The sequence below is a fragment of the Streptomyces sp. NPDC040545 genome, from assembly GCF_055595065.1.
The window spans coordinates 136,084-191,900 of record NZ_JBVIWA010000014.1 but is presented as its reverse complement, the minus strand read 5'-3'; the positions used below and the strand labels follow the sequence as shown (position 1 = coordinate 191,900).

Genomic DNA, 55,817 nt, shown 5'->3' with positions numbered 1-55,817 from the left:
TGGTGATCCTGGTCGGCAGCGGACAGCGCGCCTACCGCGAGTACCTGCTCGCCGGCGCCGCCCGGCGCCGCCCGATCTGGATCCTGGACGCGGTGGATCCCACCTGGCAGGAGCAGTACGTGCTCGGCTCCACCACGGTGGAGCTGCTCGACCGCGAACGCCTGGTGCCCGACACGGAGGGCCTGGTCAAGGCCGCCGAGGCGGTGGCCGCCGAGCACCGCGTGGTCGGCGTGTTCAGCTACGACGAGACGCTCGTGGTGACCACCGCCCTGATAGCCGAGCGGCTCGGACTGCCGGGCCTGACCTCCCGCGGCGCCGACAACTGCCGCAACAAGCACAACACCCGGCAGCTGCTGACCGCCGCCGGACTGCCCCAGCCGCACTTCGCCTACGTGACCGACGCGCAGACGGCCCTGGCCACGGCCGACTCCTTCGGCTACCCGGTCGTCCTCAAGCCCCGCGGCATGGGCGCGAGCATCGGCGTCATCCGGGTCGACGGCCCGGACGGGATCCGCGCGGCCTTCGAGGTCGCCGACGCCGCCAGCCACGGCGGGAACAGCGACTACGAGGGCGGGGTGCTGGTCGAGGAGTGCGTCATGGGCCCCGAGATCAGCATCGACGGCGTGGTCTTCGACGGCGCCTGGACCCCGCTCTTCCTCGCGCACAAGGAAGTGGGCCTCGCGCCCTACTTCGAGGAGACCGGCCACGTGGTCAGCGCCACCGACCCGCTGCTCGCCGACGAGGAGCTGCTGGGCGTCCTCCGGGACGCCCACCGGGAACTGGGCATCGGCTACGGGATCACGCACACCGAGGTGAAGCTCACCGCCCGCGGCCCGGTGATCATCGAGGTGAACGCACGCCTCGGCGGCGACCTCATCCCCTACCTCGGCAGCCTCGCCACCGGCGTGGAGCCCGGGGAGCTGGCCGCCGAAGTGGCCGCCGGCGTCCGCCCCGAGTGGACCCCGGCCGAGTCCCGCACCGTGGGGATCCGCTTCCTGTACCCGCCGGAGAACGGCACCGTCCGCTCGGTCGGCGTACCCGCCCCCTCGGACGTGCCGGGACTGCTGGAGACGAACGTGATGGTGGCACCCGGGGTGACGCTGCTGCTGCCGCCCGAGGGCTACCTCAGCCGGTACGCCAACCTGATCTGCGCCGGAGACGATTTCCTGAGCTGCGAGGAGTCCCTCGCCAAGGCGGCCGCACTGACCACGATCGTCCTCGACAGCTGACCCGTCGGCCATGCGAAAACTGAAGGGAGGTGTGTGATGTCGACGAGGGTGACGGTAGTGGGCGGCGGAGTGATCGCCCTGCTCACGGCGGTCGAGTGCGTGCTCGACGGGCACAAGGTCACGGTCGTGGACCAAGGCCCCATCCCGCACAGCAGAGCCACCTCTTTCGACCAGCACCGGATCCTGCGGGCCCTGCACCCGTCGGACCCGCAGGCCACGGCGGCCGCACTGCGTGCGCACCGCCGCTGGGTCGAACTGGAGGAACTTTTCCTGACGCGGTTCTACGAGCAGGTCGGCTCTCTCACCGTCCTGCCGCCCGCGGCCGCGGCCGACGCGGCGGCGATGCTCGCCGGCGCCGGCGGCCACGCCAGGGAACTGACGGCGGCCGGCCTGGCCGACCGCTATCCGCACCTGCACGTGGGCGGCGGCCTCGGCGCGGTACTGGAGGACGAGGCGGGCGTACTGCTCGCCGAACGGGTCCTCGCCGCCTGCGTCGGCTGGCTGAAGTGGCAGCGGGGCATCGAGCTGATCGAGCACCGGGCCGTGACCGCCGTCGACGGCGAGAGCGGCAGCGTACGGCTGGTGGACGGGCGGGTGCTGCGCAGCGACGCGGTCCTGGTGGCCGTGGGCCCCTGGTCCCGGGACCTGCTGCCGCAGAGCATCTCCGAGCAGCTGACCCTGTACCGGCAGTCCCTCCTCTACTGCCGGGTGCCCCGGCAGCAGTCGCAGGCCTGGGCGGCCACCCCGGCCATACCGGCCCTCGGCACCGCCGGCGGAGCCTGGCTGATCCCGCCGGTGGCGGGCACGGCCCTCAAGCTGACCTCGGCCACCGCCTGCCGGGTGGTGGACGCGATCAGCGACTACGCCACCGACCCGTACTGGCAGCGCAGGCTGGAGAAGGAGTTCGGGGACATCCTCCCCGGCTTCGGCCCGGCCTGGGTCACGGCGGCCAAGGACGCCTACTACTCGGCCTTCTCGCCGACCGGCGGGCCGCTGCTGGTCGGCCTGGGCGGCGCGGGATTCGCGTACGCGGCCTGCGGTGGCACATCCTTCAAGTTCGCGCCGCTCATCGCGCGGTCGCTGGCCGACCGGCTGATCGGCAGGACTCCGTCGCTGATCGGCCTCGGTGCGCTCGACGGGCCACCGCTGGACGTCCACACCCCGCAGCTCGCGGGACTGTGAGCGGCGGCGGGATGCGCAAGGAGCGGGCAGTGGCAACGGTGGACGACGTACGGCGGCTCGCGATGGGCCTGCCGAGGACCGAGGAGCACCTGATCCGGGACCGGGTGAAGTTCCGGATCGGCAGCATCGTCTACCTCGCCCTCTCCCGGGACGAGAGCGAACTGGGCTTCGCCTTCCCCAAGGAGGAACGGGCGGCGCTCGTCGCCGCCGAGCCGGAGAAGTTCTTCCTGCCCCGGGAGTCCGATCTGCGCTTCAACTGGGTGGAGGCCCGCCTCGGGGCCCTGGACCACGAGGAGCTGACGGAGCTGGTCACCGAGGCCTGGCGGATGGTGGTGCCCGCGAAGGTGGCCCGCGCCCACCTGGATCCGCAGGCCGCGCCGCCGCTCCCGCCCGCGCCGTCCCTGGCCGGGCTGCGGTCCTCGGCCGTGGTGTTCAACGGCTTCGCGGGGGTGGACCGGAGCTGGCAGGCGCTGCGCGAGGAGACCGGCCACGCCCTCGACCTCTCGCTCGCCGCGCACCGCAGCGCCCTGCACCGCTGGCTGAACTCCTGGGGCTGCCGCATCCGTTACCCGCGCGAGGGCGAGCCCGACACCTTCGGCGCGGGGCTCGCCGCATGGTGGGAGCGGCACACCCTGGCGCACACACCGCTGGCCCGGCTCACCCGGCGGGACATCTCCCGGTTCGCCGCCGCCTACGAGGAGCTCGCGGCGCTGCCCATCGGCCGCCGCAGCCTCGGCCCGACCGCCGCGGCCAAGGCACTGTACGCACTGCGGCCCGACTCGGTCATGCCGTGGGACGCGGCCATCGCGCAGCGGCTGCACGGGGTCCGGGACGGGGCCGCCTTCGCCCGTCACCTTGAGCTCGGCCGGAGCTGGGCGCGTGCGGCGCTGGAGGAGGGCAGCGGCCTCGGCGAAGCGGCCCTGTGCGCCGAGATCGGCCGGCCCGGGGTGTCCCTCGCCAAGATCCTCGACGAGCACCTCTACGTCACGATCACCCACGCGGCCTGACGGCCAGGAGCCCCCGGGCGCCGGACCTACCCCGACTGCCGCGCGTGCGCCTGGCCCCGCGCCGCCGCGGGCGCCGGGTCCTCCTCCGTGGGGTCCGGCTGCGTCAGCGCGTACGCCCGGGCCATCGGCGTCAGTCCGTACTGCCCCGGCAGGTCGGAGTGGTCGAGCAGCCCCGCGTCGAGGAGCCGTTCGAGGAGGTCCTCCACCGGCTGGGCGGACCGCTCGACCAGCATGGCGAGCGCGTCCGCGGACTCGTACACCACGTTGTCCACGGAGGGCGGGTTGTCGGAGCCGGCGAACTGGCGCAGCATCAGCCGCGCCCACGGGGTCAGCAGCCGGTAGGCGCTGTCGAGGCGGCTGGTCAGCGCGTCGTCCCCGATCTGCAGCCGGCCCAGGAAGCGGCCGGGTGCCCGCTGCCCGTCACGCCCGTCGGGTGCGCCAGGACCGTCCCCGAGCAGCTCGGACACGGAGTCCTGGAGCATCCACTCGGGGCGGGCCGCGATGCGCCGGCCGGCCAGGTTCAGCGCCAGCGGCAGGTCCCCGCAGGCATCGGCGAGGCGAAGGCAGGCGCGCGGCTCGCTACCGACCCGGTCGCCGCCGAGAAGCTGCGCGAGCAGCTCCATCGACTCGTCGCGGTCCAGTGCGGGGAGCCGGATCCGGCCAATTCCGTCGAGGCCCAGTAGCCGCGATCGGCTGGTGATGATGATGCGGCTCTCGGGCGCCGCGATGAGAAGTTCCCGGATCTGCCGCTCGTGCTGGACGCCGTCCAGCACCACGAGCAGCCGCCGCCGGTTGAGGAGCGACCGGTACAGGCCAATTCTCTGACCGGGATCGTTCGGGATCCGTTCGGTGGGGATACCGAGCGCCTCCAGGAAACCGCCCGCGATCCCGGCGGCGTCCTTGCGGCCGTCCGCGGCCGGGTCGAGGTTCGCGTAGAGCTGCCCGTCGGGCAGGTTCACGGCGAGTTCGTGGGCGAGCCGCAGGGCGAAGGCCGTCTTGCCCACGCCCACCTGACCGCTGATCACCAAGGGCGCCGCAGGGCGCTGCCCGCCGTACGAAGGGGCGGTCAGGGCCCGGGCCCGCTGGAGCAGCTCACGCCGTCCGACCAGGGGATGAGCCTCCATCGGCAGCTGTGACGGGGGCGGCAGCACGGCGCGTACGTCGGCCGCGCGCAGCTCGTTCTCCTGGTGCTGCTGCACGGCTTTGACCGCCGGACGGGCGCTTCCGTCGTCCCCGTCGGCGCGTGCCGCCTCGTGCCAGCGGCGCTCCCAGGTGGCGCGGTCACCGCCGCATGCCTCGGCGAAGGCGAGGGCCACCTGAAGGGTCGGGAGGCGGTAGCCGGCAGCCGCGTCGGAGAGCACGGACGCGGAGAACATGGCCCGGGTGGCCATGTCGCGGTAGCCGGGACTGCCGGCCGCGGTCCGCAGCCTGCGCAACTCCCGGGCGAACGCGGTGACTGGTCCGGCATCGGGGGCCAGCGGTCTCTCCAGTCTTCCCACAGCCTGCTCCTTCGGTACTCGCTCCGTGTGCTGCCTGCTCCGGGCCGCCCATGAACTGTCCGTGTCGCCCTTCCTGATCTGCTACCGGATGCTTACCGCCTGCTAGGGGTAACCCCTATGATCCGGCTGACATGACCTGGCCAGGGGTCTTGTTCATTTGGGGGTGGATGTCCGATGCCGGGGGCGGATGCGGAATCCGGGGAAAGACGAAGCGTGGAACCTGCGGGGGGCAGGCTGCGCTTCAACGTGCTCGGATCGCTTGAGGGATGGTTCGGAGAAGTACGGCTGAGGCTGGGGGGAGCGATCCAGGAACGGGTCCTGTGCGTCCTGCTGCTCGAAGCCGGCCGGGTGGTGCCCGTGGCCCGCCTCGTCGAGGCGACCTGGGAGAAGGACCCGCCGGTGACCGCGGCGCACCAGGTCCGCAAGGCCGTCGCCGACCTGCGGCGGCGCATACCCACCGGCACCGAGGTGATCGCCACCGACGGGCCGGGGTACCGCGTGGTGGTGGCGGACGACCAGGTCGACCTCCTGGAGTTCGACGCCCTCACCAAGGCGGCGGGCCAGGCCCTGCGGGAGGGCGGCCGGGCCGAGGCCGCCGAGGCACTGCGGTCCGCCCTCGCACTGTGGCGGGGATCGGTGCTGTCCGGCACCGGCGGGCCGGTGATCGAGGCCGCGGCGACCGCACTGGAGGAGCGCCGGCTGGCCGCCGCCGAGCAGTTCTTCGACCTGAGCCTCGCACTGGGCGAGAGCGGTGAGCTCATCTCGGGCCTGCGGGCCCTGATCACCCAGCACCCGCTGCGGGAGACCCTGCGCGGCCAGCTGATGCTCGCCCTGTACCGCTCCGGGCGCCAGGCCGAGGCGCTCAAGGAGTACGGAGAGGTCCGCGAGCTGCTCGTGGACGAGCTCGGGATCGACCCCGGCCCCCGGCTGGCCAAGCTGTACGAGGCGATCCTGCGGGACAGCCCCGAGCTGGCCGCGCCCGAACGGCCGGCGCCGGTGATCGCGGCGCCCGTACGTACGGTGCCCGGACCGGGGGCCCCCGCGGAGCCGGTGCCCGAACCGGCCGTTCCCGCGTCCGCGGTCGCCGAGGGCGCGGCCCCCGGGGCCGCGGCCCGCACGGAACAGGACCGGGAAGGAGAACCGGGAACGCGCGTCGCGCCGGCCGACGCCCCGTGCACCCTGCCGTACGACCTGCCCGACTTCACCGGCCGCGCCAAGGAGCTGGCCGAGCTCTTCGACTACGTGCAGGACGAGGGCCGGGGCGCGGAGCGGTACGCCCGGATCGTGGCCATCGACGGCATGGGCGGCATGGGCAAGACCACCCTGGCCGTGCGCGCCGCGCACCGGCTGGCCGGCCGGTATCCCGACGGGCAGCTCCACATCGACCTGCACGGATTCACCCCGGGCCGCGAGCCCGTGACGCCCACCGCCGCGCTCGACGGCCTGCTGCGGACCCTCGGTACTCCGGGCGACCGGATTCCCGAGGACCTGGAGGGGCGCACCGCCCTGTGGCGGTCGAAGCTGGACGGCCGGCGGATGCTGCTCCTGTTCGACAACGCGGTCGACGCGGCGCAGATCAGGCCCCTGCTGCCGGCCTCGCCCGGCTGTCTCGCCCTGATCACCAGCCGCGGGCGGCTGCTGGACCTCGACGGCGTCGAGTGGGTGTCCATCGGGATGATGGAGCCCGAGGACAGCACCAGCCTGATGGCGGAGACCCTCGGCACCACCCGGGTGGCCGCCGAGCCGGCGGCCTCCGCCGAACTGGCCGAGCTGTGCGGGCACCTGCCGCTGGCGCTGCGGATCGCGACCGCCCGGCTGCGCAACAGGCCGCGCTGGACCGTGCGTTATCTGGTCGAGCGGCTGCGCGACGAGAAACGCCGGATGGACGAGCTGAGTTCGGGAGAACGCAGTGTCGCGGCGACCCTGCGCCTGTCGTACCTGGCGATGGACGAGGAGTACCGGACGGCGTTCCGCATCCTCAGCCTGTACCCGTGCGCCGGGACGGACGTCCACTCGGCGGCGGCGCTCCTCGGCACCGCCGTCCGTGACGCCGAGGACGCCCTGGAGTTCCTGCTCGACGTCCACCTGGTCCAGCAGCCCGACATCGGCCTCTACACCTTCCACGACTTGGTGCGCAGTTTCGCGCAGAGCCTGCGGGGCCCGGCGACGGCGGACGACGACGCGGCGGCGGTCGAGCGGCTGCTCGGCTACTACCTGACGACCTCGGACGCCGCCTGCGAGGTGCTCTTCCCCAGCCGTGAACGCCGCCCCACCGGTATCCCGCCGTACCAGGGCGAACGGCCGGCCTTCCGGGACACCGAGCAGGCCCTGAGCTGGTTCGACCGGGAACAGGCCGGGCTGCTCGCGGCCGTGTCCCTGGCCGAGCGGTGCGGCCACGACCGGTACGCGGCCTGCCTGAGCCGCAACGTCGGCTTCCACCTGCACACGCACGGGCAGCTCGACGAGTTCTGGAGCGTCGGGCACCTCGCGGTGGCCGCGGCCCGCCGGCTCGACGATCCCGCGCTCCTCGGCATCAGCCTGGCCAACCTGGGCGCCGCCTGCTGGAAGCTGGGCCGCTTCGAGGAGGGGCTGGAGGTGGCCACGGAGGCGCGCGACACGGCGATCCGGGCCGGGGACCGGCACACCGAGGCGAACAGCGAATCGACCATCGGGCTGCTGATGTCGATGCTCGGCAGGTACGAGGAGGCCTTACCGCTGGTGGAGCGGTCCGTCTCCATGGCCCAGGACCTGGGCAATCCGCGGGCGGAGTCGGAGAGCCTGACCATCCTCAGCACGCTGTACGAGCGGTGGGGCCGCTTCCCGGAAGCGGCGGAGGTCGCCCGCCGGGCGATCGAGATCGACCGTGACCTCGGCTACCGCAGCAACGAGATCGTGGCCCTGACCGATCTGGCCTTCGCCCAGGTGGGCCTCGGCGAGTTCGCGGACGCGGACGCCAGCCTCGAGCGGGCCCGGGACCTGTGCGACGAGACCAGGTCGCCGGGGGACGTCGCCCTGGTGCTGGCACTGTCCGCCCAGGTCGCGCACGAGCGGGGCGACGCGCTGCAGGCGCGTGCCTTCGCTGAGCGCTCCCTGGCGCTCGGGCGCACGAGCGGGACCCCGATCCGGCTCGCGAGGGTCGAGAACGTCCTGGGCCAGCTCCACCTGCTGTGGGGGGAGCACGAGGTCGCGCTGGCCCTGCACGGCCACGCCCACAAGATCGCGGCGCCGATGAGCTTCCGGGCGGAGGAGGCGTCCGCGCTGGTGGGCCTCGCCTCGGCGGCCGAGGCGCTCGGTGATGCGGCGGCCGCTGCCCGGCACCGGGCGGCCGCCGAGGAGCTGTCCGATTTCATGGGCCTGCCGGCGCACCGCCGCAGGTACTGAGCGCGGGAACGGAACTGCCCCGCACCGGACTCCGGTGCGGGGCAGCCCCGTGACGTGCGCGGCAAGCGGTCACCTGCGGGTGGAGGGGGCCGGGGACGGGGCCGGGGAGGCGACCCCGGGGCCCTTGTCCTCCGCGAGGACCTGGTGGCCGGAGGACTTACCGGTGTCGGCCTGGCTGTCGACCGTGACTCCGAACCCGAACGCCAGGGCCGCCGCGATGATCCCGATCAGTCCGGCCAGCTTGCTGCGCATCTCTCGAACCCCCTGATGTGTACCCGGTGCGGCTCCCGTGTGGTGCGGTGGCCGCTCTCGACAGGACACAGACTGGCCGCAGCCCTTACCGGTCCGTTCCCCTCTCGATACCGCTCGTGACCGGGGCGCGGGAACGGCCGTCACCGCGCCGTTCCCGGTCCGGCTCCATGGCCGCCGCGATACGTGATCCCCGCGCGCTGACCAGCACATCTGTCCGCGTGGTACCCGATTCGTACCCGGCCAGATCCAGCAGGGCCCGGACCGTCGCGCGGATCCCGGCCTGCTCCGCGTCGCGCAGCGGCGCCGCCGTTCCCTCGGGGGCGATGTCGGCGACCAGGTGCATACCGTCGACGGTCAGGGTCTCCACCCTGAACTTGGCTCCGGTCAGGAGCTCTTCGACGAGATAGGGGGCCGAGTGCCGTGCGGTGACGGCCTGTTCGGCCCACCGGGCCAGTGCGGGGCGGTCGTGCACCGGGACGGTCCACCAACACCCGGACTTGTCGGCCGACTTGATGACCACGGGCAGGGGGAACTCCTCCGCCAGGGAACACGCCTCGGTGACGGACCGGGCTTCTTCGGCACGTACCGCGGAGGTCCGGCTCTCATTGAGGATCCGCCGGATCGTCACCGCGTCCGGCAGCGCGCGGGCCGGCTTCCCGCGGCTCGCGGACAGCTCCCTCAGCACCTCCTCGGCGGCGGCCGCGGCCCCGCTGCCCAGACCCCGTTCGAGATCGCTCGCGAGATGGAGGACCTGCCCGATCCCGTGTTCGAGGACGGTGTCCGTCAACAGGGTGCGCAGCGCGGCCGTGTCATCGAAGTCCACCCGGAGGAGCCGCTGCGGGGGCAGCTCCGCGGGAAGCCGCGCCTCCGGCGGGCGGGGTCCGGGATCGGACACCACCCACACGTCCAGGCCCGCCACGATCGCGGCGCTCACGAGCCCGGGTCCGGGCCTGACCAGCATTACCCGCTCCGCGGCCTGTCTGATGATCACAGAAATCTCCTCCATCGTGTCCCACGATGGTGGCGCCGGGCCTTCCCGGTCCCGTCCCGCCGCGTTCCCGGACGGGCCGTGACCTGGGCCGGGTGTCCCCCGGACGGCCCCGTCGCAGGGCCGTGCGGCGCCCGGTGCAGGACAGTGGAAGGAGGTACCGATCCCGGGGGGCAGCATCACGCCGGAGGCGTACAGACATGGGACTCTTCGACTTCCTGAAGCCCGACAAGAAGAAGGCGCACGACGCCGCCGAGCAGGCCAAGGAGCAGGTGCAGCAGCAGGCCGGCGAGGTGGGGCGGCCTCCCTCGGGTTCGGCGGCCGACGCCGCCTCGGCCACCCGGGCCACCGCCGAGCGCATGGCGGCGGCCGCTCCGCCCAGGCCCGCCCCGGCGACCCCGACCCCCACGTCCGCCGCGCACAAGGCGGTGCCCGCGCCCCCCAGGCCGACCGCAATGCCGAAGCCCGCGGCCTCCTCCGCCGCCGCGCCGGGCGCCATGTACACGCCCACCCCGCACTCGGCCGCGCACAAGGCGGTACCGGCGGCCCCGATGCGGGGGCCCACCGCCACCAGGCGCACGTACACCGTCAAGCCCGGTGACTCGCTCCCCGCGATCGCCCGGAACGAGCTCGGCAACGAGGCCCGCTGGCGTGAGCTCTACGCGATGAACAGGGGTGTCGTCGGTTCCAACCCCGACCTCGTCCGCCCGGGCATGGTCCTCACCCTCCCCGGCTGACGCGCCCGGCGGCCCGGCGGACGCGGAAGGGGCCCGGATCCACGTGAGCTGGATCCGGGCCCCTTCGCGTGCGCCGCTCAGAGCTGCTCGTCGTCTCAGAGCTGCTTGTCGTCGGGGCCCGCTTCGGCCTCGCGCTCCTTCTGGGCCAGCTCCTCGTCGAAGGCGGACGGCGCCGCGTCGCGCGCCGACAGCTCGGTGGCCGCCGGCGGTTCGACGAGCCAGTCCGGATTCGACTGCTGGTCCCACCACCGCCACGCCGCGTAGGCGGCGCACGCCAGTACGCCAACCAGCGCGGCACCGCGCAGGAACTTCCCCGTGCGCGCGCGCCGCTCGTGGCGGCGTACGAGCTTCTGCACTTCCTTGGCCGTCACCTGGCCGCGCAGCGCCGCGAGCGCCGCCGTCGACCGGGACGCGGCCTCCTCGGCCACCGGCGTCGCGGCCGCGATCGCGCTCTCGAGCTTCGGCTGGGTGTATTCGGCGGCCTGCCGCGCCGCCAGGCGCGCCTGTGTCGCCGCCCGGTCGACGGAGGGCGGCACATGGGCCCGCGCCGCCTTGAGCCGTGGATGCAGATGGCAGTCGTAGGTCGTACGGGCGTGCTGGGCGGCGCTGGTCGCCGCGTACGACACCTTGGGCGCCAGCCGCTCGTTCGCTTCCTGGGCGTAGTGCACCGCGGCTTCCCTGGCGGATCCCGCGTACGGTGCCACCACTTCCGTCGCGTGCCGCACGCTCTCCCTGGCGCTCTCGGCTGCCAGGCGCATGCTCTCCTTGCCGGTCACGGGATCCTCCTCCTCGGTGGCGGACACAGTTCACCTTTCCACTCCTTGTCGGATCATGCCTGCCATATCGCGGACAGGCATGCGTGACAGGGCATACGGGTGGAGGATTTCAGTGCCGCGGAGCGCTCCGTGCGACCATCTGGACCGACAGTGATGACTATGGAAGGCAGATCCGTGGCCGAGAAGCTCTACGCCACCCTGAAGACGACCCACGGCGACATCGAGATCGAGCTGCTGGAGAACTTCGCTCCGAAGACCGTCAGGAACTTCGTCGAGCTCGCCACGGGCGCCCGGGAATGGACCCGCCCCACCGACGGCCAGAAGACCACGGACCCGCTGTACGACGGCACCGTCTTCCACCGCGTCATCAGCGGCTTCATGATCCAGGGCGGCGACCCGCTCGGGAACGGCACCGGCGGCCCCGGCTACCGGTTCGCGGACGAGTTCCACCCCGACCTGGCCTTCACCAAGCCCTTCCTGCTCGCCATGGCCAACGCGGGCCCGGGCACCAACGGCTCGCAGTTCTTCATCACCGTCGCGCCCACCGCCTGGCTGACGCGCAAGCACACCATCTTCGGCGAGGTCACCGACCCGGCCAGCCAGAAGGTCGTGCAGGCCATCGCCGCCAGCGCCACCAACCCGCGCACCGAGCGCCCCCTGGACGACGTGATCATCCAGTCCGTGGTCGTCGAGAAGCGCTGACCGAGAAGCGCCGGCGCCGGGAACCTTTCGGCCCCGCCCGTCCGTACTGGATACGTACGGGACCGGCGGGGCGCGCCCTGGCCCCCTGGCCCCCCTGGCCCCCCTGCCTCGCCGCTGACCTAGGGAACCGATGGACACCGACCGTCTGCCGGGCTGCTACCGCCACCCGGACCGCGACACGGGGATCAGCTGCACCCGCTGCGAGCGCCCCATCTGCCCCGAGTGCATGATCAGCGCCTCGGTCGGCTTCCAGTGTCCCGAGTGCGTCCGCGAAGGCTCCGGCACCGGGCACCACCCCGCCGTCAACGCCCCGCGCACCGTCGCGGGCGGGGTGGTCGCCGCCGACCCCCACCTGGTCACCAAGATCCTCATCGGGATCAACGTCCTGGTGTTCCTCGCGGTGCTCTTCGACCCGGCGCTCGCGGTCCAGATGGAGCTGATCGGCCGGTACCGGGAGTTCGCGTACCTCGCCGGCCCCGTCCGCGGAGTTTCCACAGGCGAGTACCACCGGCTGCTGACCTCGGTCTTCCTGCACGTCGAGTGGTGGCACATCATCGGCAACATGATCGGGCTGTGGGTGATCGGCGGTCCGCTGGAAGCGGCGCTGGGCCGGGTCCGCTATCTCGCGGTGTTCCTGCTCTCCGGCCTGGGCGGCAGCGCGCTGGTCTATCTGCTGAGCGAGCCGAACGTCCCGACCCTCGGCGCCTCCGGCGCCGTCTTCGGCCTGCTCGGCGCCACCGTCGTCCTGGCGAAGCGGCTGCGCTACGAGATGCGGCCGGTGATCGTCATGGTCGTGCTGATGCTGGTGCTTACCTTCGTACCGCTGGGCGGCGCGCTCACGGTGTCCTGGCAGGCCCATGTGGGTGGCCTGGTCACCGGAGCGCTGGTGGGTCTGGGCATGCTCATGCCGGCTGCCGGCCGCAATCGCGCACTGGTCCAGTGGGGCACCTGCGCGATGGTTCTTCTGCTGGCCTCGATGGTGATTCTGATCCGCACCGCGGAACTCACCTGATCACACCGGCGTCAACTCTCCACAGAGTTATCCACAGATCTTCTGTCTTTTCCTCAGGTGTGGATGACGCTGTGGATAACTCATGGGGAGAGCTTCCATCAGGGGCTGTCGGGTGCTACTTCCACTGCGTGGATACGCCGAATCCGGCAGCGATGAAGCCGAAACCGACCACAATGTTCCAATTGCCCAGAGCCTCGATCGGCAGCTGGGTCTCGGTCACGTAGAAAACGACGATCCACGCGAGTCCGATCAGGAAGAACGCCAGCATGACCGGGGCGACCCAGCTGCGATTCGTGAGCCGGATGCTCTGCGGCTGCCGCGTCGGCGGCGGCGTGTAGTCGTCCTTCTTGCGGATACGTGACTTCGGCACGAGGGGCTCTCCTGTCGATGCGCTGGGGACCTTGCCTGCCCCGGGCGTCCGTTAGCGTAGTGGACCTGTGGCGTTGAAGGAGAAGGGTACGTTGAGCAATTCAGACGACTCCTCCGCGGGTCCCCGTCGCCGGGCCAGGCCGGTCCGGCTGCTGACGGCCGCCGTCTTCGCCCTGGCCGGGCTGCTCTTCGTCACCAGTTTCAACACCTCCAAGGGTACGAACATCCGGACGGACGCCTCACTCCTGAAGCTGTCGGACCTCATCAAGGAGCGCAGCCAGGACAACGCGGCGCTGGAGCAGAGCACCGCGGCCGCACGCGGCCGGGTGGACGCACTCGCCGAGCGTGACGACGGCAGCACCAAGGCCGAGGACGCCAAGCTGGCCGCCCTGCGCGCCGCCTCCGGCACCGAGGAGCTGACCGGCAAGGGCCTGACGGTCACCCTCAACGACGCCCCGCCGAACGCCACCGCCCGCATCCCCAACGTGCCCGAGCCGCAGCCCAACGACCTGGTGATCCACCAGCAGGACCTGCAGGCCGTGGTCAACGCTCTCTGGCACGGCGGTGCCCAGGGCATCCAGGTCATGGACCAGCGGCTGATCTCCACCAGCGCGGTGCGCTGCGTGGGCAACACCCTGATCCTCCAGGGCCGGGTCTACTCGCCGCCGTACAAGATCTCGGCGGTCGGCGACCCGGGCGCGATGAAGAAGGCCCTGGCGGCCTCCCCGGCCCTGCAGAACTACCAGCTGTACGTGAACGCGTACGGGCTCGGCTGGAAAGTGGACGAGCACAAGGCGCTGACACTTCCCGGCTACTCCGGCACAGTGGACCTCCACTATGCGAAGCCGGTGGCGCCCACCCCGTGATCGGGTCCGTCCTGACGTCGTACTGCGCCTGGTGGTACGGACGTTCAGCGAGGTGTGCCTGACGGCGGGCACGCTGAGCGTGCTCTTCGTCGCGTACGTCCTGCTGTGGACCGGGGTCAAGGCCGACCGGGCCATGGACGGGGAGATGGACCGGATGCGCGACCGCTGGGCGGCCGCCCAGGCGGCCGCCGCCGCGCCGCAGCCGGAAGCGCCGCAGGCCCCTCCGGTGTCCCCGCCGCCCGCCGCGGAGCCGGAGCGCCACCCCGCCGGCCGGGCCTTCGCGCAGATGTACGTCCCGCGCTTCGGCCCCGACTGGGTCAAGCCCGTGCTGGAGGGCACCGACCCCGAACTGCTGAAGAAGGGCCTCGGCCACTACGCCGCCACCGCCCCCCTCGGCGCCGTCGGGAACTTCTCGGTGGCCGGCCACCGGCGCACCTACGGGGACCCCTTCAAGGACTTCCCGCAACTGCGTCCGGGCGACGAGGTGATCCTCAAGGACGCGAGCACCTGGTACACGTACACGCTCCGTTCCGCGCCCCTGCGCACCCTGCCCACCGATGTCGCCGTGGTCGACCCGGTCCCGGAGAAATCACCGTTCCGGGCGCCCGGCCGCTATCTGACGCTGACGACCTGCGATCCGGAATGGGGTCACAGCCACCGGCTGGCCGTGTGGGCGGAGCTGACCGGTACGCGCCCCGCCTCCCAGGGGCGGCCGGAGGGTTTGTCCGGGTGACCCACCCTTTCGGGCCGCTGCCTTTAGTCTGTTCGCGTACCGCCCCCCGCGGTGCGTTGAACGAACGTGGACGAAAAGGAATCAGGCGGCATGTACGGCTGGATCTGGCGGCACCTGCCGGGAAACGCGTGGGTACGCGCGCTGATCTCGCTCGTACTGGTCCTCGCGGTGGTCTTCGTGCTGTTCCAGTACGTCTTCCCGTGGGCCGAGCCGCTTCTTCCGTTCAACGATGTGACGGTGGACGAGGGATCGGGAGCCACTCCGTGAGCGCGCGCATTCTGGTTGTGGACAACTACGACAGCTTTGTCTTCAACCTGGTCCAGTACCTCTACCAGCTCGGTGCCGAATGCGAGGTGCTGCGCAACGACGAGGTCGAGCTCTCGCACGCGCAGGACGGCTTCGACGGCGTGCTGCTGTCCCCCGGCCCCGGTACGCCGGAGGAGGCGGGCGTCTGCATCGACATGGTCCGCCACTGCGCGCGCACGGCCGTTCCCGTCTTCGGCGTGTGCCTCGGCATGCAGTCGATGGCGGTCGCCTACGGAGGTGTCGTGGGCCGGGCTCCCGAGCTGCTGCACGGCAAGACCTCACCCGTGATCCACGAGGGGCTCGGGGTGTTCGAGGGACTGCCGTCGCCGTTCACCGCGACCCGCTACCACTCCCTCGCCGCCGAGCCCGGGACCCTGCCGGACGCGCTGGAGGTCACGGCGCGGACCGAGGACGGGATCATCATGGGGCTGCGCCACCGTGAGCACGACGTCGAGGGCGTCCAGTTCCACCCCGAGTCGGTGCTGACCGAGTGGGGCCACCGGATGCTCGCCAACTGGCTGGTGCGGTGCGGTGACGCGGGTGCCGTGGAGCGCTCGGTGGGGCTGGCCCCGGTGGTGGGCAAGGCCGTCGCGTGACCACGGTCGCGCCGTCCGCGCCCACGCAGGGCCGGGCCGCGCGACGCAGGGCCGCTCAGGAGGCCGCGAAACAGGCCGCCCGACGCACCCGCAGGCGGGGCGGCCGGCGGCGCAGGCGGCCCGCCTCGGGCGGCCCGGTGGTCATCGCGAGCCGGCTGGGCGGAGAGCTGTTCATCACGCTGGGCCTGGTGATGCTGCTGTTCGTCGCCTACCAGCTCTGGTACACGAACCTGCTGGCGGAGCGGGTGGCGAACGGCGCCGCCGGCTCCCTGCGCCAGACCTGGGAGCAGGATCCGGGCGGCTCCGGGGCCGCCGCACCGCCCGTGACCGCCTTCGAACCCGGCCAGGGCTTCGCGATCCTCCACATCCCGAAGCTGGACGTGAAGGTCCCGGTGGCGGAGGGCATCAGCAAGCCGAAGGTGCTGGACAAGGGCATGGTCGGGCACTACGGCGAGGGCGCGCTGAAGACGGCGATGCCGGCCGACAAGGCAGGCAACTTCGCGGTGGCCGGACACCGCAACACCCACGGCGAGCCGTTCCGCTACATCAACCGGCTGGTGCCCGGGGATCCCGTCGTGGTCGAGACCCGGGACGCCTACTACACGTACGAGATGACCTCGTCGCTCGCGCAGACCCCGCCGGCGAACGTGGCGGTGATCAAGCCCGTGCCGGAGGGTTCGGGATTCACATCCGCGGGCCGGTACATCACGCTGACGACCTGCACCCCGGAGTTCACCAGCACCTACCGGATGATCGTATGGGGCAGGATGACCGAGGAACGCCCCCGCAGCCAGGGCCCGCCGCCCGCGCTGACCAGCTAAGGACGAATCAGCAGTGTCTCGTGCCCGCCGCCGCGCCGCGGCCCCGCCCGTCGGCAACCGCAGTGTGCTCGCCGGATTCCTGAGCCTGCTGGGCGAGGTCCTGATCACCGTGGGCCTGGTGCTGGGCCTGTTCGTGGCCTACTCGCTGTGGTGGACGAACGTGCTCGCGGACCGGCAGGCGTCGGCGCGCGGCGACGAGGTCCGCCAGCAGTGGCAGGCCCCCGCCCCGGAGGCCGCCGGACCCGGGGCGCTGGACACCCAGGACGGCATCGGATTCCTGCACGTACCGGCGATGAGGAACGGCGAGGTGCTGGTCAAGCCGGGGACCGACCCGGACGTCCTCGACGACGGCGTGGCCGGGTACTACACGCAGCCGGTGAAGTCGGCGCTGCCGTGGGACGAGAAGGGCAACTTCTCGCTGGCCGCGCACCGGGACGGCCACGGGGCGAAGTTCCACAACATCGACAAGGTGAAGAGCGGCGACGCGATCGTCTTCGAGACCCGCGACACCTGGTACGTCTACAAGGTCTTCGCGGAACTGCGCCAGACCTCGAAGTACAACACCGACGTGATCAGCGCGGTCCCCAAGGACTCGGGGAAGACCGCCCCCGGCCGGTACATCACGCTCACCACCTGCACGCCGGTCTACACCTCGAAGTACCGGTACATCGTGTGGGGCGAGCTGGCCCGGACGGAGAAGGTGGACGCGAAGCGGACCCCGCCGGCCGAACTGCGCTGAGCGCCCGCGGCGACCGGAGCGGGCCTGGCACCGCCAGGACCCCACAAGGCCCCTGTGCGCGGCGCTGACGCCTCCCGGGTCCCACGAGGCCCATGCGTCCCGGATGCGGCCGCAGGCGGCCGTACAGCGGCGGGACGCACAAAGGTCCGGCCTCCCTCCCCGATACCGGGGAGGGAGGCCGGACCTTTTCGCTGGGCCGGTGGCCGCGACCGCGGTCGCGTCAGCGGTTGTCGCCCAGGCCGCCGAAGCCGCCGCCGTTGTTGTTGCCGCCCTGCTGACCGCCGCCGCCCCCGAAGGCGATGACATTCACGGTCTGGCCCGTGGCCACCGGGGTGCCCGGCTGCGGGTCGGTGGTCACGACGATCGCGTTGCCGTCCGTCGCACCGGTGACGATGCCGAGCCGGAGGCCGACGCGCCGCAGCTCCTCCTTGTACTGGTCCACGGTGCGGCCGGCGAAGTTGGGCACCGTGGTCTGCGCCGAGGCCTTGGCGATGGTGATGTTCACCGTCTTGCCCACCTCGAGCTGCTGGCCCGCCGCGAACTGCTGCTCGATGATCGTGCCCGGCACGGCTCCGGGGGACTCGGTCTCCGTCACGCTGCCGAGCCTGAGCTTGGCGTCCGTGAGTGCCTTGACCGCCTCGTCCTTCCGCTTGCCCCTGAGCTCCGGCACGTCCGCCTTGGAGATCTCCTTGGCGACGGTCAGCGTGACGACGCTGTTGCGCTCCGCCTCGCCGCCCTTCGGGCTCTGCTCGAGGACGGTCCCGGCGGTGCGCTCGGACTCCTGGGGCTTGCGGTCGACCTGCAGCCCCTTGTCCTTGAGCACCTTCTCCGCGTCCTCGAACTTGAGGTTGACCACGTCGGGGACCGTCACCTTGGGCGCGCCCGTGGAGACCGTCACCGTGATGGTGGTGCCGTTGTCGACCTTCCTATCGGCTGCGGGGTCCTGCTTGCAGACGTTGCCCTTGGGCTGGTCCTCGCAGGGTGCGTCGGGGCCCTTGACCACGTTGAGGCCGACGTTGGTGCCGCTCTTCTGGGCCTTTTCGAAGGTCTGGCCGATGAGCTTGGGCACGGTGGGCCGGTTGTCGGCGCCCTCGCCGAAGAGGGAACGGCCGATGAGGATCGCGCCGACCAGGACGAGGATGCCCGCCGCGACGAGCAGGACGGTGGACGCCTTGCTCTTCTTCTGGCGGCGGTTCGGGCCCTGGTCGTAGCCGCCCTGGTCGCCGTAGCCGTATCCGCCGTCGCCGGGGGGCATGGGCGGCATCATCGACGTCTGGCCACCGGGGTCGGTGGTGCGCAGGGCGGCGGTGGGCTGGTCGTAGCCCTGGTGCCCGTAGCCGTGGCCCTGGTCGGGGTAGCCGTAGCCGCCGGCCGCACCCATGGTGGCGGCGGCGGCGACGGGCTGGCCGTCGAGGCAGGCCTCGATGTCGGCACGCATCTCGTCGGCCGACTGGTAGCGGTAATCGGGGTCCTTGACCAGTGCCTTGAGGACGATGGCGTCCATCTCGGGCGTGATCTCGGGATCGAAGTTCGACGGCGGCTGCGGCTCTTCCCGTACGTGCTGGTAGGCGACGGCCACGGGGGAGTCGCCGACGAACGGGGGCCGGACGCTGAGGAGCTCGTAGAGCAGGCAGCCCGCGGAGTAGAGGTCGGAGCGCGCGTCGACCTGCTCGCCCTTGGCCTGCTCGGGGGAGAGGTACTGGGCGGTGCCGATGACGGCGGCCGTCTGCGTCATGGTCATACCGGAGTCGCCCATGGCGCGGGCGATGCCGAAGTCCATGACCTTGACCTGGCCGGTGCGGGTCAGCATCACGTTGGCGGGCTTGATGTCGCGGTGCACGATGCCGGCGCGGTGCGAGTACTCCAGGGCCTGGAGGATGCCGATGCACATCTCGAGGGTGCGCTCGGGCAGCAGCTTGCGGCCCGAGTGCAGCAGCTCGCGCAGCGTGGAACCGTCGACGTACTCCATCACGATGTACGGGATGGAGATGTTGTCGACGTAGTCCTCGCCGGTGTCGTAGACCGCGACGATCGCCGGGTGGTTCAGCGACGCGGCCGACTGGGCCTCGCGCCGGAACCGGGCCTGGAAGGACGGGTCACGGGCGAGGTCGGCGCGCAGGGTCTTGACGGCGACGGTACGGCCGAGCCGGGTGTCGTGCGCGAGGTAGACCTCGGCCATGCCACCACGGCCGAGCACGTGGCTCAGCTCGTACCGGCCGCCGAGGCGACGCGGCTCTTCCATAACGTTGCAGCCCTCTCCGTCAGTCCCGACCGCACCTGTGTGTGGTCCGGCGGTGTGCTGTTCGCGCAAAGGCTACCGGCCGATCGTCCGTGATCGGTTCGTGGCCACAGGCTGATACTGGACCGGTACCGTACGCGCGAACCGGGCCGGAATTCTGTGATGTGAGTCACTGTGATCCGGCCGTCGTCCCTCGGTCACTTCTGGCTGTTCAGTACCGCCTGCATGACCGCCTTGGCGACGGGAGCGGCCAGACCGCCACCGCTGATGTCCTCACGGTCCGCCTCGCTGTCCTCGATCACGACGGCGACGGCGACGGGCGAGGACTTGTCCGGGGTCTCGGCGTAGGAGATGAACCAGGCGTACGGGCGCTTCTTGTTGCCCTCGCCGTGCTGCGCCGTACCGGTCTTGCCGCCGACCGTCACGCCGTTCATCTTGGCCTTGGTGCCGGTGCCGTTCTGGACGACGTTGACCATCATCTGCTGCACCTTCTCCGCGTTGGCGGCGGAGAGCGGCCGGCTCATCTCCTGCGGCTCGTGCTTCTCGATGATGTCCAGGCCGGGGGACGCGAGGTTGTCCACCATGTACGGCTTCATCAGCTTGCCGTCGTTGGCGATCGCGGCGGTGACCATGGCCATCTGGAGCGGAGTGGCGGCGGTGTTGAACTGTCCGATGGAGCTCTGGGCGTTGCCGTCCTTGCCCATCTTCTTGTCGTAGATGCTGGCGAACGCGCGGACCGGAATGTCGATCTTGTCGTTGTTGAAGCCGAACTTCTCCGAGGTCTCCACCATCTTGTCGCGGGTGACCTTGTCGCCCATGTTCGCGAAGACCGAGTTGCAGGAGATGCGCAGCGCCTCGTTGAGGCTGGCCTTCTCGCAGCCCTTGGCGTGGTTGATCATCTCGGTCTTGGTGCCGGGCAGGAAGTACGGGTCCGGAGTGTCCGTCGGAGCGTTGATGTCCTGGACGACGCCGTGTTCGAGGGCGGCGGCCGCGGTGACCACCTTGAAGGTGGAGCCCGGCGGGTACGTCTCGCGCAGGGCGCGGTTCACGAGGTTCTTGTCCTCGCTGTCCTTCAGCTCGACCCAGGCCTTCTCGTCGTCCTTGGAGTTGCCCGCGAAGCGCGAGGGGTCGTACGAGGGCGTGGAGACCAGGGCCAGGATGGCGCCGGTGCGCGGGTCGATGGCCGCGACGGCGCCCTTCTTCGTGCCCAGCGCCTCGAAGGCGGCCTTCTGGGCATCGGGGTTGAGCGTGGTGACGACGTTGCCGCCCTGCTTCTTCTCCCCGGTGAACATGCCGATGGTGCGGTCGAAGAACAGCCGGTCGTCGTTGCCGGTGAGGATGCCGTCCTCGAGGGATTCCAGCTGGGTGGAGCCGAAGGCCTGCGAGGCGTACCCGGTGACGGGAGCCCAGAGCTCGCCGTTCGTGTAGGTCCGCTTGTACTTGTAGTCGCTGCCGTCGGTCACCTTGGAACCGGTGATCGGCTCGCCCTTGACGATGATGTTGCCGCGCTCGGTCGCGTACTGGGCGATCTGGACCCGGCGGTTCTCCTTGCGGGTGCTGAGCTCCTCGGCCTGCACGTACTGCAGCCAGTTGGTGCGGATCAGCAGGGCGAGGACGAGCAGCCCGCAGAACAGCGAGATGCGGCGCAGGGGCTTGTTCATGACGGACGGACCACCTGGGTCATCTCGGAGTCGGGGGACGGGGCGGGGGCCGGTGCGGGGCGGCGTGCGGTGTCGCTGATCCGGATGAGGATGGCGATGAGGATCCAGTTCGCGAGGACGGAGGAACCGCCGGACGCGAGGAAGGGCATCGTCATGCCGGTGAGGGGGATGAGGCCCATGACGCCGCCGGCGACCACGAAGATCTGGAGGGCGAAGGCGCCGGAGAGGCCGATGGCGAAGAGCTTGCCGAAGGGGTCGCGGGCGGCGAGCGCGGTGCGCACGCCCCGCTCGATGATGAGCCCGTAGATCAGGAGGAAGGCCATCACTCCGGCGAGGCCGAGCTCTTCGCCGACGGTGGAGAAGATGAAGTCGGAGTTGGCGGCGAAGCCGATCAGGTCGGAGTTGCCCTGGCCCCAGCCGGCGCCGAGGACGCCGCCGGAACCGAAGCTCATGATCGACTGGCCGACCTGCTCGCACGCACCCGAGGTGGTGTAGCAGGCGAAGGGGTCGAGCCAGGCGGTGACGCGGACCTTGACGTGGCTGGCGAAGGTGCCGACGACCACGGCGCCGCCCACCGACATCAGCAGGCCGATGACGATCCAGCTGGTGCGCTCGGTGGCCACGTACAGCATGATCACGAACATGCCGAAGAAGAGCAGCGAGGTGCCGAGGTCGTTCTCGAAGACGAGGACGAGCAGGCTCATGGCCCAGATCATCAGGATCGGGCCGAGGTCGCGGCCGCGCGGCAGGTAGAGGCCCATGAAGCGGCGGCTGGCCAGCGCGAGCGCGTCGCGCTTCACCATCAGGTAGCCGGCGAAGAAGATCGCGATGACGATCTTGGCGAACTCCCCGGGCTGGATGGAGAAGCCGCCCACGCTGATCCAGATCTTCGCGCCGAAGACGTCGGCGCCGAGGCCCGGGACGACGGGCAGGATCAGCAGGACCAGGGCACCGGCCATCGAGATGTACGTGAACCTCTGCAGGACGCGGTGGTCCTTGAGGATCAGCAGGACGGCGGCGAACAGGGCGATGGCGAGCGCCGTGTACATCATCTGGCGGGGGGCGGAGGGGGAGAACCCGCCGAAGGCCCGCTTGGCGAGGTTCTGCAGGCGTTCGGACTGGTCCAGGCGCCAGATCAGGACGAGGCCCAGGCCGTTGAGGAGCGTGGCCAGGGGCAGCAGCAGCGGGTCGGCGTACTTGGCGTACCGGCGTACGACGAGGTGTGCGATCCCGGCGAGGGCGCCGAGGCCGAGGCCGTAGAGCACCATGCCGGGGGGCAGGGTGCCGTTGATCGCGAGGCCCACGTTGGCGTAGGCGAACATCGGGATGAGCACGGCGAAGCCGAGCAGCAGGAGCTCGGTGTTCCGCCTGCTCGGCAGCTCGATGGCGCCGATGGTGGTCGTATTGGTGACTACGCTCATGGTGTGGCAGGCCCCCTGTGCCCGCGTATCTCTACTACTTGCCGCACAGCCCGACCAGCTGCTGCTCTTCGGGAGTCAGGCTGGGGGCGGGTGTCGGGCTGTTCTGGGCCTCGGCGTTCCGGCGTTCCTCGTCCTTCTTGCAGGCGGACACCTGGACGCCGAGGTCGTCGAGCTTCTTGCGCGCCGAGTCGAAGCTGTTCTCGCTGATGGTGGCCTCGACCAGCTTCCGCTTGAAGGGCGGCAGGTACTTCAGTTCGACGTCGGGGCGGTCGATCTCCACCTTGGAGAGCTCCAGCGGCCCCAGCTTCGGGCTGATGCCGCGGAAGAGCGCCACGTGCTCGCCCTTCACGCCCACGTAGAACTGGGTCTGGGTCCAGCGCCAGCCCGCGTAGAGGCCGCCGCCGATGACGCCGGCGACGATGAGGAGGGTCAGCGTACGGGTGGTCCACTTGCGCCCTTTGCTGCGGCGCCTGCGGGGGTGGTCGTACGTGTCCTCGTAGCCCGGGTCGGCGGGGTAGGCGTCGGCTTCGCCGAAGGTGCCGTAGCCGCCCGCGCCCTGGCCCTGGTCGGAGTACCCGTAGCCGGGGGCGTCGCCGCTGCCCGGTGGGCCGAAGGCGCCGGCGGGGGGCTGGCCCTGGCGGCCGAGGCCCGAGGCCCGGCCGGCCGGGGTCTGCATGGCGTTGCCGCCGTCGAAGAGCTGGTGCTGGTTCTCGGCGACCGCGCCCACGACCACCGGGGTGTCGCTGACCTGGGCGGCGAGGGTGTCGCCGCTGTCGGTGTCGAGGACGTCGGCGACGATGCAGGTGATGTTGTCGGGTCCGCCGCCGCGCAGGGCGAGCTGGATCAGCGACTGCACGGTCTCGCGGGGACCGTGGTAGTCGGCGAGGGTCTCTTCCAGGGTCTGGTGGGAGACGACGCCGGAGAGCCCGTCGGAGCAGATCAGGTAGCGGTCACCGGCGCGGACCTCACGGATGGAGAGGTCGGGCTCCACGATGTCGCCGCTGCCGAGCGCGCGCATCAGGAGGGAGCGCTGCGGGTGGGTGGTGGCCTCTTCCTCGGTGATGCGCCCCTCGTCGACGAGGCGCTGCACCCAGGTGTGGTCCTGGGTGATCTGGGTGAGGACGCCGTCGCGGAGCAGATAGGCGCGGGAGTCGCCGACGTGGACGAGGCCGAGGCGCTGGCCGGTCCACAGCAGGGCGGTGAGCGTGGTGCCCATGCCCTCGAGCTGCGGATCCTCCTCGACCATCACGCGCAGCTGGTCGTTGGCGCGCTGCACGGCCGTGGCCAGGGAGGTGAGGATGTCGGAGCCCGGGACGTCGTCGTCGAGCTGCACGAGCGTGGAGATCACCTCGGAGCTCGCGACCTCGCCGGCGGCTTGGCCTCCCATGCCGTCGGCGATCGCGAGGAGGCGGGGACCGGCGTAGCCGGAGTCCTCGTTCCCCTCCCGGATCATGCCCTTGTGTGATCCGGCGGCGAACCGCAAGGACAGACTCATGCGCACCTGCCCTGTCGACGAAGCTGCCTCCGGGTACAACCGGTCTCGAGCCACACTGCCCACCCTCCGGTCGGGAGCGCGCTCGGGTCCGTGTCCTCGGTGGGACGGATCGCCGCCGCGCGCTCGCTCCGCTCGCTCATTCTCGTACTACTTCCGCAGCTCGATGACGGTCTTGCCGATGCGGATCGGTGCGCCCGGCGGAATGGGCGTCGGGGTGGTCAGCCGGGTCCGGTCGAGATACGTGCCGTTGGTGGACCCGAGATCCTCGACGATCCACTGGCCGTCACGGTCGGGATAGATCCTGGCATGGCGGCTGGACGCGTAGTCGTCGTCCAGCACGATCGTTGAGTCGTGCGCGCGGCCCAGCGTGATCGTCTGGCCCGCGAGGGCCACCGTGGTTCCCGTGAGGATGCCCTCGGAGACGACGAGTTTGGTGGGTGCGCCGCGCCGCTGGCGCTGCTGCGGAGGCGCGGCCTGGCGGCCCGCCTGCTGCGGGGCGCCGCCGGCGCCTCCGCCACCACGACGGGACGATCCGCGCTGGGTCACGCGCGTCCCGAAGAGATCGCTGCGGATGACCTGGACGGCCACGATGACGAACAGCCACAGAACGGCCAGGAAACCCAACCGCATGACCGTCAGGGTCAGCTCTGACATTGCCCCCGCTTCACCCTTCGGCTTGCCGGTAAATGATGGTGGTGCTGCCCACGACGATCCGCGAGCCGTCGCGGAGCGTAGCGCGGGTGGTGTGCTGCCCGTCCACCACGATGCCGTTGGTGGACCCGAGATCCTGGATCGTCGAGGGCGTTCCGGTCCGGATCTCACAGTGCCGGCGCGATACGCCGGGGTCGTCGATCCGCACGTCGGCTTCCGTGCTTCGGCCGAGTACGAGCGTGGGGCGCGAGATCTGGTGGCGGGTGCCGTTGATCTCGATCCAGTGGCGCCGGGCGCCGCCCGGGGCGGCCGCGGGGGCCGTCCCGACGGGTCCGGCCGGAGCGGGCCGCCGGGCGCCGGGTCCGCCCGGGGGCGGGGCGCTGGGCATGGGCGGGGCCGACACCGGCGGATATCCGTAGCCGCCCTGCGGCTGGTTCTCCGGCGGGTAGCCGTAGCCGCCCTGGGGTGACGGCGGTCCTGCCTGCGGCTGGGAGGTGCTGGAGGCGAGGGTGCGGCTGCGGACCCGGTAGAGCCCGGTGTCGAGGTCGTCGGCCTTCTCCAGGTGGACCTTGATGGGCCCCATGAAGCTGTAGCGCTGCTGCTTGGCGTAGTCGCGGACCAGGCCCGCGAGCTCGTCGCCGAGCTGCCCGGAGTAGGGGCTCAGCCGGTCGTAGTCACCGGCGCTGAGCTCGACGATGAAGTCGTTGGGGACGACGGTCCGCTCGCGGTTCCAGATGGTGGCGTTGTTGTCGCACTCCCGCTGGAGGGCTCCGGCGATCTCCACCGGCTGGACCTCGGACTTGAACACCTTGGCGAAGGTGCCGTTCACCAGACCTTCGAGTCGCTGCTCGAACCGCTTCAGAACTCCCATGGGGCACCTCCTCCGTCGCTGTCGCCCTGTACTGCTTACTGATCGTATCCACGCGTGGCGGATTCGGGTGGTTCCCCATCGTTCCTGTGAGGACGAGTGTTGGTCCTCACAAGGGATCGTAGGGGCGCTCCCAGGACAGTGTCCCGCACCGGGAGCGGAGTGCGGGAGGGGCAGTCCGCGGCGGGGCGAGGGGGTGCCGGGAAAGCGATGTGAATCCACCCCGTTCTCCGTGCTAATGTTTCGACGTCGCCAGGGGAAAGGCCCGAAAGGGAAGATCCACTGGGGCGCTGCTCGGGCGAGTGGCGGAACGGCAGACGCGCTGGCTTCAGGTGCCAGTGTCCTTCGGGACGTGGGGGTTCAAATCCCCCCTCGCCCACATCGACGAGACGGTCGTCACTGCGAAAGCGGTGGCGGCCGTTTCGTGTTTCCCCGCCCCGGCGTGTATGTGACGTACGTCCCTCCTTGGGGCCCCTGAGCTGCGGTCCTGTCCGAAGGCAGGGTTAGGGTTGAGCCAACTGTCCGAATTTCGAGACGAGTTGTCGCCGACGGATGTGCACGAGCGTGCTTCCCGGTCGGTACGAGGAGTCGTGAGTGGGTTTCGACGAGGAGTGGGGGCGGCTTCGGGCCGCCGCGACGGAGCGGGTGGACGCGGGGGTGCCGGCGGAGCCGGCCGCTCCGGCGCCCGCGCCGGAGGACGCCGGTGCGGTGGACGCGGCGGCGGCCCGCGAGGCGGTACTGGAGCGGCTGGCTGATTTCCGCAGCCGGGCGGTGCTGGTGCCGCTGGACGAGCGCGGCGGCCTGTGGACGGCGGAGCTGGGCGGGCTGGACTGGATCTGCGCGTTCTCGGGGCTCGAGACGCTGGCCCGGTTCGCCGAGGCACGCGGTGAGGCCGGGCGGGAGTGGCCGTACCGGCGGATCGTCGGGGCACGGCTGCTGGACGAGGTGATCCCGGCGCTGGACTTCCCCTGCGGAGTGGCGCTGGACGCGGCGGGGCCGGACGGGGTCGTCTTCCCGCCGGTGCGGGGGCTGGTGCCGGACGGTGCGGCGCTCGACGGGGACGTACGGGAGGAGAAGGCGTGAGCGGGGACGGGGCGGACGTCGATGTCTCGAAGCAGGCGCTGGGACAGATAGCGAAGGGCATCACGGACACGCTGGGCGAGCTGAAGGAGCTCGGGATGGTGGGTTCGGCCAGCATGGGCCGGGGCTTCTCGGATCTGGCGCTGTCGGGGATGGAGAGCGGGCACGAGGGCCTGACGGCCTCGATGAAGACGTTCTGCGAGCGCTGGGAGTGGGGCGTACGGGCGCTCGTGCAGCAGGGGAACCAGTTCGCGTTCGACGTCGGTCTGTCGGCGGGTGTGATGCACGAGCAGGACCAGTACATCCAGGGCAGCTTCAAGGTGCTGACGAACTCCGCGATGGGCAATCCTTACGCGTCGGAGAAGGACGTCATCGACAAGGACTGGGGTGAGGTCCTCTCCGACAACCCGTACACGCAGATCCGGGACGCGGACTACAGCGACGAGTCCTTCGAACGGGCGCGCGAGAACAGCAAGGAGGCCTGGAAGGGCGCCGTGCGCGACGTCAACAGCTCGGACATGCTCCTCGGCAACCAGATCATCAACGCGACGGGGATGCGGGACGAGGTGGACGCGGCGGTGGACGACTGGGTCGGTCCGGCGCCGCAGCCGCAGCCGCAGCCCTCGGGCGGTGAGCGCTGATGGCGGACTGGGGCGGTCTCCTGGACAAGGGTCTGGAGAAGCTGGACGACGGCTGGGAGGGTGCGAAGAAGGTCGTCGGTCAGGGGGTCGACAAGGCCACCGACGGGATCGGCGCGGGCCTGGAGTACGTCGGGGCGGACGACTGGGCCGACAAGGTCGAGGACTGGGGCGACGACGTCGCCTCGAACCTGGGTGCTTCGGTCGGCGAGCAGCAGCTCGGCCAGACCGAGCAGGCGAACGAGCTGGTGCACGGCAAGCCCGCGAAGATCCGGGAGTCGGCGAAGCACCTGACGGACTTCCACGGGGCGTTCGACCGGGTCGGCCAGGGCATGCGGGCGCTGGACTCCGGCCACTGGAAGGGGCAGGCGGCCGAGGCGTTCCGGCAGAAGTTCGCCATGCACCCCACGGACTGGCTGCACGCCGCCGACGCCTGCGAGGCCGCGGCGGGCGCGCTGAACCGGTACGCGGAGACGGTGGAATGGGCGCAGACGCAGGCGCAGCAGGCCATCGACCTGTACAAGGCGGCCGTCAAGGCCGCCAAGGACGCCCACGAGACGTACATAGCGAAGGCCAAGACCTACAACGCGGCGGCGGAGGCCGGCCGGGATCCCGGGCCGGAGCCGCAGAAACCGGTCGACGTGGGCAAGGCCGACGGCACGCGGGCCCACGAGATCCTGAACGAGGCCCGCAGGCAGCGCGACGAGGCCGCGGGGGCCGTGGCCAAGGCGATGGAGGCGGCGCTGGAGCACGCCCCCAAGGAGCCCTCGGCGACGGACCGGGCCCTGGCCGGGCTCACCGACTACTACGGCGGCCAGGCGGTGGAGCTCAACCACTTCGTCGGCGGCGTGGTCAAGGGCACGGCGGGGCTGCTCAACTTCGCGCGTGGCCTGAACCCGATGGACCCGTACAACCTCACCCACCCCGCCGAGTACCAGCAGAACCTCAACATGACGCTGGCCGGCCTGGTGTCGACGGCCGCCCACCCGGAGCGGATCCCGGGCGCGCTGATCGACAGCTTCAAGAACGACCCTTCGGAGGGCCTGGGCCGGCTCGTGCCGGAGCTCATCGGCACCAAGGGCTTCGGCGGTGCCCGGGCGGGGGTGCGGGTCGCGGAGGCTGCGGCGACCAAGCCGTCGGCCTGGTCGCATCTGGCGAAGCCGACCAAGGGCGTGACCGAGCGGCCCTCGATCCACGCCGACTCGGTCGGGAAGAAGGACGCCCAGAAGTTCATCGACGACCAGTACCCGTGGCTCAAGGACATGAACAACACGAACATGCCGGGCTACCAGTACAACTGCACCAACAACGTGGTGACGCTGGACCGCCGGCTGGACGGCGTGGAGGTCTCGGCCGCGCCGAAGACCGGGCCGGGCGACATCCCGTACAAGGAACTCGGTGTGGAACCGAGCGCGAAGAAGGTCGTCAGCAGCTACGACGACATCGTCAAGGACCTCGAACAGCGGGGGCCGGATTCGCGCAGTGTGGTCGCGATCTCCCGCCACGGGATGGCCGGCCACGTCTTCAACGCGGTGAACACCCCCCACGGAGTCGTCTTCCTGGACGGCCAGACGGGGAAGCTGGCCACACTTGAGACACACAACATCAGCGAGATCGCGCATGTCCCCTACCGCTAGCGTCGTCAGGAATCAGAAATGCTCACGTTGAACGAGGCCGTCGAAGCGGCCCGGGTCCGCCTCGAGCAGGCGTTCGCCACGGAGCCGTGGACGATCGTGCTGCGGCCGGAGCTCACCCAGGAGCACGAGCTGGCCTGGATCGTCCGGTACGACACCCAGGAGAGCATCGACGCCGGGGATCCCCTGGTGGGTCCGTTCAACAAACTGGTGATCGTGGCCAAGGACGGCTCGCGCGTGGACTTCCCGCCGACGCACCTGCCCCTCGACGAGTACCTCGCCTACGTGCGCCACGGCGGCTGGGAGCGGGCCGGTACGGCGAAGACCTCGAAGGCCGAGCCGTGGCAGACCGCGCTGGAGTGGCTGCTGTCCACGTACAACGGGCTCGTCGAGCTGGTGAGCATCGAGCCCGTCGCGCAGGACGCCGGGACCTGGCTGTTCGCCTGCCGGACCACCGAGCAGCCGGGCTATCCGCGCACGCCGATGCTGGCGGCGTCGCTCGTGGTGCCCAAGGACTACGGGGAGCCGTTCCACCCGGCCTCCTGCGATCCGTGGGGCGACGCCGCGGCGTACACGCGTGATCCGGTCGAGCGCGACCCGCAGGCGCAGGCGAGGCGGCTGAACGCCCGCGGCTGCGTGGTCACGACGGCCGCCGCGATCGCGGGCGGCCCCTCGTCGCCGCTGCCGTGGCAGCCCGCGCACGAGGCGCCCGGCTGGTGGGAGCTGCTGTTGCGCCGCTACTTCCCCGCCGCGCGCGAGCTGCGGTGCGCGAGCTGGGACGAGGTGATCGCGCGGGCCGAGGAGACCGGACCGGACACCCAGGGCGTGGTGTGGGTGCGGCGCGTCATCGGCGGCAGCGAGGTCAGCGGGCACCTGCTCTACGCGCACAACAACAACGGCCAGGTGGTGTTCCTGGACGGGATGACCGGCGGGCTGGCACGGCTGGACCAGGTCGGTGTGCTGCAGCTGGTCTTCGCCCGGGTCGAGCCCGGGGCCGGGGTGCCGCCGACCGCGCCCGACCTGGCCACCGCCCGGCACAAGGCCGAGCAGTGGCTGAGGGACACGTTCGCGGATCCCGTCGAGCTGGTGGAGCCGGCCGCCGAGGACGAGACCGCCCGGGGGTGGCTGTTCGCCTGCCAGACCACCGCCGCGCTGCGCACCGGTGACTGGCGCCACGCGATGCTCGACGCCGCGGTGGTCGTGCCGAAGGGGCCGCAGGAGCCGTTCCTGCTGCCCAACGCCGACCCCTGGGGGTTCCTGGCCGCCTGGGACCGCGACGAGCCCGCGGGGCCGGTGCCCGCGCCGGACAAGGCCGACTGGTTCGGCTCCACCATGGCGGAGCTGGGCCCGGTGCTGTCCGTCTCGGAGCATCCGACCGTGGCCGCGGCGGTCGGGGGTCTGAGGGCCCTGCCGGCCGGGGGCCGGGCCCTGGTGTGGGTGAGGCGGCTGGACGCGCGGGGGCGGGAGAGCACCGGAGTGCTCCTCGCGGGACTGCACAGCGAGTCGGGGATGGTGGGGCTGATCGACTCCTCCGCCGAGGAGCTGCGGGACCTGGACGGTTTCCACGAGTCCGGTGTCCGGGTGGTCCGGTACCGGTGAGGGAAGGCCGCGGCGGGGCGGCGGTCGACTTTCGTCGTGCGGGGCGAGACGAAAGAGGGCGGCCGGGCCGGGCTGCGGGTGTCTAGGGTCGGGCGCGTGGATGCGAAGGCGAAGACGCGGGCCGGCTGGGACTGGCTGAGGGGCCCGGAGCCGTGGACCCGGCGGATGCTGGCGGGGGACCTGGCGCTCGGCGGTGTGCTCGCCATCCTCGGCCTGGGCGTCGAGGAGGTCAGCCACGCCTCCGGTCCGCGCATGCTCGGGGGCGCCGTGGCGGTCATGGTGCTGACGCTGCTGCGCCGCAGGCTGCCGGGGACCACGCTCGTGCTCGGGGCGGCGGTCACCACCGCTCTGCCGGGGGCGTTCTTCATCCTGCCCCTGATGGGCTGGTCGGCCGGGCGGCGGATCGTGGGGGTGGGCCGGGCGCTGGCCGCCTTCACGCTGGCCTTCGTCGCGGCGGTCGGCTTCAGCGTGCTGGACCAGTGGTCGCAGATGAAGCCGCTGCTCGTGATCGTGTTCTCCACGCTGATGTTCCTCGCGATGACGGCGATGCCGGGTCTGGCCAGCCGGTACTGGTCGCAGCGCCGGACCCTGCTGCGCGCGCTCCAGGAGCGCAACGGGCAGCTGCTGCGCGAGCGGGCCATGGTCGCCGGGCAGGCGAGGCTGCGCGAGCGCCAGCGCATCGCCCAGGACATGCACGACAGCCTGGGTCACCAGCTGGCGCTGATCTCCGTGCACACCGGCGCGCTGGAGGTGGATCCGAAACTCACCGACCGTCAGCGCGAGGCGGTGGGCGTGCTGCGGCAGGCCTCGGTGGCCGCGATGCACGAGCTGCGCGAGGTCGTCGGCATCCTGCGCGACGGGGTGGAGGCCCCCGCGCCCGTGGAGGAGGCCCAGCCCGCGGCGCGCGGTGTGGCCGGTATCGCGGGGGTCGTGGAGGCGGCACGGGGGTCGGGGACCGACGTCCGGATGACCACGTCGGGGCAGCCGAGGCCGCTGGTCGCGGCCTGCGACCACGCCGCGTACCGGATCGTGCAGGAGGCCCTGACGAACGCGTACAAGCACGCGCCGGGGGCGCCGATCGCGGTGGAGCTGCGGTTCGAGGACGACTCGCTGGTCGTGGAGATCGCCAACGGGCCGTCGGCCGGTCCCGCGCCAGACGAGGTGGTGTCGGGCGGGCAGGGGCTGACGGGGCTGCGCGAGAGGGCCCGGCTCGTCGGCGGGATGGTGCACGCGGGACCCGCCGAGGGCGGCGGGTTCCGGGTGGCCGGGGTCCTGCCGTACGGGGCGGAGCCGGCCGGGGTGGAGGACGTGGCCGACGACTTCGGGCAGCGGGCGCAGGCGCAGGCCCGTACGCGCGGCCGCCTACGGGGGCGGGGGCGCGACGGGGAGCAGCCGATGGACTGGGAGGCGGTGGACCGGGAGCTGGCCGTGCGCATGCCCAGCCGGTCCGGCGGCCTCGCGGTGGGCTGCGGGGTCGCCTTCGGGGCGGTGGTGCTGCTGGTGATCGCGTTCGGCGCCGCGGTGGTGCTGATGATCGACTCGGCGAGTGACGCGATGATCGACCAGGACGAGTTCGACGCCGTGCACGTGGGCGAGGCGGAGCAGGCCGTCCGCGACCGGCTGCCGAGCGGGGAGAACTTCCTGACCGCCGGGGCCGCCCGCAAGGGGCCGCCCAAGCCGGCGGGCTCGGAGTGTCTGGCCCTGCTGGCCGAGGACCAGCCGAGCGGCCTGGGAACGGACCGGATCTTCCGGTTCTGCTTCAAGGACGGCAAGCTCGTGGAGAAGCAGGAGTACGAGGTCAAGCAGTAGGAGCGCGGTGTGACAGCCGAAGTGATCAGAGTGGTGATCGCCGACGACGAGCCACTGATCCGGGCCGGGATCAGGATGATCCTGACCTCGGCGCCGGACATCGAGGTCGTCGCGGAGGCGGCCAACGGCAGGGAGGCGGTGGACCTGGCCCGCTCGCACGTGCCCGACGTGATGCTGCTGGACATCCAGATGCCGGTGATGGACGGGCTGACGGCGCTGGGGGAGCTGCGGCGTGCCGTGCCGCAGGTGCGGGCGCTGATCCTGACCACCTTCGGAGAGAAGGAGAACGTGCTGCGGGCGCTGGGCGAGGGCGGGGCGGGATTCCTGCTGAAGGACTCGGCGCCGGGCGAGCTGATCGGGGCGGTCCGGGCGGCCGCGGCCGGGGACGCGTACCTCTCGCCGGGGGCGACCCGGCACGTGGTGGACCAGCTGGCGTCCGGGAAGGCCGCCGTGCGCGGTGAGGTGGCCCGGCGTCAGGTGGCGGAGCTCAGCGAGCGGGAGCGCGGTGTGCTGGCGCTGCTGGGCGAGGGGCTGTCCAACGCGGACGCGGGCCGGCGGCTGCACATGAGCGAGGCGACCGTGAAGACGTACGTGAGCCGGATCCTGGCGAAGCTGGACTGCGAGAACCGCGTACAGGCCGCGCTGCTGGCCAGGGACGCCGGGCTGTAGATACGGTCAGCCCGTTCGAGAAGCGATCAATGAAGTGAACGGGTGGGGGCGGCGTCGATGGCGGCGATTGCGGGTCAGCGGATTCCGGACGTGGCGGGCTTCGCGCCGAGGGTGGCGGCCGGTTCGCCGAAGGAGGAGGGCAAGGCGCTGCGCGCCCGCCTGCCGCGGTCGGCGCACGCCGCCTTCGTGGCGCCGGCCGGGCGGCCGGACGCCGTGCGCGCGGTGGAGGAGTCCAACGCCGGGCGGGTCGCCGAGCTGACTCCGATAAGGGTCGGCCGGATGGCCGCGAACCCCTTCGCGTTCCTGCGCGGCGCGGCCGGGCTGATGGCCCACGACCTGTCCGGCGGTCCGGTGACCGGGGTCGGCGCGCAGATCTGCGGCGACGCGCACGCGGCGAACTTCGGTCTGTACGGGGACGCGCGCGGGCGGCTCGTCATCGACCTCAACGACTTCGACGAGACCGTGTTCGGCCCGTGGGAATGGGACGTGAAGCGGCTGGCGGCCTCGCTGGTGCTGGCGGGCCGGGTGGCCGGCGCGGACGAGGACACCTGCCGGGCGGCCGCACTCGACGCGGTCGGCGCCTACCGGCGCACCATGCGGCTGCTGTCCAAGCTGTCCGCGCTCGACGCGTGGAACGCCATCGCCGACGAGGAACTGGTCTCGCACGCCGACGCCCGCGATCTGCTGGGCACGCTGGAGCGGGTCTCGGAGAAGGCCCGCAACAACACCTCCGCGCGGTTCGCGGCCAAGTCAACGGAGATAGGGCCGGACGGCGGCCGCCGCTTCGTCGACGCGCTGCCCGTGCTGCGCCGCGTCGGGGACGCGGAGGCGGCGGCGGTGGCGGCTTCCCTCGGCCCCTACCTGCAGACGCTCCAGGGTGACCGGCTGCCGCTGCTGGCCCGGTACGCGATCCAGGACGTGGCCTTCCGCGTGGTGGGCACCGGCAGCGTCGGCACCCGCTCGTACGTGGTCCTGCTGCTGGACCACCGGGGCGAGCCGCTGGTGCTCCAGGTCAAGGAGGCGCGGCCCTCGGTGCTGCTGCCGCACCTGCCCGGGCTCGGCTTCGTCTCGGCGCCTGAGGAGCACGAGGGCCACCGGGTGGTGGCGGGGCAGAAGCGGATGCAGGTGGTCTCCGACATCATGCTGGGCTGGACCACGGTGGAGGGCCGCCCCTTCCAGGTGCGGCAGTTCCGCAACCGCAAGGGCAGCGTGGATCCGGCGGCGCTGGCCGTCGACCAGATCGACGACTACGGGCGGATGACCGGCGCCCTGCTGGCCCGGGCGCACGCGCACAGCGTCGACCCGCGGCTGCTGGCCGGGTACTGCGGGAAGAACGACGAGCTGGACGAGGCGATGGCGACCTTCGCCGTGGCCTACGCCGACCGCACCGAGGCCGATCACGCCGACCTGGTGGCGGCGGTACGGGCCGGCCGGATCGCGGCGGAGACCGGCGTCTGACGGTGGCGGAGGGCCCTGTCGCCGGGGGCGGTGTTTCACGTGAAACACCGCCCGCGCGGACGGGCCGTAGGCTGGCCGGGTGAGCGAGCAGACCGAGCAGCCTGAGCAGACAGTCCCCGGTGATTCCGGTGACTCCTCCGTCAACGGTGGGGAGCGCCCGGAGGCGCGCCTGGAGCGGGCCGTGCGGGCCGCCGAGCAGGCGCTGATCGAGTTCGAGATCGCGGTGGAGACCTTCCGGGTGGAGGTGGAGAACTTCTCCCGCCTGCATCACCAGAAGCTCGGCCCGATGTACACGAGGCTCGACGAACTGGACGCCCTGATCGCCGAGGCGAAGGCGTCCCGCAGCGGCGATCCCGAGGACCTGCGACGGGCGCAGGAAGCGCGCTCGCTGGTCATGCCGATGCCCGGGGTGGACGAGCTGTTCCACGACTGGCTGGGCTCGGACGGAATCTCCGACGATGCCTCCGCGATGCTGACCGACCGGCCCGTGCGGCCGCCGGAGCGGGTGCGGCCCTCGGAGGAGGTGCGCCGCCTCTACCGCGAGCTGGTCCGACAGGCCCACCCCGACCTCGCCCAGGAGGAAGGCGAGCGGGAGCGGCGCGACGCGTTCATCGCGCGGGTCAACGCGGCCTACGGGCGCGGCGACGAGGGACTGCTGCGCGAGCTGGCCGAGGAGTGGGCGGCGGGACCGGCGCCCGAGGCGGCGGTACCGGGCGAGAGCGAGGAGCTGTACGCCCGGCTGGAGTGGCTGGCACGCCGCAAGGAGCTGCTGTCGCTCGTGGCCAAGGAGCTGGAGGACAGCGCGATCGGGTCGATGCTGAGGATGGCGCCCGAGGACCCCGACCGGCTGCTGGAGGAGATCGCGGACCAGCTGCTCGCGCAGGTCTCCGAGCGTGAGGCGGAGCTGGCGGCGGAGCTCGCCGCCGAGTGAGGCCGGTCCGCCCGTACCGGGTGGTCGGATAGGTTGGCAGCAGATCCGTGAAGAGAGAAGGCGACAGCTATGAACTTCGGACCGCTCCCCTCGGTGGATGCCACCGCGGTGCCCTCCGAAGGCTTTGTCCTTGACGTCCGTGAGGACGACGAATGGGCGGCCGGCCACGTCGAGGGTGCCCTGCACATCCCGATGAGCGATTTCGTGGCCCGCTTCGGCGAGCTGACCGAGGCCGTCGAGGACGGCCGCCGGGTGTATGTGATGTGCCGGGTCGGCGGGCGTTCCGCGCAGGTCACCCAGTACCTGGTGCGCCAGGAGATCGACGCGGTGAACGTCGACGGCGGGATGCAGGCCTGGGACGGTGCCGGGCGCCCGATGGTGACGGACAACGGGAACCCGGCCTTCGTGCTCTGACCCCTGACCGCGGAGCGGGCTCAGGCGAGGGGGTGGGCGGCCAGCAGGTCGCCCAGGGCCTCCTCGTGCGCGGCGGCCGGGCCGAGCTGGAGCTCCAGCTGCTTGGCCCATGCGTGGTAGCGGTGCAACGGGTAGTCGGTGTCCGCGCCGAAGCCCCCGTGCAGGTGCTGGGCGGTCTGTACGACCCGCCGCACGCCCTCCGAGGCCCAGATCTTGGCGACCGCGACATCACCGGAGCTCGGCAGCGGACCACCGGCGCCGCCGGTCGCGGCGTCGAGCCGCCAGGCGGCCTGCCACAGGGTGACCTCCATGGCGCGCAGGTCGATGTACCGGTCGGCGGCCTGGACGGCGACGGCCTGGAAGGTGGCCACCGGAAAGCCGAACTGTTCGCGCTTGCCGGTGTACGCGCTGGTCATGGTGAGTACGTTCTCGCCGAGTCCGAGCGCCAGCGCGCAGGTCCCGGTGGCCAGGAGCTGGCGCAGCCGTTCCCAGGCTCCCGGGGTTTCGATGAGGTGGGTCCCGTCCACCCGCACGCCGTCCAGGGCGAGTTCGGCGAGCCGCTCGCCGCTCGTGGAGACCTGCTCGGCCAGGGCCAGCCCTTCGGCGGCCCGCGGGACGAGCGCGAGGACGGCCTCGCCCTCGCCGGTGTGCGCGGGTACGGCGATCCAGTCCGCACTGTGCGCCCAGGGGACCGCGGTCTGCGTGCCTTCAAGGATCCACGTCTCGCCCTCGCGGCGGGCGAGGACGGCCAGTTCGGCCGGGTCGTGGCCGGAGCGCCCGTGGGCGGCGGCGGTGAGCACGAGCGTGCCGCGTCCCGCGCCCGGCAGCAGGGCGGCGGCCAGTTCGGGGCTGCCGTGGGCCTGCACGGCCATGGCGGTGGCGCAGTGCTCCAGCAGCGGGACCCGCGCCAGCACCCTGGCGGCCTCGCGCAGCACCAGGCACAGGGCGACGGCGTCCAGGCCCGCTCCCCCATGCTCCTCGGCGAGGACCAGGCTCAGCAGGTCCGATGAGGCGAGCTTGGCCCACAGCGGGCGGTCGAAGTCGTCGGCGACGGCCCCCGGGGTCAGCGCGGGGCTGGGCACGCCGTCGGGCGCGACATCGGCGAAGACGGCCCGGGCCGCCTCGACGGCGGCCTGCTGCTCCTCGGTGAAGGTGAAGTCCACTGCCTGTCCTCCCGCACGTTCGGGTCTGACGGTGTCGCCTCTGACGGTTGTCGCGTCTGACGGTGCGTCAAGATAGAACAGGTTCTTGAAAATGGACAGGCCCCTGTCGTGGGACAGGGGCCGGACCCGAGGGACGTCCTCCGCTCAGCGGTCGAAGTCGATCTCCACTTCCTCCGTGACCGGGTGCGACTGGCAGGCCAGGACGAATCCGGCCTCCGTCTCCTCGGCCTCCAGCGCGAAGTTGCGCTCCATCCGGACCTCGCCCGAGACCACGAACGCCCGGCAGGTGCCGCAGACGCCGCCCTTGCAGGCGTACGGGGCGTCCGCGCGGTTGCGGAGCACCGCGTCCAGCAGGGACTCGCCGTCCTGGACCGGCCAGGTGCCCGAACGGCCGTCGAGCCGTGCGGTGACCCGGCCGAGCGCGGGAGCCGGGGAACCCGCGGGGCGGGCCGCCGGCGCGGTGTCCTCGACGTGGAAGATCTCCTCGTGCACCCGGGTCCGTGCGACGCCGAGCGCGCCCAGAGCCCGCTCCGCGCCCTGCACCAGACCGTACGGGCCGCACAGGAACCAGCCCGTCACCTCCGTCACCGGCAGCAGCGCGGGCAGCAGGGCCGCCAGCCGCTCCTCGTCCAGCCGCCCGGAGGGCAGACCGGACTCCTGCTCCTCCCGGGAGAGGACCGTCACCAGCTGGAACCGCGCCGGATACCGGTCCTTGAGGTCGGCGACCTCCTCCAGGAACATCGTCGAGGCCGCCGTACGGTCGCTGCGCACCAGGCAGAAACGGGCGTCGGGCCGGGCGGCCAGCAGGCTCGCCGCGATCGACAGCACGGGCGTGATGCCGCTGCCGCCGACGATCGCCGCGTAGTGCCCCGCGGCCGGGGCGGCGGCGGGCTCCAGCACGAAGCGCCCGGCCGGGACCATGACCTCCAGCACGTCCCCGGCGGCGATCTCCTTGTGGGCGAAGGTGGAGAACTCGCCGCCCTCCACCAGCCGCACGCCGACCCGCAGCCGCTCCGGGCCCGGGCCGTCCGCGGACGGTGCCGGGGAGCAGATCGAGTAGGTGCGGCGAACCTCCGTGCCGCCCTCGGGAGCGGCGCGGCGCAGGGTGAGGTGCTGGCCCGGGGCGTGCCGGTAGTCCGCGCGGAGCTCCTCGGGAACCCGCAGGGTCAGTGCCACCGAGTCGTCGGTGAGCCGGTCGACAGCCGCCACCGTCAGCGGGTGGAACGCGCCGTGGCGGGGGGCGGCCATCTAGAGCTCCTTGAAGTGGTCGAACGGTTCGCGGCAGGCGGTGCAGCGGCGCAGCGCCTTGCATGCGGTGGAGGAGAAGCGGCTGAGCAGCTCGGTGTCGGTCGATCCGCAGTTCGGGCACCGGACCGACAGGGTGAGCGGGACCGGTCCGCCGGCCGCGTGCGGCCGGGGCGGGGCGATGCCGAACTCGGCGAGCTTGCGCCGGCCCTCGGCGCTGATGTCGTCGGTCGACCAGGCGGGGGCCAGCACGGTGGTCACCCGGACCTCGGGGATGCCGTGGCCGTTCAGGGCCCGCTCGATGTCGGCGGACATGGCCTCGATGGCCGGGCATCCGGTGTAGGTCGGGGTCAGGGTGACCTCGGCGTGGCCATCCTCGTGCATCCGCACCCCGCGCACCACGCCGAGCTCACCGAGGGTGAGCACGGGCAGCTCCGGGTCCGGGACGGAGCCGGCCAGCGCGGCCAGTTCCGCCTCCAGGCGGGTCGTTCCGGCGTCGGTGGTCACCATGAGGCCCCCGGGTGGCTGCGGTGCAGGTGCTGCATCTCGGCGAGCATCCGGCCGAAGGACTCGGTGTGCAGGCCCTGCCGTCCGGCTCCGGCCGCCCAGGCGCCGGTGCGCGGCCCCTGGGGCAGGTCGAGGCCGGCCCGCTCCAGTACGCCGGTCAGCGCGGTCAGCCAGCGCTCCTCCAGGGCGGTCAGGTCCAGGCCGCCCTGGCCGTCCAGCGGCTGGAACATCTCGCCGGTGTACTTCCACAGCGCGTCGAGGGCGGCCCGCATACGGCTGCGGCTCTCCTCGGTGCCGTCTCCGAGCCGCAGGGTCCACTGCTCTGCGTGGTCGCGGTGGTACGCGGTCTCCTTGACGGCCTTGGCCGCCAGCGGCGCGAACGGGCCGTCCCCGCGGGCGAGCTCCCCGTAGACCTCGTGCTGGTAGAAGGAGAAGTAGAGCTGGCGGGCGATGGTGTGGGCGAAGTCGCCGTTCGGCTGCTCGACCAGCTGGAGGTTGCGGAAGGACCGCTCCTCGCGCAGGTACGCCAGCTCGTCCTCGTCGCCGACCATGGACAGCAGGATCCGGGCCTGGCCGAGCAGGTCGAGGGCGATGTTGGCGAGGGCGACCTCTTCCTCCAGGACGGGGGCGTGTCCGGCCCATTCGCCGAGGCGGTGGGAGAGGATCAGCGCGTCGTCGCCGAGCGCGAGTGCCGCGGCGGCGGTGGCGCCGGTGAGGCGCGTGGTGTCGGTGCTGGTCACAGGTGGCTCACCCCCTCCGGGATGTCGTAGAAGGTGGGGTGCCGGTACGGCTTGTCGGCGGACGGCGCGAAGAAGGGGTCCCGCTCGTCCGGGGAGGAGGCGGTGATCTCGGTGGAGGGCACCACCCAGATCGAGATGCCCTCGTTGCGCCGGGTGTAGAGATCGCGGGCGTTGCGCAGGGCCATCTCCGCGTCGGGGGCGTGCAGGCTGCCCGCGTGCGTGTGCGAAAGGCCGCGGCGCGAACGCACGAAGACCTCCCACAGGGGCCAGTTCTGCGTCATACCCGTGCCTCCTCGTTCTGTCCGGCGTGCTTCGCCGCTTGCTGTGCCACCTGCTGTGCCGTCTGCTTGCGCGCATACGCGGCGGCCGCGTCGCGCACCCAGGCGCCTTCCTCGTGGGCCTTGCGCCGCTGGCCGATCCGCTGCTCGTTGCAGGGGCCGTTGCCCTTGAGCACGTTCCAGAACTCGGCCCAGTCGATGGCGCCGAAGTCGTGGTGCCCGCGCTCCTCGTTCCACTTCAGGTCCGGGTCGGGCAGGGTCAGACCGAGGGATTCGGCCTGCGGGACGGCGATGTCCACGAACCGCTGGCGCAGTTCGTCGTTCGAGTGCCGCTTGATGCGCCAGGCCATGGACTGGGCCGAGTGCGCCGACTCGTCGTCCGGCGGGCCGAACATCATCAGCGACGGCCACCACCACCGGTCCACCGCGTCCTGGGCCATCGCGTGCTGGGCCTCGGTGCCGCGGGAGAGGGCGAGGAGCAGCTCGTACCCCTGGCGCTGGTGGAAGGACTCCTCCTTGCAGATCCGGACCATGGCGCGGGCGTAGGGCCCGTAGGAGCAGCGGCAGATCGGCACCTGGTTGGTGATCGCCGCGCCGTCCACGAGCCAGCCGATGGCGCCGACGTCCGCCCAGGTCAGGGTGGGGTAGTTGAAGATCGAGGAGTACTTCTGCTTGCCCGAGTGGAGCTTGTCGAGCAGCTCGTCGCGGCTGGTGCCGAGGGTCTCGGCCGCGCTGTAGAGGTACAGCCCGTGGCCGGCCTCGTCCTGGACCTTGGCCATCAGGATCGCCTTGCGGCGCAGCGAGGGCGCGCGGGTGATCCAGTTGGCCTCGGGCTGCATGCCGATGATCTCGGAATGGGCGTGCTGGGCCATCTGGCGCACCAGGGAGGCGCGGTACTCGTCCGGCATCCAGTCGCGCGGCTCCACGCGCTCGTCGGCCGCCACGGCCGCGTCGAATGCCGCCGCGAGCTGTGCGCCCAGGTCAGCAGTCATGCCTGTCCCGTCCGTCCCGTCTGTCCCGAGGGCCGTGTCCGGCCCCGTCTCCGGGGTCACTGCCACCATTCCGGCCCCCTGCCAGAGTCCGCCGTCCGCCCGACCGACCGATCGTTCGGTTCATACGCTTCAATGGTGGGTCGGCGGCCCGTAGGGTGTCAACCTCTGAGGTCAACCCTGTGGATGCCGGACGATCGGGTGGGGATGGATTCGAACGAGCACGAGCCCGCCGGAGGGGCCGCTCCGCCGCCCCCGCGGACGCCCGGAATCGCCGGTCTGTCCGCCCCGTACCGGGTCGTGACCGCCCTGGCCCTGGGGGTGATCGCGGTGGCCGCCTGTACGCACCTCGCACTCGTCTTCCTGCACGTCGCCCCGGGCAACACCCTCAGCAAGCAGCACGCGAAGACGATCGACGGCTGGGTCTACCCCGAGTTCGAACAGAACTGGAAGCTGTTCGCCCCCAACCCGCTGCAGCAGAACATCGCGGTGGAGGTGCGCGCGGAGGTCAGGACGGGCCACGGCGAGGTGGTCACCACGCCCTGGCACGACCTGAGCGCCGAGGACGGCGAGGCCATCCGGCACAGCCTGCTGCCGAGCCACACCCGGCAGAACGAGCTCCGCCGCGCCTGGGACTTCTTCACCGGCTCCCACGACGAGGACAACAAGCCGAACGGCGAGCGCGGGCAGCTGTCCGAGGAGTACCTCCGGCGGATCGCGCTGAACAGGCTCCCCCCGTATGCGCGGGACGGGATCCTCCTGCGGATCCAGCTGCGCTCGGCGACCACGGCGGTGCCCGCGCCGAAGTGGAGCACCGAGACCACCGACACCCAGACCTACTACCGGGAGCTGCCGTGGTGGACGGTGTGAGGCGCGCCCGCGAGGCGGCGGGCCGGACGGCCGCCCGGATCACCGGGCAGGCACTGGGCCCGTACCAGAGCGCCGTGGTCCGCATCGGCTTCGCCGCCACCTGGCTCTTCTTCCTGCTGCGCGAGTTCCCCGACCGCGCCGAGCTGTACGGGCCGGACGGGCCGTGGAGCTGGGACCTCGCGGAGCGGCTGATCGATTCCAACCACGCCTTCACGGTGCTCATGTGGTCGGACTCGACGCTGTGGTTCGAGCTCGTCTACGCGGTGTCCGTGCTGGCGAGCGTGGGGCTGATGCTGGGCTGGCGGACGCGGGCGACGTCCGTGGTCTTCATGGTCGGCGTGCTGTCGCTGCAGAACCGCAGCGTGTTCATGGGCGACGGCGGGGACAACGTCATCCACCTGATGGCGATCTACCTGGTGCTGACCCGGTGCGCGCAGGTCTGGTCGCTGGACGCCCGCCGGGCCCGTACGCGCGGCTCGGCGACGGCCGGGGCGGCCGGGCCGGTGCTGTGGGGCGTGCTGGGCGCGGTGTTCGCCTTCGGCGCGGTGACCGGCCGGTTCGGCTACGGCTGGCTGGCGGCGTTCGCGGCGCTGTGGGTGGTCTGCGGGCTGTGGTGGCTGGTCGACCGGCACGAGCCGGAGGGCGAGGCGCGGGCGGTCCTGGATGTCCTGGCCAACCTGCTGCACAACGCCGGCATGCTGGTGATCATGGCGGAGGTCTGCCTGATCTACGCGACGGCGGGCTGGTACAAGATCCAGGGGTCCCGGTGGCAGGACGGGACGGCTCTGTACTACCCGCTGGGGCTGGACTACTTCACCCCGTGGCCGGCGCTGTCGGCGCTGGTGGCGGGCAGCGGGACGCTGGTGATGCTGCTGTCGTACGGGACGGTGGCGGTGCAGGTGGCGTTCCCGTTCACGCTGTTCAACCGGCGGATCAAGAACGTGCTGCTGGCGCTGATGATGCTGGAGCACGCGGGGATCGCGGTGCTGCTGGGGCTGCCTTTCTTCTCGCTGGCGATGATCGCCGCGGACGCGGTGTTCCTGCCGACCGGGTTCCTGGTGTGGGTGGGGGCGCGGGCCGCTGCGCGACGGCGGCGTGCGGTGGACCAGGTGGCGGGTCCCGCCGAGCCGGCGGCGGTCCGGGTGCCCGCACCGCGCTGACGGCGCCCCGCGGCGCCGCTCCCGGGGTCCGGGGCGGCGTACGGCGGACCGTAGGGTCGGGGGTATGGACGACACGGTGCGGGAATGGCGGGAGGCCGAGCAGGCGGGGGATCTCGTGCTGCTCGACGGGTTTCACGCGCTGAAGCACGCCCTGCGGTTCGGGGCCGATGTGCGGATGGTCATCGCCGAGGACCCGGGCGCCGTACGGGCGCTGGCCCGTGAGCTGGCTCCGGACGTCGAGGCCGCCGTGGTGCGGCTGGTGCGGCGGGCCGGGCTGGGGGAGGTGCTGCCGCGCGTGCATCCCACCGGGGTCGCGGCCCTCGCGGTGCGGCCCGACCGGGCCGCCGGCATCGCGGGGCTGGGGCGGATGCCGCGGCCGGCGCCGGTCGTCGTCCTCGACAACCCCCGCAATCTGGGCAACGTCGGAGCCGTCGTCCGGCTCGCCGCCGGCTTCGGCGCCACCGGCGTCGTGACCCGCGGCGACCTCGACCCCTGGCACCCGAACGTGGTCCGGGCCGGGGCCGGGCTGCACTACGCCACCACCGTCGAGCGCCTCGCACTGGACGAGCTGCCGCCCGGGCCGCTCTACGCGCTCGACCCCGAGGGCGCGGACATCCGTGCCCTCACCCTCCCGGACGACGCCCTGCTCGCCTTCGGCTCGGAGCGCCACGGGATCTCACCGGAGCTGCGCGCCCGGGCGGACCACCTCGTCTCCCTGCCGATGCGCCCCCAGGTCTCCAGCTACAACCTCGCCACCAGCGTGGCCATGACCCTCTTCCACTGGGGCGGCCCCCCGGCGGCCCGCGAACAGGGCGGCGAGGACTCCTAGGAGGCCTCCGACCGCGATCGCCGCGGCCGCGCCGAGCGTCGCCGTGTCCGGGTGGACCAGCGCCTGGCCGCGCAGCGCCTGCCAGGTCACCAGCGCGAACACCGCCGCGTAGACCGCGGCCGCGACCAGGGCCAGGCGCAGCCGCACCCGCTCCCGGCGCAGCAGGGCGAAGCGCCCGGCGAGGGCGGCCAGCAGGAGCACGAACAGCGGGAGCAGCTGCAGGGCGTGCATGCCGAAGAAGTGCGGGATGCGCAGGTCACCGCCGGTGGTCGACCAGCCGGTCAGCGGCATGGCGGGCCCGCCGTCCGGCACCCCCACGCTGTGGGCGCCCGCCACCGGTGCGTCGTCGACCGCGAGCTGGGCCTCGGTGGGGGTGGTCATCAGGAAGCCGAGTCCCGCGCCCGCGAGGGCGAGGACGGCGGCGATCCGGATCGCCCAGGTGGTGGCCCGGTCGGCGGCGCGGGACCGGAAGAGCAGGACGGCGATGACGAGCGTGGCCGTCCACAGCACGACGACGGTGACGGCCATGGCGCTGTAGATCTGCGCGTCGAGGGCGGTCTGCCGGTTGAAGTGGCTCTGCCGGCCGCGGACCACCTGACCCGTCATGAGCAGCATCTCCACCATGCTCGCCGCGACGACGACGCTGCCGGCCCACCAGGCGGCCCTGCGCAGGCGAGGGCGGGCGGCGACGGCCAGGGAGAGCATCCAGGCCAGGCTGAGCGCGTAGCCGACGAACGAGACGGCGAACTTGAAGGGCTTGGCCCAGATCGGGGCGCCGACCAGCACGCGGCCGTCGACGGCGAGACCCACGGCCGAGCCGACGGCCCACACCACCATCACGCCGGCGAACACGGTCAGTGGACGGTGCCAGGTACGTAACGCAGACATGGGACCCCCAGGGAATGGATAGTGACGCTCGCCGCTATCTGATAGCCCCACTATCTATGATGGGCGGGGACGGGGCAAGAAGAAACGAGTGAAACGCCATGCGCATCGGAGAGCTGAGCCGCCGAACCGGGGTCCCGGTACCGACGATCAAGTACTACGTCCGGGAGGGCCTGCTTCCGCCGGGCGAGCTGAGCAGCCCCAACCAGGCCAGCTACGACGACGGGCACGAGCGGCGGCTGCGGCTGATCCGCGCCCTGCTGGAGGTCGGCGGGCTGTCGGTGGCGGCCATCGGGGACGTCCTCGTGGCCATCGACGACAAGGAGCGGCCGGTGCACAAGCTGCTCGGCGCCGCGGCCCAGCGGCTGGTGCCCGAGTACGGCGACGGCGGGGGCCACGACGACGCCGAGGCGGTGCTGGCCCGGGAACGGGTGACGCGGCTGATCGAGGCGCGCGGCTGGTGCGTCCAGCCCGGGAACAAGGCGGCCGGCGCGCTTGCGGCCGCCCTCGCCTCACTCGCGCGGGTGGGCCACGGCTCCTTCGCCGAACTGCTCGACGACTACGCCGACGCGGCCGAGCGGGTGGCCCGGGCGGACCTGGAGTACACGGCCCGCCACGGGGACCGCGAGGGCCTGGTCGAGGCGGTGGTCGTGGGCACGGTGGTGGGCGACGCGGTGTTCGCGGCCCTGCGCAGGATGGCCCAGGTGGACGCCTCCTCCCGCCTCTTCGCCGAGGAGCGGCAGGAGTAGGAGGAGGGCGCGGTCCACCCGGGCCGGGGTTCTGCGGGACGCGGTTACGCCTGGCGGCGGACTTCCACCACCCGGAAGCGGTTCGCCACGAAGGCGCCGTCGCACAGGGCCGCGTTGGCCGCCGGGTTGCCACCGGAGCCGTGGAAGTCCGAGAACGCGGCGGTCTGGTTGACGAACACCCCGCCGGTCAGGTTCAGGGAGAGCTGCGCGGACTCCTCCAGGCAGACCTCCTCGACGGCCCGCTCGGTGTCGGGGGAGGTGGTGTACGCGCCCACCGTCATGGCGCCCTTCTCCCGCACCGTGCGGCGCAGCAGGTCGAGGGCGTCGGCGGTGGTGTCCACGGCCACCGCGAAGGAGACCGGGCCGAAGCACTCGGAGAGGTACGGCGCCTCCGGGTCCGCCTTGGCGGCGTCCAGCTTGACCATGACCGGCGTGCGGACCACCGCGTCCGGGAACTCGGGGTTCACGACCTCCCGGGAGGCCAGCGCGACCTCGCCCAGGGCGGCCGCGGCCTCCAGCCGGGTCTTGACGTCCGGGTTGACCAGCGCGCCGAGCAGCGCGTTGGCCCGGGCGTCGTCGCCCAGCAGGCCGCCGACCGAGGCCGCGAGGTCGGCGACGACCTCGTCGTAGGTCTTGTGGCCGGCGTCCGTCGCGATGCCGTCGCGCGGGATCAGCAGGTTCTGCGGGGTGGTGCACATCTGGCCGCTGTACAGGGACAGCGAGAACGCCAGGTTGGACAGCATGCCCTTGTAGTTGTCGGTGGAGTCCAGGACGACGGTGTTGACGCCGGCCTTCTCCGTGTAGACCTGCGCCTGGCGGGCGTTGGTCTCCAGCCAGTCCCCGAACTCCGTGGACCCGGTGTAGTCGATCAGCTTGATCTCGGGGCGGACCGCGAGCGTCTTGGCGATGCCCTCGCCCGGGCGCTCCACCGCGAGGGCCACCAGGTTCGGGTCGAAGCCCGCCTCGGCCAGCACCTCGCGCGCGACCTTGACGGTCAGCGCGAGCGGCAGCACGGCCCGCGGGTGCGGCTTGACCAGCACCGCGTTGCCGGTGGCGAGGGAGGCGAACAGGCCGGGGTAGCCGTTCCAGGTCGGGAAGGTGTTGCAGCCGATCATGAGGGCGATACCGCGCGGGACGGCGGTGAAGGTCTTGCCGAGCTGCAGCGGGTCCTTCTTGCCCTGCGGCTTCGACCAGTCGGCCTGGCCCGGGACGCGGGTCTGCTCCTCGTACGCGTAGGCCACGGCCTCCAGGCCGCGGTCCTGCGCGTGCGGGCCGCCGGCCTGGAACGCCATCATGAAGGCCTGGCCGCTGGTGTGCATGACCGCGTGCGCGAACTCGTGGGTCCGGGCGGAGATGCGGGCCAGGATCTCGATACAGACCAGGGCGCGCGCCTCGGGTCCCGCGTCGCGCCAGGCACCCATGCCGGCCTTCATCGCGGGCAGCAGCACGTCCGGGTCCACGTGGGGGTACTCGACACCCAGCTCCGGGCCGTACGGGGACACCTCGGCGCCCGTCCAGCCGTCGGTGCCGGGCTGGTCCAGGTCCAGCCGCGTGCCGCGGACGGCCTCGAAGGCGGCGAGCCCGTCGGCGGGCGCGGTCTCGCCGTACGCCTTGGGATGTTCGGGGTGCGGGGACCAGTAGGCACGGCTGCGGATCGCCGACAGGGCCTGGTCCAGGGTGGGCCGGTGCTTGGCGGACAGCTGGGGGACGGTGAGCTCGGCGGCCATCAGGGACCAACTCCTCGTTGAGCCGGGCGAAGAAGAGCAGACTGGAGTTAGAGTAACCGAACGATCGGTCGGGACAAGAGGGCCCGGCGGACCTGTGGACAAGTGTGTGCGGGAGGATCAGGGCATGACAGCAATCGAGCGGTCCCGCACTGTGGCGGTCGTCGGCGCCGGCACCATGGGGCAGGGCATCGCCCAGGTCGCCCTTCTGGCAGGTCACCGCGTGCTGATCTACGACATCAACGCCGCGCTCGCCGCCGACGGCGTCGGCTTCGTCCAGGACCGGATCGACCGGATGGCCGCCAAGGGCCGGCTGGACCGCGCCGAGGCCGAGGAGGCGATCGGCCGGATCGCATCGGCCGGCGACCTCGCGGACCTCGCCGGGGCCGCCCTGGTCATCGAGGCGGTGGTCGAGAACGTCACCGTGAAGCAGACGCTCTTCGCCGCCCTCGAAGAGGTGGTCGCGCCGGACGCCCTGCTGGCCACCAACACCTCCTCCCTCTCGGTCACCGAGCTCGCCGCCGGGCTCGCGCACCCCGGCCGCTTCCTCGGCCTGCACTTCTTCAACCCGGCCCCGCTGCTCCCGCTCGTCGAGGTGGTCAGCGGTTTCGCCACCGACCCGGCCGCCGCCGAGCGCGCGTACCGCACCGTCCTCGGCTGGGGGAAGACACCGGTCCGCTGCGCCGACACCCCCGGCTTCATCGTCAACCGGATCGCGCGCCCCTTCTACGCCGAGGCCTTCGCGGTGTACGAGGAGCAGGGCGCCGACCCGGCCACCATCGACGCCGTGCTCCGCGAGAGCGGCGGCTTCAAGATGGGCCCCTTCCAGCTGACCGACCTGATCGGCCAGGACGTCAACGAGGCCGTGACCCGCTCGGTGTGGGAGTCCTTCTTCCGCAGCCCGAAGTTCACCCCCTCCCTCGCCCAGCGCCGCCTGGTCCAGTCGGGCCGCCTCGGCCGCAAGAACGGGCACGGCTGGTACCCGTACGGTCCGGACGCCGAGCCCGTGCTCCCGCACACCGCCGCGCCCGAGCAGGCCCCTGCGAAGGTCACCGTCGTCGGCGACCTCGGCCCGGCCGCCGGCCTGGTGGAGCTGCTGGAGGAGGCCGGGATCGCGGTCGCGGCCACCGAACAGGGCGGCCCGTACATCCAGCTCCCCGGCGAGGGCCAGCTGGTCCTCGCGGACGGCAAGACCTCGGTGGAGTTCGCGGACGTCGTCTACTTCGACCTCGCCCTCGACTACCGCGGCGCCACCCGGATCGCGCTCTCCGCGAGCCAGGACACCAGCGAGCGGACCGTCGCCGAGGCGGTCGGCCTCTTCCAGAAGCTGGGCAAGCAGGTCTCCGTGATCGGCGACGTCCCCGGCATGATCGTCGCGCGGACCGTCGCGATGCTGATCGACCTGACGGCCGACGCGGTCGCCCGGGGGGCCGCCTCCGCCGAGGACATCGACACGGCGATGCGGCTGGGCGTCAACTACCCGCTGGGGCCGGCCGAATGGCACGACCGGCTCGGCCGCGACTGGGCCTACGACCTGCTGCACAACCTCGACGAACGCGTCCCCGGCGGGCGCTACGCCCCCTCCCTCGCCCTGTTCAAACTGGGCTACGAGGACGGCGACGACGCCGGCGGCGACCAGGGCGACCAGTGCGACCAGGACGACACGGGGGAGAACGAATGACGACGGCCAAGCGGGACACGTACACCCCCGAGACACTGCTGTCGGTCGCCGTCCAGGTCTTCAACGAGCGCGGCTACGACGGCACCTCGATGGAGCACCTCTCCAAGGCCGCGGGCATCTCGAAGTCCTCGATCTACCACCACGTCGCCGGCAAGGAGGAACTGCTGCGGCGGGCCGTGAGCCGTGCCCTCGACGGGCTCTTCGGGATCCTGGAGGAGCCGGGCGCGGTGCGCGGCCGGGCGGTCGAGCGCGTCGAGTACGTCACGCGCCGCACGGTCGAGGTGCTGGTCGGCGAGCTGCCCTACGTGACGCTGCTGCTGCGCGTACGCGGCAACACCCGGACCGAGCGCTGGGCGCTGGAACGCCGCCGCGAGTTCGACCACCAGGTCGCGGACCTGCTGGGGGCCGCCGCCGCGGAGGGCGATCTGCGGGCCGACGTGGACATACGCCTCGCCACCCGGCTCCTCTTCGGCATGGTCAACTCCCTGGTCGAGTGGTACCGCCCGCACCCGGGCGACGGCCACGCCCAGCTCGCCGACGCGGTGGTCCACCTCGCCTTCGACGGCCTGCGCACCGCCCGCTGACCCCTCCGGGCATCCGACCGCCCCCGGAACGGCCGTACCGGCCGCACCGGGGGCGCTGTCGTACCCGGTCGCACCCGGAGGGCCGAGAACCCGCCTAAAGGGCGTCCTCGGCGATCGTCGGGGCGCCGCCGCCCGGGCCAGGGCCGGTGTCCAGCAGATCCGTTTCCTCGAAGACCAGCAGGGTGCGCGTCGAGAGGACCTCCGGGATGGCCTGGAGCCGGGTCAGGACCAGCTCGCGCAGGGTCCGGTTGTCCGGGGTGTGCACCAGCAGCAGGACGTCGAAATCGCCGCTGACCAGCGCGATGTGCGCCGCGCCGGGGAGCTCGCGCAGCTGCTCGCGGACCGTGCGCCAGGAGTTCTGGACGATCTTCAGGGTGATGTAGGCGGACGCGCCCTGGCCTGCGCGTTCGTGGTTGACGCGGGCCGTGAACCCGCGGATCACCCCGTCGTCGATGAGCCGGTTGATCCGGGCGTAGGCGTTCGCCCGCGAGACGTGCACCTGCTCCGCCACCGACCGTATCGACGCGCGGCCGTCCGCCTGGAGCAGCCGCATGATCGACCGGTCGATCGGATCCAGGGGGCGGGGTGCGACGGGCGGGCCTGAAGTGGCTCCCGGGGCGCCTCCCGGCGAGGCCGGTGCGGAACCCGTTCCGGCCATTTGTTCATCCGGCATTGCCCGATGCCTCCCTCTCCTGGACGTCCTGCATCCATCCCAGGGCCCCGGCGCCCGTTTGTCCACAGCCTGGAGCCGCCTGTAGCCAAATTGCGCAGACAACCGAACAATCGGTAGGTGAGGGGCCTCACACCCGGGGCACCCCCTGCCCGCTTCCCACGAGGAGGTGTACGCCGCCATGACGGTCCAAGAGCTGCCCGGTGCCGGTGCGTCCCACCGTTCCACCCAGCCGCCCGCCTGGAGCCCCCGCACGGACGCCGCGCCGCTGCTTCCGGACCCCGAGCCCTACCGGGTGCTGGGCACCGAGGCGGCGGACCGGCTCGATCCGGAGCTGATGCGCCGCTGCTACGCCGAGCTGGTGCGCGGCCGGCGCTACAACGCCCAGGCCACGGCGCTCACCAAGCAGGGCCGGCTCGCCGTGTACCCCTCCACCGTCGGCCAGGAGGCCTGCGAGATCGCGGCCGCACTGGTCCTGGAGGACCAGGACTGGCTGTTCCCGAGCTACCGCGACACCCTGGCGGCCGTGGCGCGCGGACTGGACCCCGTACAGGCCCTGACCCTGCTGCGCGGCGACTGGCACACCGGATACGACCCGCGCGAGCACCGCATAGCCCCGCTCTCGACCCCGCTCGCCACCCAGCTGCCGCACGCGGTGGGCCTGGCGCACGCGGCCCGGCTGCGCGGCGACGACGTCATCGCCCTCGCCATGGTCGGCGACGGCGGCACCAGCGAGGGCGACTTCCACGAGGCACTGAACTTCGCCGCCGTCTGGCAGGCCCCGGTGGTCTTCCTCGTGCAGAACAACGGCTTCGCGATATCCGTCCCCCTCGCCAAGCAGACCGCCGCCCCGACGCTGGCCCACAAGGCCGTGGGGTACGGGATGCCCGGCCGGCTGGTCGACGGCAACGACATCGCCGCCATGCACGAGGTGCTGACCGAGGCGGTCCGCCGGGCCCGGGCGGGTGGTGGTCCGACCCTGATCGAGGCCGTCACGTACCGCATGGAGGCCCACACGAACGCCGACGACGCGACCCGCTACCGCGGTGACGCCGAGGTCGAGGCCTGGAAGGCGCACGACCCCGTCGAGCTGCTGGAGCGGGAGCTGACCGCCCGCGGGATCATCGACGAGGCGGCGATCCAGGCGGTGCGCGACGACGCCGAGGCGATGGCCGCGGCGCTCCGCGAGGGGATGAACGCGGACCCGGTGGTGGACCCGATGGACCTGTTCGCGCACGTGTACGCGGAGCAGACGGACCGGCTGCGGGAGCAGGCGGCCATGCTGCGCGCAGAGCTGGAAGCCGAGGACCAGGCGTGACGACGGTGGCGGCGAAGTCCGCGAAGTCGGGGGCCAAGCCCGCGACGATGGCGCAGGCCCTGACCCGGGCGATGCGCGACGCGATGGCCGAGGACCCGACGGTCCACGTGATGGGCGAGGACGTCGGGACGCTGGGCGGGGTCTTCCGGATCACGGACGGCCTCGCGAAGGAGTTCGGCGAGGAGCGCTGCACGGACACCCCGCTCGCGGAGGCGGGAATCCTGGGAGCGGCGGTCGGCATGGCCATGTACGGGCTGCGGCCGGTGGTGGAGATGCAGTTCGACGCCTTCGCCTACCCGGCATTCGAGCAGCTGATCTCGCACGTGGCGAAGATGCGCAACCGCACCCGCGGCGCGATGCCGCTGCCGATCACCATCCGGGTGCCGTACGGCGGCGGGATCGGCGGCGTGGAGCACCACTGCGACTCCTCCGAGGCGTACTACGTGGCCACGCCCGGCCTGCACGTGGTGACCCCGGCGACGGTCGAGGACGCGTACGGGCTGCTGCGCGCGTCGATCGCGAGCGACGACCCGGTGGTCTTCCTGGAGCCGAAGCGGCTCTACTGGTCGAAGGCCGACTGGCGGCCCGAGGCACCGGCGGCCGTGCCGGGCATCGGGAAGGCGCTGGTCCGGCGGACCGGCACGAGCGCGACCCTGATCACCTACGGGCCCTCGCTGCCGGTGTGCCTGGAGGCGGCCGAGGCGGCGCGCGAGGAGGGCTGGGACCTGGAGGTCGTCGACCTGCGCTCGCTGGTCCCCTTCGACGAGGACACGGTCGTGGAGTCCGTACGCCGCACCGGGCGCGCGGTGGTGGTCCACGAGGCCGGCGGCTTCGGCGGACCGGGCGCGGAGATCGCCGCCCGGGTCACCGAGCGGTGCTTCCACCACCTGGAGGCGCCGGTGCTGCGGGTGACGGGCTTCGACATCCCCTACCCGCCGCCGATGCTGGAGAAGCACCACCTGCCGGGTGTGGACCGGATCCTGGACACCGTGGCCCGCCTGCAGTGGGAGAACTGATGCCGCAGGTAATGGAATTCAAGCTTCCCGATCTCGGGGAGGGCCTGACCGAGGCCGAGATCGTCCGCTGGCTGGTCGCGGTGGGCGATGTCGTCGCCATCGACCAGCCGGTGGTCGAGGTCGAGACGGCCAAGGCGATGGTGGAAGTTCCGTGCCCCTACGGCGGTGTGGTCACCGCCCGGTTCGGGGAGGAGGGCACGGAACTGCCCGTCGGAGCACCGCTGATCACCGTGGCGGTGGGGGCGGCGTCGCTCCCGGAGGCCCCGGCCGCGCAGGCGGCCGAGGCCGAGGGCTCCGGCAACGTGCCCCGGCCCCTGATCGGCTACGGCGAGGACCGCTCGCGTCCGGCGCGTCGGCGACGGGTGCGACCCGTCACCGCCGCGGTCTCGGCCCCCGCCGCGGCCCCGGTTCCGGCCGCGGCCCCGGCGGTCCCGGTGGCTCCTGCCGGGCCGGTTCCCGTGATCTCGCCGCTGGTGCGCAAGCTGGCCAAGGACGGCGGGGTCGATCTGCGCGCGCTGCGGGGGTCGGGGCCCGAGGGGCTGATCCTGCGGGCCGACGTAGAGGCGGCGCTGGCCGCGCTGCGGGCGCCCGGGCCGGCCCCGGCCGCCGCCGCGGTGGCGCCGCCGGCGGCGGTGTCGGCACAGGGCGAGCGGATCCCGCTCAAGGGGGTGCGCGGGGCGGTCGCCGAGAAGCTGTCGCGCAGCCGCCGGGAGATCCCGGACGCCACCTGCTGGGTCGACGCGGACGCCACCGAGCTGATGGCCGCCCGGGCCGCGATGAACGCCGTGGGCGGACCCAAGATCTCGGTGCTCGCGCTGCTGGCCCGGATCTGCACGGCCGCCCTGGCCCGGTACCCGGAGCTCAACTCCACCGTGGACCTCGCGGCCAAGGAGATCGTCCGGCTCCCGTCGGTGCACCTGGGCTTCGCCGCGCAGACCGAGCGGGGCCTGGTGGTCCCGGTGGTCCGGGACGCGCAGCACCGCAACCCGGAGTCCCTGTCGGCGGAGTTCGCCCGGCTGACCGAGCTGGCCCGGGCCGGGAAGCTGGCTCCGGCCGATCTGACCGGCGGCACCTTCACCCTGAACAACTACGGGGTGTTCGGGGTCGACGGCTCCACGCCGATCATCAACCACCCCGAGGCGGCGATGCTGGGCGTGGGCCGGATCATCGACAAGCCGTGGGTCCACGAGGGTCAGCTGGCGGTCCGCAAGGTCGTCCAGCTGTCGCTGACCTTCGACCACCGGGTCTGCGACGGCGGCACGGCGGGCGGCTTCCTCCGCTACGTCGCGGACTGCGTCGAATCCCCCGCGGTCCTGCTGCGCAGCCTGTAGCTCGGCGCCGCGCCGTTGCCCGGGCTCTGCCCGGACCCGGTCCTCAAACGCCGGACGGGCTGGAAATCCAGCCCCGCCGGCGTTTGAGGCGCGGGGTCCGGGGCGGAGCCCCGGGGCTCACACCGTGAGCAGCAGCTTGCCCACGTGGGCGCTGGATTCCAGGACCCGGTGGGCCTCGGCGGCATCCCGCATGGGGAACGTCGCGTGGACCACCGGGCGGATCCGTCCCGCGGCCAGCAGCGGCCACACGTGCTCGCGTACGGCGGCGACGATGGCCGCCTTCTCCTCCAGCGGGCGGGCGCGCAGCGAGGTGGCGGTGATCGCCGCCCGCTTGGCCAGCAGCGCGCCGAGGTTCAGCTCGGCCTTCACCCCGCCCTGGAGCCCGATCACCGCGAGCCGCCCGTTCACGGCCAGGGCGGCCACGTTCCGCGCGAGGTACTTCGCGCCCATGATGTCCAGGATCACGTCCGCCCCGGCCCCGCCCGTCGCCTCGCGCAGCGCGGCCACGAAGTCCTGCTCGCGGTAGTCGATCAGGATGTCCGCGCCCAGCTCCTTGCAGCGCGCCAGTTTCTCCGGGCCGCCCGCCGTCACGGCGACCGTCGCGCCCACCGCTTTCGCCAGCTGGATCGCCATGGTCCCGATCCCGCTGGACCCGCCGTGCACCAGAAGGGTCTCGCCGGGGCGGAGCCCCGCCACCATGAACACGTTGGACCACACGGTCGTGACGACCTCGGGCAGCGCGGCCGCCGTCACCAGGTCCACTCCCGCCGGAACCGGCAGCAGCTGTCCCGCCGGCACGGCCACCCGCTCCGCGTACCCGCCGCCCGCCAGCAGGGCGCACACCTCGTCGCCCACGGACCAGCCGGACACCCCCGGCCCCAGGGCGGCGATCCGCCCGGAGCACTCCAGCCCCGGATGGCGCGAGGCGCCGGGCGGCGGATCGTAGAACCCCTGTCGCTGGAGTACGTCGGCGCGGTTCACGGCGCTCGCCGCGACCTCGACGAGGACCTCGCCCTCGCCCGGCACCGGATCGGGTACGTCGGCCCAGACCAGGGCCTCGGGGCCGCCGGGCTGCTCGATGGTGATCGCATGCATGGCCCGGAGGCTACGCCACGGCGCGGCTACTCGGCAGGACCCAGCCGCACCGGCGGCGAAGTCGGCGGCGCCGCCCGCACGATGGTGATGAGACGGTCCGTCAGCTGGATGGGGCTCGCGTGCGGATCGTCGTACGGGAGCAGCCGGTGCCCGCGCACCACGCTCACCACCAGGTCCTCGGTCTCCCGTACCGACTTGCCGACCTCGGCCTTGCGGGCGGGACGTTCGATGAGGTCGAGGCCGCTGCCCTGCTGGATCAGGTCCTCCATCACGGTGCCCGCGCTCGGGCTGAGCACCGAGAGGCCCAGCAGCCGGCCGGCCGCGCTCGCGCTCGTGATGACCGCGTCCGCGCCGGACTGGCGCAGCAGCGGGGCGTTCTCCTCCTCGCGCACCGCCGCGACGATCTTCGCCCCCCGGTTGAGCTGCCGGGCGGTCAGGGTGACCAGGACCGCCGTGTCGTCCCGCTGGGTGGCGATGACGATCTGACGGGCCCTCTGCAGCTCGGCGCGGAGCAGGACGTCGGAGCGGGTGGCGTCGCCGACCACGCCCGTGAACCCCTCCGCGTTGGCCGTGTCGATCACCTTGGCGCTGGGGTCGACGATGACGACCTGTTCCTTGGAGAGGCCGGTGGCCAGCAGCGTCAGAAGGGCCGAGCGGCCCTTCGTGCCGAAACCGACGACGACCGTGTGCTCACGCAAGTTCTTCCTCCAGCGCTTGAGCCGCCACTCTTCCCTCGTCCGTTCCGTCAGGACTTCCAGGGTGGTACCGACCAGGATGATCAGGAACAGCACGCGCAGCGGCGTGATCACCAGGATGTTGATCAGTCGTGCGGTGTCGCTGTACGGCACGATGTCGCCGTAACCGGTCGTGGACAGCGTCACCGTCGCGTAGTAGAAGCAGTCGAGGAGATCGACCTGCTCGTTCGCGTTGTCGTGGTAGCCGTCGCGGTCCAGCCACACGACGAAGACCGTCAGGAAGAGCACGAACAGGGCCATCAGCAGACGCTTGCCCACCTGGCTCAGCGGAGCCTCGACGACGCGTCTGGGCAGCTTGATGCGCCGGGAGACGAGCTTCTCGTCGGCGCCGCGGGCCATGGAGTCCTGGCCGTGCAGTTTCACGTGAAACATCCTCCAGAAGCCCAGGGCAGATCGAGGATCTCCAGTTCCTGCCCGGACCGCGCGCCCTTGGGCGGTACGACGGCCAGCGCGTCGGCGGCGGCCA

52 protein-coding genes, 1 tRNA gene and 2 pseudogenes (2 of these 55 only partly in view) are annotated in these 55,817 nt (G+C 72.1%); 32 read left to right on the top strand and 23 right to left on the bottom strand.

The window, feature by feature from the left end; all coding sequences use genetic code 11:
- The 3 genes in view from ACZ573_RS25575 to ACZ573_RS25565 are tightly spaced (at most 36 nt apart) and all read left to right on the top strand, a layout consistent with a single transcriptional unit that may run on beyond the window.
- Positions 1 to 1,229, top strand: partial view of an ATP-grasp domain-containing protein gene (locus tag ACZ573_RS25575; protein WP_471307911.1) — the 3' portion only. The gene continues 34 nt to the left of window position 1, outside the view; the window shows 1,229 of its 1,263 coding nt (coding positions 35-1,263); its start codon lies beyond the left edge, outside the window; the stop codon is at positions 1,227 to 1,229.
- A 36-nt stretch (positions 1,230 to 1,265) separates the two neighbouring features.
- Positions 1,266 to 2,411, top strand: coding sequence for an NAD(P)/FAD-dependent oxidoreductase (locus tag ACZ573_RS25570; protein WP_471307909.1), 1,146 nt, complete (start codon positions 1,266 to 1,268; stop codon positions 2,409 to 2,411).
- 29 nt (positions 2,412 to 2,440) lie between these two features.
- On the top strand, positions 2,441 to 3,418 hold the full coding sequence (locus tag ACZ573_RS25565; protein WP_471307906.1) for an MmcQ/YjbR family DNA-binding protein: 978 nt from the start codon (positions 2,441 to 2,443) through the stop codon (positions 3,416 to 3,418).
- A 26-nt stretch (positions 3,419 to 3,444) separates the two neighbouring features.
- On the opposite strand, the gene ACZ573_RS25560 is transcribed toward ACZ573_RS25565, so the two are convergent.
- A complete protein-coding gene (locus ACZ573_RS25560) occupies positions 3,445 to 4,917 on the bottom strand; it encodes an NB-ARC domain-containing protein (RefSeq protein ID WP_471307904.1) in 1,473 nt (490 codons plus the stop codon).
- Positions 4,918 to 5,091: 174 nt separating this feature from the next.
- Here ACZ573_RS25560 and ACZ573_RS25555 point away from each other — a divergent pair, with 174 nt between their 5' ends.
- Entirely contained in the window at positions 5,092 to 8,298 is a 3,207-nt protein-coding gene (locus tag ACZ573_RS25555; RefSeq protein ID WP_471307901.1) for an AfsR/SARP family transcriptional regulator, read from the top strand.
- Positions 8,299 to 8,367: 69 nt separating this feature from the next.
- On the opposite strand, the gene ACZ573_RS25550 is transcribed toward ACZ573_RS25555, so the two are convergent.
- Both ACZ573_RS25550 and ACZ573_RS25545 read right to left on the bottom strand, forming a co-directional pair.
- Positions 8,368 to 8,550: a hypothetical protein gene (locus ACZ573_RS25550; RefSeq protein ID WP_471307898.1), complete on the bottom strand. Its 183-nt coding sequence runs from the start codon at positions 8,548 to 8,550 to the stop codon at positions 8,368 to 8,370.
- 85 nt (positions 8,551 to 8,635) lie between these two features.
- The gene (locus ACZ573_RS25545) at positions 8,636 to 9,541 is read right to left on the bottom strand and encodes an ATP-grasp domain-containing protein (RefSeq protein WP_471307895.1); all 906 of its coding nucleotides are present in this window, start codon (positions 9,539 to 9,541) and stop codon (positions 8,636 to 8,638) included.
- A 197-nt stretch (positions 9,542 to 9,738) separates the two neighbouring features.
- Between ACZ573_RS25545 and ACZ573_RS25540 the strand changes: the two genes are divergently transcribed.
- The gene (locus ACZ573_RS25540; RefSeq protein WP_471307890.1) at positions 9,739 to 10,275 is read left to right on the top strand and encodes a LysM peptidoglycan-binding domain-containing protein; all 537 of its coding nucleotides are present in this window, start codon (positions 9,739 to 9,741) and stop codon (positions 10,273 to 10,275) included.
- A gap of 95 nt (positions 10,276 to 10,370) precedes the next feature.
- Here the strand turns inward: ACZ573_RS25540 and ACZ573_RS25535 are convergent, their stop codons facing one another.
- On the bottom strand, positions 10,371 to 11,078 hold the full coding sequence (locus tag ACZ573_RS25535) for a DUF5324 family protein (protein WP_471307888.1): 708 nt from the start codon (positions 11,076 to 11,078) through the stop codon (positions 10,371 to 10,373).
- A gap of 147 nt (positions 11,079 to 11,225) precedes the next feature.
- Here ACZ573_RS25535 and ACZ573_RS25530 point away from each other — a divergent pair, with 147 nt between their 5' ends.
- Positions 11,226 to 11,753 carry a peptidylprolyl isomerase gene (locus ACZ573_RS25530; protein ID WP_301374589.1) on the top strand — a complete coding sequence of 176 codons (528 nt, stop codon included), beginning with the start codon at positions 11,226 to 11,228 and terminating at the stop codon, positions 11,751 to 11,753.
- Positions 11,754 to 11,883: 130 nt separating this feature from the next.
- The gene (locus ACZ573_RS25525; RefSeq protein ID WP_471307884.1) at positions 11,884 to 12,765 is read left to right on the top strand and encodes a rhomboid family intramembrane serine protease; all 882 of its coding nucleotides are present in this window, start codon (positions 11,884 to 11,886) and stop codon (positions 12,763 to 12,765) included.
- Between the two features lie 115 nt (positions 12,766 to 12,880).
- Here ACZ573_RS25525 and crgA read toward each other — a convergent pair whose 3' ends face one another.
- Positions 12,881 to 13,135: a cell division protein CrgA gene (gene crgA, locus ACZ573_RS25520; RefSeq protein ID WP_030383881.1), complete on the bottom strand. Its 255-nt coding sequence runs from the start codon at positions 13,133 to 13,135 to the stop codon at positions 12,881 to 12,883.
- Between the two features lie 91 nt (positions 13,136 to 13,226).
- Between crgA and ACZ573_RS25515 the strand changes: the two genes are divergently transcribed.
- From ACZ573_RS25515 to ACZ573_RS25490, 6 genes and pseudogenes are all read left to right on the top strand, one after another.
- Positions 13,227 to 14,000 (top strand): DUF881 domain-containing protein, encoded by a 774-nt coding sequence (locus ACZ573_RS25515; RefSeq protein WP_382545138.1) that lies wholly within the window; start codon positions 13,227 to 13,229, stop codon positions 13,998 to 14,000.
- The gene (locus ACZ573_RS25510) at positions 13,972 to 14,733 is read left to right on the top strand and encodes a class E sortase (RefSeq protein ID WP_471307880.1); all 762 of its coding nucleotides are present in this window, start codon (positions 13,972 to 13,974) and stop codon (positions 14,731 to 14,733) included. Before ACZ573_RS25515 ends, ACZ573_RS25510 begins: the two co-directional genes overlap by 29 nt.
- A gap of 90 nt (positions 14,734 to 14,823) precedes the next feature.
- On the top strand, positions 14,824 to 15,000 hold the full coding sequence (locus ACZ573_RS25505) for a hypothetical protein (protein ID WP_030011120.1): 177 nt from the start codon (positions 14,824 to 14,826) through the stop codon (positions 14,998 to 15,000).
- Complete coding sequence (locus ACZ573_RS25500) at positions 14,997 to 15,635, top strand: aminodeoxychorismate/anthranilate synthase component II (RefSeq protein ID WP_030011121.1); 639 nt, start codon at positions 14,997 to 14,999, stop codon at positions 15,633 to 15,635. The genes ACZ573_RS25505 and ACZ573_RS25500 overlap by 4 nt, the downstream gene beginning before the upstream one ends.
- A pseudogene (locus ACZ573_RS25495) lies at positions 15,617 to 16,456 on the top strand (class E sortase); the annotation flags it as partial. The gene ACZ573_RS25500 and the pseudogene ACZ573_RS25495, both read left to right, overlap by 19 nt.
- A 13-nt stretch (positions 16,457 to 16,469) precedes the next feature.
- Positions 16,470 to 17,195 carry a class E sortase gene (locus ACZ573_RS25490; RefSeq protein ID WP_471307878.1) on the top strand — a complete coding sequence of 242 codons (726 nt, stop codon included), beginning with the start codon at positions 16,470 to 16,472 and terminating at the stop codon, positions 17,193 to 17,195.
- A gap of 220 nt (positions 17,196 to 17,415) precedes the next feature.
- Here ACZ573_RS25490 and pknB read toward each other — a convergent pair whose 3' ends face one another.
- The 6 genes from pknB to ACZ573_RS25460 form a co-directional block, all read right to left on the bottom strand.
- Positions 17,416 to 19,437 carry a Stk1 family PASTA domain-containing Ser/Thr kinase gene (pknB, locus tag ACZ573_RS25485; RefSeq protein WP_471307875.1) on the bottom strand — a complete coding sequence of 674 codons (2,022 nt, stop codon included), beginning with the start codon at positions 19,435 to 19,437 and terminating at the stop codon, positions 17,416 to 17,418.
- A 194-nt stretch (positions 19,438 to 19,631) separates the two neighbouring features.
- Positions 19,632 to 21,095, bottom strand: a complete 1,464-nt coding sequence (locus ACZ573_RS25480; protein WP_301368865.1) for a peptidoglycan D,D-transpeptidase FtsI family protein — start codon at positions 21,093 to 21,095, stop codon at positions 19,632 to 19,634.
- Positions 21,092 to 22,516: an FtsW/RodA/SpoVE family cell cycle protein gene (locus ACZ573_RS25475; protein ID WP_301368863.1), complete on the bottom strand. Its 1,425-nt coding sequence runs from the start codon at positions 22,514 to 22,516 to the stop codon at positions 21,092 to 21,094. The genes ACZ573_RS25480 and ACZ573_RS25475 overlap by 4 nt, the downstream gene beginning before the upstream one ends.
- A gap of 34 nt (positions 22,517 to 22,550) precedes the next feature.
- Positions 22,551 to 24,011, bottom strand: a complete 1,461-nt coding sequence (locus ACZ573_RS25470; protein ID WP_471307871.1) for a PP2C family protein-serine/threonine phosphatase — start codon at positions 24,009 to 24,011, stop codon at positions 22,551 to 22,553.
- 147 nt (positions 24,012 to 24,158) lie between these two features.
- Positions 24,159 to 24,665, bottom strand: a complete 507-nt coding sequence (locus ACZ573_RS25465) for an FHA domain-containing protein FhaB/FipA (RefSeq protein ID WP_301368859.1) — start codon at positions 24,663 to 24,665, stop codon at positions 24,159 to 24,161.
- A 10-nt stretch (positions 24,666 to 24,675) separates the two neighbouring features.
- Complete coding sequence (locus tag ACZ573_RS25460; protein ID WP_471307868.1) at positions 24,676 to 25,533, bottom strand: FhaA domain-containing protein; 858 nt, start codon at positions 25,531 to 25,533, stop codon at positions 24,676 to 24,678.
- Positions 25,534 to 25,826: 293 nt separating this feature from the next.
- Between ACZ573_RS25460 and ACZ573_RS25455 the strand changes: the two genes are divergently transcribed.
- From ACZ573_RS25455 to ACZ573_RS25410, 10 genes are all read left to right on the top strand, one after another.
- A tRNA-Leu gene (locus ACZ573_RS25455) sits at positions 25,827 to 25,909 on the top strand.
- Between the two features lie 215 nt (positions 25,910 to 26,124).
- Positions 26,125 to 26,613, top strand: a complete 489-nt coding sequence (locus ACZ573_RS25450; RefSeq protein WP_471307865.1) for a hypothetical protein — start codon at positions 26,125 to 26,127, stop codon at positions 26,611 to 26,613.
- Positions 26,610 to 27,251, top strand: coding sequence for a hypothetical protein (locus tag ACZ573_RS25445; RefSeq protein ID WP_471307862.1), 642 nt, complete (start codon positions 26,610 to 26,612; stop codon positions 27,249 to 27,251). Before ACZ573_RS25450 ends, ACZ573_RS25445 begins: the two co-directional genes overlap by 4 nt.
- Positions 27,251 to 28,885, top strand: coding sequence for a putative T7SS-secreted protein (locus ACZ573_RS25440; RefSeq protein WP_471307860.1), 1,635 nt, complete (start codon positions 27,251 to 27,253; stop codon positions 28,883 to 28,885). Before ACZ573_RS25445 ends, ACZ573_RS25440 begins: the two co-directional genes overlap by 1 nt.
- 18 nt (positions 28,886 to 28,903) lie before the next feature.
- On the top strand, positions 28,904 to 30,481 hold the full coding sequence (locus ACZ573_RS25435) for a YrhB domain-containing protein (protein WP_471307857.1): 1,578 nt from the start codon (positions 28,904 to 28,906) through the stop codon (positions 30,479 to 30,481).
- Positions 30,482 to 30,577: 96 nt separating this feature from the next.
- Complete coding sequence (locus tag ACZ573_RS25430; RefSeq protein WP_471307854.1) at positions 30,578 to 32,290, top strand: sensor histidine kinase; 1,713 nt, start codon at positions 30,578 to 30,580, stop codon at positions 32,288 to 32,290.
- Positions 32,291 to 32,299: 9 nt separating this feature from the next.
- The gene (locus ACZ573_RS25425; protein ID WP_390796227.1) at positions 32,300 to 32,959 is read left to right on the top strand and encodes a response regulator; all 660 of its coding nucleotides are present in this window, start codon (positions 32,300 to 32,302) and stop codon (positions 32,957 to 32,959) included.
- Between the two features lie 57 nt (positions 32,960 to 33,016).
- On the top strand, positions 33,017 to 34,417 hold the full coding sequence (locus tag ACZ573_RS25420) for a DUF2252 domain-containing protein (RefSeq protein ID WP_471307851.1): 1,401 nt from the start codon (positions 33,017 to 33,019) through the stop codon (positions 34,415 to 34,417).
- Positions 34,418 to 34,586: 169 nt separating this feature from the next.
- Positions 34,587 to 35,348, top strand: coding sequence for a hypothetical protein (locus tag ACZ573_RS25415; RefSeq protein WP_471307994.1), 762 nt, complete (start codon positions 34,587 to 34,589; stop codon positions 35,346 to 35,348).
- A 69-nt stretch (positions 35,349 to 35,417) separates the two neighbouring features.
- Entirely contained in the window at positions 35,418 to 35,762 is a 345-nt protein-coding gene (locus ACZ573_RS25410; protein WP_109779232.1) for a rhodanese-like domain-containing protein, read from the top strand.
- Between the two features lie 20 nt (positions 35,763 to 35,782).
- Here ACZ573_RS25410 and ACZ573_RS25405 read toward each other — a convergent pair whose 3' ends face one another.
- From ACZ573_RS25405 to paaA, 6 genes are all read right to left on the bottom strand, one after another.
- Positions 35,783 to 36,925: an acyl-CoA dehydrogenase family protein gene (locus tag ACZ573_RS25405; RefSeq protein ID WP_471307849.1), complete on the bottom strand. Its 1,143-nt coding sequence runs from the start codon at positions 36,923 to 36,925 to the stop codon at positions 35,783 to 35,785.
- 144 nt (positions 36,926 to 37,069) lie between these two features.
- Entirely contained in the window at positions 37,070 to 38,173 is a 1,104-nt protein-coding gene (locus ACZ573_RS25400; protein WP_471307847.1) for a 2Fe-2S iron-sulfur cluster-binding protein, read from the bottom strand.
- The gene (gene paaD / locus ACZ573_RS25395; protein ID WP_471307845.1) at positions 38,174 to 38,680 is read right to left on the bottom strand and encodes a 1,2-phenylacetyl-CoA epoxidase subunit PaaD; all 507 of its coding nucleotides are present in this window, start codon (positions 38,678 to 38,680) and stop codon (positions 38,174 to 38,176) included.
- A complete protein-coding gene (gene paaC / locus ACZ573_RS25390; RefSeq protein WP_471307843.1) occupies positions 38,674 to 39,417 on the bottom strand; it encodes a 1,2-phenylacetyl-CoA epoxidase subunit PaaC in 744 nt (247 codons plus the stop codon). Before paaC ends, paaD begins: the two co-directional genes overlap by 7 nt.
- Positions 39,414 to 39,698, bottom strand: coding sequence for a 1,2-phenylacetyl-CoA epoxidase subunit PaaB (gene paaB, locus ACZ573_RS25385; protein WP_030817166.1), 285 nt, complete (start codon positions 39,696 to 39,698; stop codon positions 39,414 to 39,416). Before paaB ends, paaC begins: the two co-directional genes overlap by 4 nt.
- Positions 39,695 to 40,756, bottom strand: coding sequence for a 1,2-phenylacetyl-CoA epoxidase subunit PaaA (gene paaA, locus ACZ573_RS25380; protein ID WP_390796234.1), 1,062 nt, complete (start codon positions 40,754 to 40,756; stop codon positions 39,695 to 39,697). Before paaA ends, paaB begins: the two co-directional genes overlap by 4 nt.
- A 135-nt stretch (positions 40,757 to 40,891) precedes the next feature.
- Here paaA and ACZ573_RS25375 point away from each other — a divergent pair, with 135 nt between their 5' ends.
- The 3 genes from ACZ573_RS25375 to ACZ573_RS25365 all read left to right on the top strand — a co-directional run bounded on the left by ACZ573_RS25375 (position 40,892) and on the right by ACZ573_RS25365 (position 43,543).
- Positions 40,892 to 41,554: a DUF5819 family protein gene (locus ACZ573_RS25375; protein WP_471307839.1), complete on the top strand. Its 663-nt coding sequence runs from the start codon at positions 40,892 to 40,894 to the stop codon at positions 41,552 to 41,554.
- A complete protein-coding gene (locus tag ACZ573_RS25370; protein ID WP_471307837.1) occupies positions 41,542 to 42,714 on the top strand; it encodes an HTTM domain-containing protein in 1,173 nt (390 codons plus the stop codon). The genes ACZ573_RS25375 and ACZ573_RS25370 overlap by 13 nt, the downstream gene beginning before the upstream one ends.
- A 64-nt stretch (positions 42,715 to 42,778) precedes the next feature.
- Positions 42,779 to 43,543, top strand: coding sequence for a TrmH family RNA methyltransferase (locus tag ACZ573_RS25365; RefSeq protein WP_471307835.1), 765 nt, complete (start codon positions 42,779 to 42,781; stop codon positions 43,541 to 43,543).
- On the opposite strand, the pseudogene ACZ573_RS25360 reads toward ACZ573_RS25365, so the two are convergent.
- A pseudogene (locus ACZ573_RS25360) lies at positions 43,496 to 44,431 on the bottom strand (hypothetical protein); the annotation flags it as partial. The gene ACZ573_RS25365 and the pseudogene ACZ573_RS25360 overlap by 48 nt on opposite strands.
- 98 nt (positions 44,432 to 44,529) lie before the next feature.
- On the opposite strand from ACZ573_RS25360, the gene ACZ573_RS25355 reads away from it, so the two are divergent.
- The gene (locus ACZ573_RS25355; RefSeq protein ID WP_471307833.1) at positions 44,530 to 45,177 is read left to right on the top strand and encodes a MerR family transcriptional regulator; all 648 of its coding nucleotides are present in this window, start codon (positions 44,530 to 44,532) and stop codon (positions 45,175 to 45,177) included.
- 44 nt (positions 45,178 to 45,221) lie between these two features.
- Here the strand turns inward: ACZ573_RS25355 and paaN are convergent, their stop codons facing one another.
- Positions 45,222 to 46,904: a phenylacetic acid degradation protein PaaN gene (gene paaN / locus ACZ573_RS25350; RefSeq protein WP_471307830.1), complete on the bottom strand. Its 1,683-nt coding sequence runs from the start codon at positions 46,902 to 46,904 to the stop codon at positions 45,222 to 45,224.
- 124 nt (positions 46,905 to 47,028) lie between these two features.
- On the opposite strand from paaN, the gene ACZ573_RS25345 reads away from it, so the two are divergent.
- Together ACZ573_RS25345 and ACZ573_RS25340 are read left to right on the top strand one after the other, a co-directional pair.
- Positions 47,029 to 48,582: a 3-hydroxyacyl-CoA dehydrogenase gene (locus ACZ573_RS25345; RefSeq protein WP_471307828.1), complete on the top strand. Its 1,554-nt coding sequence runs from the start codon at positions 47,029 to 47,031 to the stop codon at positions 48,580 to 48,582.
- Entirely contained in the window at positions 48,579 to 49,166 is a 588-nt protein-coding gene (locus ACZ573_RS25340) for a TetR/AcrR family transcriptional regulator (RefSeq protein ID WP_301368825.1), read from the top strand. Before ACZ573_RS25345 ends, ACZ573_RS25340 begins: the two co-directional genes overlap by 4 nt.
- Before the next feature lie 94 nt (positions 49,167 to 49,260).
- Here the strand turns inward: ACZ573_RS25340 and ACZ573_RS25335 are convergent, their stop codons facing one another.
- Positions 49,261 to 49,839, bottom strand: coding sequence for an Lrp/AsnC family transcriptional regulator (locus ACZ573_RS25335; RefSeq protein WP_471307825.1), 579 nt, complete (start codon positions 49,837 to 49,839; stop codon positions 49,261 to 49,263).
- A gap of 178 nt (positions 49,840 to 50,017) precedes the next feature.
- Between ACZ573_RS25335 and pdhA the strand changes: the two genes are divergently transcribed.
- The 3 genes from pdhA to ACZ573_RS25320 are packed head-to-tail and all read left to right on the top strand — an operon-like array spanning position 50,018 to position 53,501.
- Positions 50,018 to 51,154, top strand: coding sequence for a pyruvate dehydrogenase (acetyl-transferring) E1 component subunit alpha (gene pdhA, locus ACZ573_RS25330; RefSeq protein WP_301368823.1), 1,137 nt, complete (start codon positions 50,018 to 50,020; stop codon positions 51,152 to 51,154).
- Between the two features lie 47 nt (positions 51,155 to 51,201).
- Entirely contained in the window at positions 51,202 to 52,170 is a 969-nt protein-coding gene (locus ACZ573_RS25325) for an alpha-ketoacid dehydrogenase subunit beta (RefSeq protein WP_189738634.1), read from the top strand.
- Complete coding sequence (locus ACZ573_RS25320; protein ID WP_471307823.1) at positions 52,170 to 53,501, top strand: dihydrolipoamide acetyltransferase family protein; 1,332 nt, start codon at positions 52,170 to 52,172, stop codon at positions 53,499 to 53,501. Before ACZ573_RS25325 ends, ACZ573_RS25320 begins: the two co-directional genes overlap by 1 nt.
- A 117-nt stretch (positions 53,502 to 53,618) precedes the next feature.
- Here ACZ573_RS25320 and ACZ573_RS25315 read toward each other — a convergent pair whose 3' ends face one another.
- The 3 genes in view from ACZ573_RS25315 to ACZ573_RS25305 are tightly spaced (at most 26 nt apart) and all read right to left on the bottom strand, a layout consistent with a single transcriptional unit that may run on beyond the window.
- Positions 53,619 to 54,596 (bottom strand): NAD(P)H-quinone oxidoreductase, encoded by a 978-nt coding sequence (locus tag ACZ573_RS25315; protein ID WP_471307821.1) that lies wholly within the window; start codon positions 54,594 to 54,596, stop codon positions 53,619 to 53,621.
- Between the two features lie 26 nt (positions 54,597 to 54,622).
- Positions 54,623 to 55,723, bottom strand: coding sequence for a potassium channel family protein (locus ACZ573_RS25310; protein WP_471307819.1), 1,101 nt, complete (start codon positions 55,721 to 55,723; stop codon positions 54,623 to 54,625).
- Positions 55,711 to 55,817 carry the 3' portion of a molybdopterin molybdotransferase MoeA gene (locus ACZ573_RS25305; RefSeq protein WP_471307817.1) on the bottom strand. Its footprint extends 1,216 nt past the window's final position, so the window shows 107 of its 1,323 coding nt (coding positions 1,217-1,323); its start codon lies off the right edge, out of view; it ends in the stop codon at positions 55,711 to 55,713. Before ACZ573_RS25305 ends, ACZ573_RS25310 begins: the two co-directional genes overlap by 13 nt.

Bases quoted from the DNA above. Each gene is read 5' to 3' on its own strand.
- ACZ573_RS25335 (WP_471307825.1), bottom strand. From the start codon at position 49,839: ATGCCGGATGAACAAATGGCCGGAACGGGTTCCGCACCGGCCTCGCCG.
- ACZ573_RS25540 (WP_471307890.1), top strand. From the start codon at position 9,739: ATGGGACTCTTCGACTTCCTGAAGCCCGACAAGAAGAAGGCGCACGAC.
- ACZ573_RS25345 (WP_471307828.1), top strand. From the start codon at position 47,029: ATGACAGCAATCGAGCGGTCCCGCACTGTGGCGGTCGTCGGCGCCGGC.
- ACZ573_RS25475 (WP_301368863.1), bottom strand. From the start codon at position 22,516: ATGAGCGTAGTCACCAATACGACCACCATCGGCGCCATCGAGCTGCCG.
- ACZ573_RS25340 (WP_301368825.1), top strand. From the start codon at position 48,579: ATGACGACGGCCAAGCGGGACACGTACACCCCCGAGACACTGCTGTCG.
- ACZ573_RS25525 (WP_471307884.1), top strand. From the start codon at position 11,884: ATGGACACCGACCGTCTGCCGGGCTGCTACCGCCACCCGGACCGCGAC.
- ACZ573_RS25315 (WP_471307821.1), bottom strand. From the start codon at position 54,596: ATGCATGCGATCACCATCGAGCAGCCCGGCGGCCCCGAGGCCCTGGTC.
- ACZ573_RS25400 (WP_471307847.1), bottom strand. From the start codon at position 38,173: ATGGCCGCCCCCCGCCACGGCGCGTTCCACCCGCTGACGGTGGCGGCT.
- ACZ573_RS25320 (WP_471307823.1), top strand. From the start codon at position 52,170: ATGCCGCAGGTAATGGAATTCAAGCTTCCCGATCTCGGGGAGGGCCTG.
- ACZ573_RS25420 (WP_471307851.1), top strand. From the start codon at position 33,017: ATGGCGGCGATTGCGGGTCAGCGGATTCCGGACGTGGCGGGCTTCGCG.
- ACZ573_RS25440 (WP_471307860.1), top strand. From the start codon at position 27,251: ATGGCGGACTGGGGCGGTCTCCTGGACAAGGGTCTGGAGAAGCTGGAC.
- pknB (WP_471307875.1), bottom strand. From the start codon at position 19,437: ATGGAAGAGCCGCGTCGCCTCGGCGGCCGGTACGAGCTGAGCCACGTG.
- paaA (WP_390796234.1), bottom strand. From the start codon at position 40,756: ATGGTGGCAGTGACCCCGGAGACGGGGCCGGACACGGCCCTCGGGACA.
- pdhA (WP_301368823.1), top strand. From the start codon at position 50,018: ATGACGGTCCAAGAGCTGCCCGGTGCCGGTGCGTCCCACCGTTCCACC.
- ACZ573_RS25480 (WP_301368865.1), bottom strand. From the start codon at position 21,095: ATGAACAAGCCCCTGCGCCGCATCTCGCTGTTCTGCGGGCTGCTCGTC.
- ACZ573_RS25310 (WP_471307819.1), bottom strand. From the start codon at position 55,723: ATGTTTCACGTGAAACTGCACGGCCAGGACTCCATGGCCCGCGGCGCC.
- ACZ573_RS25355 (WP_471307833.1), top strand. From the start codon at position 44,530: ATGCGCATCGGAGAGCTGAGCCGCCGAACCGGGGTCCCGGTACCGACG.
- ACZ573_RS25570 (WP_471307909.1), top strand. From the start codon at position 1,266: ATGTCGACGAGGGTGACGGTAGTGGGCGGCGGAGTGATCGCCCTGCTC.
- ACZ573_RS25325 (WP_189738634.1), top strand. From the start codon at position 51,202: ATGGCGCAGGCCCTGACCCGGGCGATGCGCGACGCGATGGCCGAGGAC.
- ACZ573_RS25505 (WP_030011120.1), top strand. From the start codon at position 14,824: ATGTACGGCTGGATCTGGCGGCACCTGCCGGGAAACGCGTGGGTACGC.
- ACZ573_RS25550 (WP_471307898.1), bottom strand. From the start codon at position 8,550: ATGCGCAGCAAGCTGGCCGGACTGATCGGGATCATCGCGGCGGCCCTG.
- paaN (WP_471307830.1), bottom strand. From the start codon at position 46,904: ATGGCCGCCGAGCTCACCGTCCCCCAGCTGTCCGCCAAGCACCGGCCC.
- ACZ573_RS25470 (WP_471307871.1), bottom strand. From the start codon at position 24,011: ATGAGTCTGTCCTTGCGGTTCGCCGCCGGATCACACAAGGGCATGATC.
- paaB (WP_030817166.1), bottom strand. From the start codon at position 39,698: ATGACGCAGAACTGGCCCCTGTGGGAGGTCTTCGTGCGTTCGCGCCGC.
- ACZ573_RS25460 (WP_471307868.1), bottom strand. From the start codon at position 25,533: ATGGGAGTTCTGAAGCGGTTCGAGCAGCGACTCGAAGGTCTGGTGAAC.
- ACZ573_RS25465 (WP_301368859.1), bottom strand. From the start codon at position 24,665: ATGTCAGAGCTGACCCTGACGGTCATGCGGTTGGGTTTCCTGGCCGTT.
- ACZ573_RS25375 (WP_471307839.1), top strand. From the start codon at position 40,892: ATGGATTCGAACGAGCACGAGCCCGCCGGAGGGGCCGCTCCGCCGCCC.
- ACZ573_RS25410 (WP_109779232.1), top strand. From the start codon at position 35,418: ATGAACTTCGGACCGCTCCCCTCGGTGGATGCCACCGCGGTGCCCTCC.
- ACZ573_RS25555 (WP_471307901.1), top strand. From the start codon at position 5,092: ATGCCGGGGGCGGATGCGGAATCCGGGGAAAGACGAAGCGTGGAACCT.
- paaD (WP_471307845.1), bottom strand. From the start codon at position 38,680: ATGGTGACCACCGACGCCGGAACGACCCGCCTGGAGGCGGAACTGGCC.
- ACZ573_RS25365 (WP_471307835.1), top strand. From the start codon at position 42,779: ATGGACGACACGGTGCGGGAATGGCGGGAGGCCGAGCAGGCGGGGGAT.
- ACZ573_RS25435 (WP_471307857.1), top strand. From the start codon at position 28,904: ATGCTCACGTTGAACGAGGCCGTCGAAGCGGCCCGGGTCCGCCTCGAG.
- ACZ573_RS25510 (WP_471307880.1), top strand. From the start codon at position 13,972: ATGCGAAGCCGGTGGCGCCCACCCCGTGATCGGGTCCGTCCTGACGTC.